Below are 57671 nucleotides of genomic sequence, written 5' to 3' on the forward strand. Positions count from 1 at the left end.
TTGCCGTCGTCAGAAAAATGGTCACGATCCTCAATGCGAGAATGCGTGACCACTATGCTTTAATACTTGACGGTTAATACCGCTGCTTTTTCTTATACCCGTTGATGACCGAGAACCGAGAACCGGGCAACAGGCTTCGGCATAAACCAGATTCCGAATCCTCATGTTGCCGACACTGGCAAGCGATGATCTCTTTGTAATAGGAAACCACCCTAAGGGATGGGCGTTAAACCTGCGAACACCCATTCTCAAGGATAGAAACCCTTGAAAAAAACAACTTTCAATTGATACCGTTGTGATTTCACATCAGCATTTCCTCGCATTCAATAATCCGGGGAGAACGTTGCTATGAAATTGTCACGCAGAAGTTTCATCAGTTTGGCCGGTGCCAGCGCCGCTGCCAGCGCAATGCCGTTTGACATCTGGCTTGAAAAACAAGCACGGGCAGCAGGTGTCATGACGCGCTATAGCACGACTTCCCCCGAAGGGAAGGAAATGCTTAAAGTTTACGCCTCTGCCGTCAAGATTATGAAAGGAAAATGGGCTGGTGATCCGCATTCATGGACCTTTCAATGGTACACACATTGGGTTGATGGCAACACGACCAAATCCGATGCGCTCGACACCGTTTATGGCAACAAACCGCCAATAGAGCGTCAACTTGCTGAAGAAATGTGGAACACCTGCCAGGGTCACGGCCCTAACCCCGTTAAATACTTTCTGGCATGGCATCGGATGTTTGTTTTCTATTTCGAGCAAATTATCCGCAACGTAAGCGGAGTTAGCGCGTTCACACTGCCTTACTGGCCGTATGACCAACAAAGTCAACTTTCCATCCCAACCGAATTCAGAGACGGATCTTCGCCGGATTACGGACCACTTTATGTTTCGAACCGGAACTCTGGCATCAATTCCGGATATCCCATGTCAGGTTTAGAGTTCACCTGCATGGCGCAAAAATCTTTTCTACCATCGGGTCGAGAACAGGGGTTCAACGCCAAGCTCAATCAAAATCCGCACGGCACAGTTCACGTTGATGTTGGAACGAGCACGAATATGGGCTCCATTCCCTATGCGGCAAATGATCCGGTCTTCTGGGCGCACCACTGTCAGGTGGACCGCCTGTGGCAAAGCTGGAATGCCGCTGGTGGCAAGAACCCCGATGACGAAAATTTCAAAAATCAACAGTTTGTCTTCGACGACGGGACCGGTATGAGGGTTGTTGCCAAAATTGGCGATTTCCTTAACATCGCAACCTTGAATTACAAATATGATACGCTCATGGATATACCACCGATCGAAAGCCCAATGCTTTTGGCATCTTCGGAATCAGCGCCTGCTTTCTCCGCTGGTGCAATGAAAACGGTGCAAAAACACGGGCCAGAAACAAATATGATTGCAGAGGAAATCTCCGGTGCGATTACACTCGGTAAAGAGCCGGTTCGCATTCCGGTAAACCCCAACGCCAACATGGCCGCCCCGATGGAACTACTGTCAAAAGCGGCACCTGCATCACAAAATATCTACCTCGTACTTCAGGATCTTTATACCGCCGACAGCCCCGGTGTTTCCTATGGTGTATATCTCAACTTGCCAGATGGTGCCAAAGCTGATCCCGCAAGCGAACACTATATCGGAAGCGTCAACTTCTTTAACGCAACTTCCATGCCCGGCATGAAAGGGATGTTCATGACCGACTCTTTCACATTCAACATCACAGACAAAGTGAAAAATCTCGACATGAACAAGCAACTCTCTGATGGCCTGAATGTCACCCTGGCACCATTCGATGCACCAGATGGTCAAAGCAGTCCTAAAATCGGTCGCATCGAAGTCGTTATCGAGTAACCATTTCTACGCGGAACCGGCCATTGATCCTGTTCCGCGTCTGCTTTCTCTGATACGATCAAGCACTCTTTCCCCCGCGTCCGACATGCGCTAAAACCCGGTCATGAACAGACCGATTTACATCACCCCCGAAGGGTTAGAGGCCCTTAAATCCGAACTCGACCACCTTTGGAAAAAGGAACGGCCCGAAGTCGTGGCCGTTGTCCATTGGGCGGCGGGCAATGGCGACCGTTCGGAAAACGGGGATTACATCTATGGCAAAAAGCGCCTGCGCGAAATTGACCGACGTGTGCGCTATCTGCGCAAGCGGATCGAAGATGCCGTGGTTGTCCGCGCCGAAGAACAACCTGATCACCAGCACATTTTCTTTGGCGCACAAGTCACTTACGTCAACGCACGCGACGAGGAAAAAACCATCCGGATTGTCGGTGAGGACGAGGCAGATAGCCTGAATGGCAAGATCAGCTGGATCTCCCCGGTCGCCCGCGCCCTGATGAAATCGGGTGTCGGCGATGTTGTTACCGTTCGCACCCCGGCGGGCGAGGACGAACTCGAAGTCCTTCAAATCAGCTATCCGAAATAGACTGCGGGCCTAGTTTTTCAGCTAGAGACCAAGAATTAAAGTCCTATCCCACCAACGACGACAGAGCCTTGGTTTGGTTGGCAGCATCTCCTGAAAGGGTTCAATGTCCTCAGGATACAAGTCTAAGCTAAGCCTGAGTTTTTTAAACCCTTCCAAAGAAGTCATGTGCAGGCGTTCCCACTTTTCCATTTCGGAAGCGTCGCCAACCGGAACTTGAAAGTTCATTGCTCGAAGGGAGTACATGAACCCATTTTGATTGTTTAAGAGGCATGGATGACAGGGGTCGCCATTCGCACCTACAAAGTTCCAACTGAGTAGCCAGTAAGGAAATGCTCGCTGCTCAGCTTCAAAAAGAAGAACTAGACCTTCAGAAACTGCTTCAATTAGTGAGGTAGCCTCTACACTGTCCAGTTCTTTGTAAATAGAATGATCTATACGCTTTGGATGAGTGATTTCGTTACGTATCTTTTTGAATTCGTTGAACACCAAATCCAAACCAGAGTTTTCGATTACCCGCGCGCCATAAATTCTTTCAACCCAATCTCCCCATTTTTTATTCAGTGGGGCATTTATTTTCTGCTTGATTGAGCGTTCGCTGTACCCTTCCTCACGAAGGAATTTGGTAATTCTTCTATTAAGAAAAACTTCCAAAGTACCCACGGCAAAGTACAAACAAGACCTCAAATGATGATATCGAGCAAAATCATTTTTTGCGACTTGGGCATTGAATGCTTCAAACTGCAACGAGCTAAAGTAGTGCCATTCAATATCACTATTCCAACGCCAAACTTTGTCTGCCATTAACTCAAACCACCACTAGTCGCTTTTGATCGCTATAGGACTAAGAATTCATTTTAAACTCATAGTAGTGAGGCAGTCTAACCTCAAACGACCAACCCATTCACATCCGGCTTTTAACCCGCCTTGTTGGTTCTGCCACCTGCGGGTCGTCGGGCCAGTAATGCTTGGGATAGCGTCCCTTCATCTCGGCCTTTACCTGCGCATAGGACCCGTTCCAGAACCCGATCAGATCACTTGTCACCTGAATGGGCCGTTGGGCCGGGCTAAGCAGATGCAATGTCACGGCCACCTTGCCGCCCGCAATCTTTGGGGTTTCGGTCGCACCGAACATTTCCTGCATACGGACCGGCAAAGCGGGTGTTTCACCGCTATAATCAATGCGGATATTTGACCCGGTCGGCACTTGCCAATGGGTTGGGGCCAGGCGATCCATTTCCTGTCGCTGGTTCCAGTCGATCCCGGCGAGCAATGCCTCGGACAGGTTGATCTGTTTAAGCTGGCTGCGTTTCGTGATCCCGCTCAGATAGGGTGCGATCCAGTCTTCAAGCGATCCCAACAGGCCGTCATCAGACACATCGGGCCAAGCATCGCCATCGACGCGATGCAAGAATGCCAAGCGTTCACGCAGACCGTTCGCGGCCTTGTCACATGGCAGGCAATGCAGGCCAAGCTTGCGAATACCCTCGATCATGGCCGCAACAATCGCCTCGGGATCGGCTTCGTCATGAGTGGCTTTTTCTTCCAACACCAGCGCGCCAATCCGGCGCTGCCAGCGGGCGGCCACCGCATCGCTTTGACTGTCCCAGAAGACTTCTGTACCTTCGGAAATCTGATCGGCAAAATGGGTTTCAAGGGTGGCGCGCGCCACCGGGGCGGCAAGGTAGATCTTCGCCTCGCGCGCTTGCCCATCAAGTTCGGCGACTGCGATATAGGGCTCAGAGGCCAAGCTATCTTCATTGGGCAAAACACCACCGCGTCCACCGGACAGCCGATAGCGCGCGTCCTTGCCCTTGCGCCGTTCGCCAATCCGGTCGGGATAGGCAAAGGCCAGAAGCAGCCCGACCTCATCGGCGTGATCAACCTTCGCGCCCGCCGATTTATCAAGCCCGGCCCGTTTGACAGATTCGCGCAACCGGCGGGCAAGCTGCTTGGCGGCCTCAGCGATCATTTTGGGGGCGCGGCCCTTCTGGATGACCTCCACCCGGATGCGCAAATCCGCCCCGCGCCCGCGCATGAAGTCACGATCAGACAGGAGTGCCGCCAAGGCACAGGAGACCTCCTCAAGACCAAGCTGCGCGCCACGCAACATCATATGAGCCAATCTGGGATGCACCGGCAGTCCGGCCATGGCCGTGCCCATCGGCGTAATGCGGTTTTCACCATCAAGCGCCTCAAGCCCACGCAATACATCACGCGCTTGATCGATCTTGGCGGCGTCCGGCACATCAAGCCACGGCAGGGTTTTGGGGTTCGTAACACCCCAGCGCGCCAGCTCCAGTGTCAGGGGGGCCAGATCGGCATCAGATATTTCGGGCGCGGTAAAGGGCGCACGCGCGCGCTGTTTATTTTCCGGCCACAGGCGATAACACACGCCCGGCTCCAGTCGCCCGGCACGGCCGCGGCGTTGTTCGGCACTGGCTTGCGATGACTTGACCGTCACCAGCCGCGTCATGCCCGATGCCGGGTCGAAACGCGGCAATCGTTGCAGGCCGCTATCGACCACCACCCGGATGCCATCAATCGTCAGTGACGTTTCGGCAATGGCCGTCGCCAACACCACCTTGCGCTTGCCGTCTGCGGCGGGCTGGATCGCGATATCCTGCGCCTTGGCATCCATCGCGCCATAAAGCGGGGCGATGACGACATCCCCTCCGACAGCGTCTTTCAGGGAACTTTCCACCCGGGTGATTTCGCCCTGCCCCGGCAAGAAGGCCAGGATCGATCCGCTTTCCTCGCGCAGGGCAGTTTTGATCGCGGATGTCATTTCCGCGTCAATGCGGGTATTGCCCCATTTATCGGGCTTTGTCGGGATATATTTCGTTTCAACCGGATAGGCACGGCCTTCGGATGTGATGACCGGGCAGCCGCCCATCAGATCGGCAATCGGCCCTCCATCGAGGGTCGCGGACATCACCACAAGGCGCAGATCATCACGCAGCGCCCCTTGCGTTTCGAGTGCCAAGGCGAGGCCCAGATCGGCATCCAATGATCGTTCATGAAATTCGTCAAACAGAATGGCGGCGATGCCGGGAAGTTCCGGATCATCCTGAATCATGCGGACCAGAATGCCCTCGGTCACGACCTCGATCTTTGTATCCTTGGACACCTTGCTATCGAACCGCACGCGATAGCCCACACGCCCGCCAACCGCCTCGCCCAGCAACTGCGCCATGCGTCGTGCACTCGCACGTGCGGCCAGGCGCCGGGGCTCCAGCATGATGATCTTCTGATCCCCCCGCCATGCGCAGTCCAGCAATGCCAAGGGCACCTTGGTCGTCTTGCCCGCCCCCGGTGGGGCCTGCAACACGGCATTGGTGCCGTTTTCCAACGCGGAAATAACATCCGGCAGGACGGCATCAATTGGCAGGGTGGGAAAATCTGAGTTCATTGCAATTTATTAATCACACGAGGCGAACAGGTTCGCCATATTGCTCCAATAAAGTATCGGCAGTGAGGAGCAATATGCCCTCCGCCTTTGCTTGTGCAATCAGAATGCGATCAAATGGATCCTTATGCACCGGCGGCAGCGTATCAACAGTGATTGCATGCTCACTTACCATCGGGAGTTCCAGATATCCGTTATCAAGCATCGCTCGGCGAATAAGCCTTGGGTTCGCCTTGAAGTCGGGCCTTTCGAGCGCATTCTTGATCGTGATTTCCCAAATATTGATCGGACTGAAAAGAAGCTCATTCTCCGAATCAGAAATCATCTTGCGGGCCTCAAGGGATAAACGATCACTGCCCTTTGCGGCCCACAAGATCAGTTGGGTGTCGAGCAAGAGTTTCATCAGCCAACACCGAACATTTCTTCAATTTCATCCTGACCCATACGGTCGAAATCATCCGGAACCAGAATTTCTTCGTCTTTCAAAAAACCGATACGTTTCGGGACCGTTGCATTCTCCTGATAGGCTGACATTTGCACGACAGGCTTGCCCGCCTTTGCAATGACAAGCTGTTCACCACTCATGACGCGCGCGATCAGGCGCGACAAATGTGTTTTTGCCTCATGAATGTTAACGATGCCCATCACATCCTCCAACTAGACTAAGTTAACTTAGTCTATATTATTTCTGCGCAGAATACGATTGGGATTTCACAAAAACAATCCCGCGTTCACCACCAATCCGCTGTAAGGTCTTCATCCCGCGCGTCAGGCCATAAAGCGTTTCCATCGCCCCTTCAGCTTTGGCACGCGATGCGGCGGCGCGCGTGATGTCGTAAAGCGCGCGAAATTCTGCCTCCGGCAGGTTGCGCAAAGCGGTCTCGGTTGCCGCCCGCGTTGGATCGGGATGGGCAAAACGCAGCGGCTTGGTCGGGTCAAATATCGGCATGGCTTTATCGGTCAGGTTCGACTGATTCGGGTCTGTTCTCTCTATCACGATTGACAGCGCCCAGACCATCCAGGCTTGCGTCCAGCGCATATAGTTTCGCCGATCCGGCCTGCCGTGCTTACTGATCCCGGCAAAAAACAGATCGCGCTCTGGATCAAAAAGCTTTTCTGCCGCCCAGCTCGCCACCCGCATCGCCCCATCGGTATCGCCAAACCGGATCAGGCTCGCCATCGCCTGCGCCACGGCATGGGCATCAAGATACCCATCGCGCCCGGCGAAGCTTCGTGGCAGGCCATCATGATCAAAGCACTGCTCTTGATAAAACTGCCACCCACGGGCATTCGCATCTTCAAGCCCGCCCGCACTCGGCGCCCGAAGGCGATCAAGCAGATCGAGAACGTAGCCCGTGTGAAACCCATCCACGAACTGGTGGTGGGATCGCGTGCCGTAAGCCCAACTGCCATCCGACCTTTGTGCGGCGACAACCCGCTCTACCGCCCGCGTCGTTTTGTCATTTGGCCCGACCATCCGATGCAACGCAAAGGCGGCCCACAGGCTGGCATTATGGATTTCAACATTGGTGTGATCGAAATAGGCAAAATAGCCATCCTGCCAGAGCTTGTTTTCAATGAACCCTACCGCCTGTTGGAGGGCGGGATGATCCGCTGCAAGTCCGCCTTCAATCAGGGCATCCACAACGAAGCTCGTGACAATCGCATTACTTTGATGGCGTTTGGCGTGAAAGGCGCGCGCCTGCCATTCAAACGGATATCCCCAGCCGCCATCGGGATTTTGCATACCCAACAACTGATCGCGTACATCACAAAGCACCTCCCCTTGCGCCGCCCTGCCCAGCAAAGCCAGCGTCTTGGGATTGACCATCGGCGGGATACGAACCGCCTTGCGCACAATATCTGGCCCCCGCTTGATCGCCTGCAGCCAAGCCAAGCGCGCAAGACGAAACCGCCCAAGCCCGCTTGCGCGAAACACCGGACTTTCAAGCCCGTCAAACGGATCAGCCCCGGCAAAATCAGCCGCAATCATGCGCGCAAGCACCCGGTCCCGGACATCAATCAGATGATCCCTATCCATGCTTTGATCCCTCACGCGCAGCAATTCCGGCAGCCATGCCGCAGCAAATCAGGTAATGCCCGTAATTCAGCGTATTATCTGTCACCATGGTCAGCATCACCGACAGCAGGATACAGATCGCAAGGCGCGCATGACGCAGAGCCCACAGCATCACACCCCACCCCGCAAGCCAAAGCCCGCCCCCCAGAAAACCGGTTTCAAACAAGATGCGAAAATGATCGTTATGTAGCGCCCCAAACGAGGCAAAGGATTGATAACCCGACAGGATTTCTTCCACCGCGCCGGCCCCGAAACCAAGCCATTTTTGCCCGTTTGACCCGCCTTGCCACAGCCCCCAGAAATCCTGCCAGAAGACCAACCGGCCAGTGCCGTGGGTCAGAAACAGCCGCGGCAGATAAAGGGCCGCCAGCCAAGCGAGACCTGCGAGCACAACGCCACCAACAAGCCAGGTCATCGCACGGGAAAACCGGATCATCCCGATCAGATTGACCAGCATCGCCAAAACCGCGATCCGCGTCTGGCTGAGCAGGATGGCAACACCGCTTGCTGCCGCCAGCACCCCATGCCCCCGTCCCCGGCCAACCGAACAGAGCGCAAACAGGCCCAGAAACAGAAACGGCTGATTAAGACGCAGCCCCTCATGCGTCATCTGAAACGAACTCGAAAGCAGCAGATAAAGCACAAGCACCGGCACCATCACTTTTAGACTGCCCCGCCCGATCACGAAACCAACCAACAGCCCGACAGGCAGCATCAAAAGGTTGCCGATTAAGCGGAGCTTTTCGAGGCTTGCACCAATCCCCGTGGCGATCACGCCGATCATTGCCGCAAGGATCAACGCCCCCGCCAGAAAATCGCCCCCAATACGGCTGCGACGCGCATAGCTGCACAAAACAGCAATCCAGAACCCCAGCAGAATAAGCTTCGCGGCCATCCCGCCAGCCGCAATCAGCCAAAGCGACGCCCCCATCGCGAGATTACCGAGGAACACCAGCCAGAGCGGTAAAGATACTGCTTGGTCGGCAGCACTCAGGCCTCGCCCGCTGTCAATCGGGGCCACAGAAACGCTTCCTCTCATGGTTCGGCACCACATGCAAGCAACGCGACAGGCTGCGCAAATTCAGCTAGGCTAAAGCTCTTGATTTCAAAGAAGATTGGCAGACCTTGATGCTCTGGCTGGCGCAAACCTGTTTGATGGCGCAGATCATTCTCGCCCCGCTGATGTTGGGCGGGCTTCGTCCTTGGGCACTTGCCGTTCTGACCATCCTGACGGGTCTTGGCGTTCTGGCGATCTGCCTGCGCCCCGGCCCGGTTCTGGTCGGCAAACACCTGCGCTATCTCTGGCTGGCAATCGCTGCATGGATCGGCTGGTCTGCCCTTCAAAGCCTGCCCATCTGGCCCGCTCAGGCATATCCGTTCAATGCGCCGCACATCGCACTTGCGCCTTATGGCTGGCTGAGCGTAGCCGCCTATCTGATCTGGCTTGGCGGCATAATCACCCTGACAGCACTGGTTGCACGATTTCAGCCCCGCCTGCCCCGCGTCATTGCCCGCACTATCGTGTTTGCATGCGCTCTTCAGGTGGTCCTGGCGGCCAGTGCCGCGCTGATGGGATGGCAAACCACATTCTGGTTTGCCAAACAGGCCCATCTGGATGACTGGACCGGCAGCTTTGCCAATCGCAATGCCTTTGGCACCTTGATGGGGTTTGGCATTGTGACCTGCCTGTTTCTCTATCAGAAGACCCGTGCGGTCGGTTTCACCAAACAGCTTGATCGTGCGGGCGGGTGTTTGGCTCTGGCGATGATCTTCGCCGTCGCCCTTATTCAAAGCCACTCGCGACTGGCTTTCGTCTTGGCAATGTCTGGCGGGGCGCTGTTTGTCATTCTGACACCCCGCACGCACACCAGCAGACTCATGCGATTGTTTGGAGTTGCTTTGGGCTGCATCGCAATCATCGCCATGACCGCCATCGCATCGCCAGAGCTGCTGGGCCGCTTCACTGATCTTGGCCGCAGCGATCTGATCCAGCGCGATGATCTTTGGGCCTCGGCCTTGCAGGCGATTTTGGATCGCCCCATCACCGGCTGGGGTGCGGACAGTGTGGCCCTTGTCATTGCTCATTTCGCCACCCCGGACCTGAACACCCATGCAAACTGGTTTAGCAGCCATAACCTATGGCTCGACGGGGCGATCGCATTTGGCCTTCCGGTCATACTGATCCTGTTTGCCACAATCGTCATCACCGCCAAGACTGCGATTACCACTGTCCAACAGACAGACACCCGCGCCCTTCTGATCGCCTTCATTTTGATGGGACTGATTGGCAGCATCGGTGACTGGGTCATAATTATGCCGGCCCTTATTCTGCCAATGGTGATGCTGAGGATGGCGTGTTTAGAAGATGCGCTTGCAGGTGATCACGCAACGCCCGAACCCGCGGATCACGCGGTGCAACCGCCACTGCCTGATCGAGCAATTTTGCGCTAGCCAACAAATCCTGCTCCATCAGCGTTTCAGCCTTCAGCCCCAGCAAAAACGGATCAAACGGCCTTTTCTCTAGTCGCGTCTCGACAACAGTCCGAAGCCGTTCATCGTCGTTTGATGCAAGTGCATTCATAAGCTCCCGCACCTCCCGCTCAGCAACCAATCCGCTCCCATTGGCAAATCCAGTGCTCTTGTCACCAAGCTGCGAGAGCGCCCTGCCCTCCAACACCAAGACAATGCCGCCAGAACCGAGCAAGAGGAGCCCTATCGCCATCAACGCAAGCTTCATGTCATCTGCCCCTTGGGCGTCATCTCTGGTTGCGCCTTGCCATAGGCCGCACGGGGCTGGGCGCCATTCAGGACAACGCCTTCAGGGACAATCGCGGCCGCCCGCAATTGTGCCAAGGCCTGGGTGATATCGCGACGTTTGCTGTGTGCACAGCGCAGGGTGAACAGCCTGATATCCGCCAGGCCCAGCGCAATCACCCCATCCGCCACCGACAGGATCGGCGGTGTATCGACAATCACATGATCAAACCGGGTGCGCAGGCGCTGGATCAAATTTGGCAACTGCCCGTCAATCATGCCCGTCGCAAGGCTTCCCGGCACCGGCATGCGCGCCCCCAGATAGCAATAGCTTTCACCATCGCCCTGCCCAGCTAGCGCATCATCAAGCTCGGCAATGCCCGAGATCACATCGGTGAGATCGGCGACCTTTTCCCCGTCATAGGGTCGCGATACTGGCGGTGCCGGGTCATGCAAATCCGCATCAAGAACGATCACCGACGCCCCGAGACCTGCCAGCTTTTCGGCCAGTGCATGGGCAATGTGGCTTTTGCCATCGCCAGAGAGTGCCGAACCCAACGCGATCACCTGCCCGTCCGTGCGGTTTGGTGTTTCAGCATCCCGCGCCTGCGCCATGATCCGCATCAGAACCGCCAGATGCCCAGCGGCCTCATCATGCGCGGAGGCCAGTTTGCCTGAACCAGTTTGGTCCGTAATGCGGGCAAAAAGCGGGATGCCCAGCGCTGTTTGCGGATCGAATTCATCATCAATGCTTTGATCGAAATAATGCCGCAGCAAGGCAGCAACCACAGCCGCAAACATAGCGATCATGATGGCCAGCATCGCCAGATCGCGCCTAGCTGGAAATTCGGTTACCATCGGTAATGTCGGCGCACGCAAGATTGTGGCATCGCCATGAAAGGCCGCCATTTCGCGGCGAAGTGACTGCACCTGCTGGCCCAGTTCCTGAAGGTTCGTGCGTGCCATAGCGACCGACCGGTTCAAGGCCGTCTGCCCCGTAACGCTTGTATTACGAAGCGCCATCCGATCTTCCCAGCGATTGCGTTGGGCTGTGATCAGTCGAAGCTTTTCTTCCGCCCCGGCAAGGGCAATATCCATCTGATCAGCAACACTGCTTGCCGCCGCCGCAAGCTCGCTTCGCAGATCATCCAGTTCGCGCTGCTTGCCCTGCATGATCGGATGTTTGGGGCCATAGCGCTGGTCAAGGCCGACAAATTCCTGCTTTTGCATTTCAAGCTGGGCCGAGATCTGGCTCACGCGTGGATGACTTGCGACATCGGATATGGCCAGAAGATCATCAAGATCCGCTGCATCCATCCGGCTTTCGCGCGCCAGTCGAAGGCTGGCAACCTCCTGCCCCAGTTTTTCAGCCTGCTCATCAAGCGCATAGATGCGATCAAGCATTCTTGCACTTTCATCGGCATCAAGAATACCGGCCCCGCTTTGCAAGGCAGCCAGATCATTCTCGAGCCGCGCCAATTCATCTTGCGCTGTTTCAAATTGCAGCTCTGCCTCGGACAGTTGCCTGCGAATGGTGGCCTTTTGTCGATCTTCACGTTGCCAAAGATAGCTCTCGACAATTGCTGACAAGACCTGTTGTGCTGTTTCGGGCTGCTTTGCGCTGAAAGCAACTTCAATCACCGCCGCATTGCCAACCCGCGCAGCTTCAAGTCCGTTTCGCAGATGAAGGGTCGCGACTGTTTCCGGGTCACTCAAAACGGGCGCGTCCGTCCCTCCGGCGACGATTTCGGCAAGCTGTTCAAGGATGCCGGCGCTCGCCTCCGCACTACTCAGCGAAACACCCTCTCCACGCAAAACCGACAGTGCAGCTGACAGCGTTTCCTCGCCTCTGATCTCGGCAATCCCGGTTTCGATTTCTTGTGCTGTGACGGTGCGTTGATCCGTGCCGGGGATATCGGCCGAAAGCCGTTCTGCGACCTGCCTGTCTTGTGAAAAGCCGATCTCCGCGACAGAACGATAGACGCCCTGCCAATTGGCAATCGCTGTCAAAAGCACAATCAGAACAAAAACAAAGGCCAGTGCCACCACGCCGCGCCGTTGCCAGAGAATACGCAACAAATCCCGCAAGGAAGGATCAAACCGTTCTGTATTGGCGCTCGCCAAACTGCCGGGAGGGTTCGGACGCTCTTTCATCGCGGACTGCCATCCTCAAGCTCTGTGATCCCGGTTGAGTCTTCGTAATCCCTTACCCCCCAAAGGCGGTTGGCCCGCGGATTCCGGACACCACCAGCAAAAAGGCTGGTGTAGCGCCGTTCTTTTCGGGCTTCGCCCCCGTCCGCCGCGCCCACAAAGCGCGATGGCGCACCACCTTCGATATTTGCACTGAACGCTGATTGTGCCTCGGCAACAGCAATGGGCTGGTTTGACGGGCGCTCAAACAGTCGCTCCGCCAAGACTGTCGCATCACTGCGCACAACACGAACAATCCGTTCAGGATCAGGATGCAATTCCATCAAACGCAAGACCACCCCGCCCAGAATGGTCTCGAACAGAAATCGACTGGTCCCGCCCCCAATGACGGCATCAAACAGGCCGAGTAATAGTTGGAGGCTGCTTTCTGTTGCCTGCCAATCGACAATGGCTTCTTCCGGGCGACCGTTCTCCGACAGCACGCTGGACAGAAGCGCATCAACCAGCAGCGTGAGATCCTCTTGATCCTTGACCTTGGCAATCTCGGTTTCGATCCAACTGATGGCTTCCTGCCGGTTTTCCGGATCAAATTTCAAACTCGTCACCGGCTGTGCCTGCAGTTGCGAAACAGGAAACAGTGTCGCCAGCGCTACCAGCGCCACAACAGCGATCACTGCTCTGCGCACGGCACGGCGAAAACGTTTGAATTGGAAACCTGCGATCCGGGGCAAGACAAGCCTTGCAAAGGCACCAAGACCCCGAGCATATCGCGGGACCATGTAGCGGGGCTGACACAGGATGCGCCAAAGGAACTCCAGACCAACCCGTTGCCAAATCGTCGGGGCGCGACGGACTTTACCGGCCAACACATCAAAAGCCCCACCAACTCCCATCGCAAAACGACATCCGGTTTGGGGCGCATAGTGATCGACAAACAATTCCTTGCGCGGTGATGGCAGGGCCACGAAAAGGGCGTCCGGCTTGGCCCGTGCCACGCATTCGGCCAGGTTTTGATCATCCATCTCATAGCCGTGATGAGTACCCACAATGATCAGTCCGGGATAAAGGACGAGCAATGTCACTTTCAACTGATCCAAGACGTCTTGGCGCGCACCCAACAAAAAGACGCGCATTCCGTCCTGCGCGAATTGCGCCAGAAGATCGGTCATAAGATCAATACCCGTCACCCGCTCAGACACCCTGATCCCCATAAGGCGCGCCGCCCACACAATCCCCATGCCGTCGGCCGACAGACAATCTGCACGGGACAGGGCGGCAAAAAGCTTGTCATCACGCAAGGCAGCGGGAAGTTTGCTCGCGTTCAGGCTGTGATGGCGAAAACAGTCTCGGCTGTCCGTCCCGACACCTTTGCCGAGCGTCTTGCTGATATCCGCACAGACTTGGGCGCGTCGTCGCATATCAAGCGGCAAGCCGAAAAAGGCCGATCTTTGCCCTGAAATCTCGTCGCGCATGCACCACCCCTGTCACCCCGCCCGACATAGCCACAGACCGGCGAAAACAGCCATCTACACTTTAAGGTTATGGCTAATTGGTTGAAGATAATGGTAACTTATGATTGAACGACAAACAATATTAGCATCTCAAGGTGACCATCGCAGTGAGGGTGACTTTACTGACAAACCTTGTGCCACCCTACCGATCTGCGGCCTATGACGCGCTTCATCATCGCGCGAATGCGCAAGGCGGCGGCTTGCGCGTTCTGTGTACCCAACGCCGTGAACCGCAGCGCAATTGGTCAATCGCCAAACCGGCATTCGAACACCTGACATTGCCCGGTGTGCAAATTCCGCTGGGGGAAAATCGTACCTTCACTGTTCCGTTTGGCGTCACACGCACGCTTTCAGCCAGCCCGACCGATGCCTTGATATTGGCTGGCTTCGGCATGGCCCAATGGCAAGCTCAGAACTGGGCACTGAAACGGGGCATCCCAACCATTTTGCAATTTGATGGCTGGTCGGGCTCTGATGCCGCCTACGCAAATCCCGTTCGGCGAAAATTGCGCCGGATGATGATTGCACGTGCCAGCGGATATATCGCCGCCAGTTCGCGTGGGGCGGCATGGTTTGAAAGCCACGGCGTTGCCCGCGAGCGTATCTGGATTGCCCCCATTCCTCCATCATTCGAGTTGCCAGACGCCAAAGCCAACAAACCAATGGCGGAACGACACTTTGACCTGGTCTGGTGTGGTCGCACGACATCATCCAAAGGCTTTGATCTCTTTATCACCATCGCCGACGCACTATCCAAAACCGGCATTGCCCAGCGAATTGCCATTGTTGGCAGCACGGATGTCGCAAAAACAATCGCGACATTGAAAGTATCGGGCATCAGTGATCAGGCAGACGTTTTCGGACAACTCCCACCCGAACAACTCCCGGCCATTCTGAGCAACAGCAAGCTCGCACTTTTTCCAAGCCGCAATGATGCCTATGGCGTTGCAGTCATTGATGCAATTGCATGTGATGCGGTCGCACTGGCAAGCCCGATGACAGGATGTGCCCCGGATATTTTGCGGGAACCGGAAATCCTGCCCATCGATGAACCCGGCCGATGGATCAACACCTGCGAACAGCTTCTGGGCACCCCCACCCTTCTCAAAACCACGCACCAGCACCAAGCCAAGGCGATTATCCGCAACAATCCCGTCCATCATGGCGAGACAATGTGGAACGTCATCAATGACGCAGCACCCGACAAATCGGAAGCGCGGCAATGGGGATAATCAAGCCACTTCCCAAAACCTGTTCTGGCCCGCCGGTCTGGCTGATCAGCCGCGTTGATCAGGCCAGCATTCTCGCCCAACATCTCGCCAATCAGAAAAGACTGGTCCGCTGGGACAGCTTCTGGCGTCACGACGGCACCGGACTTGTGCAGCCTCGCTCCCGCAATGTTGACGCAGCGCTATCGAACATTCCGGGCCGTCATCTTCTACCCGATCTGCTTGGCAAAACGGCTCAAACGCTTCGCTTGCCTGCCCGCAATCTTTATTCCGACATTCCGCTGTCACTACTCGCTGCCGCTAACCCGCCAAAGGCCAGCATTCTGCATGGTCAGGGCAATTACAGCCTGCCTGCCATGCGCCGGGCCAAGGCCCGCAATATGATCACGATCTCGGATGTGACCGGCCAGTTGGCAGAAATTCGTCACGCACAAGTCGCCGACGAATATGCCGCCCACGGCAGGAAATATCGCGAAATATCAGCGTTCCTTGCCAGACGGCGCACCGCCGAAGCCCATTACGCCGACGCCGTCTTTGCCCCGTCCGATGCCGTCGCGAATGGCTTGGAACGCGCTGGCATTGCGCAAGAAAAGATATATCTGATCCCCTTCATGTCGCGGCATTGTCAGGCGCTGCTTGCGCGACAACGCACAGAACGCGAGGACACCACCTTTCGCCTGCTTTATGTCGGCAACCTGTCCCTCGCCAAGGGTACCGCGCATCTTCTTGCCGGCTGGAAAATCATTCGCCGTCAATTCCGGCACCGCGCTGAACTGTTCCTGATTGGTGCCGCACAACCCTGCGCAAAGGGATTGCTCTCCAACCTGCCTGACGGCGTCAAATGGCTTGGCCCGTTGCCCCATGATCAGGTCGCAGAACACATGCTCTTGGCGAATGTTTTCATTTTCCCCAGCCTGACAGAGGGCAGCAGCCTTGCCACCATGGAGGCCATGGCAGCAGGTTGCGCGGTGATCACCACATTTGATGCCGGAAGCCCTATCATCAACCATCAAAGCGGCCTGATCATCCCTCCGCGCGACGCCACCGCACTGGCGACGGCCACAAGCACCCTGATCACCCAACCGGTCATGCGCCAAAACATCGCCCAAACCGCCCGCGATCAAATCGCACAAGACCTTCAACATGCCTATGGCACCCGTGTTGATCAGGCCTATGAAACCATCCTGTCGCGCCATGGATAGAGGATTAACCGCCATACAGTCGGGGCTTTATCCGCTGTGGCTGATCGCGGCGAACGTGATCGCGCGCCTGGGCGGCATGCTGATCCTTGTGCTGATCGGGCATGCCTATTCTCAAAGCGATCTTGGGCCTTATTTCGGGTTACTCGCGATGATCGGTCTCGCCGTCACAGCGACCCAAGCTGGCAGTGGCCCGTTTCTGGTAAGGCTTGCACAAAGCCGCGCCTTTCGATCATCCGCACTTGTTGTGGTGCTGCGTCTGGTGATTGCGATGATTGCATCTGCGCTGATCATCGCGATGACAGATATGACGCTCGGGTTTTATTGGCCGCTCGCCCTTATCCCACTGGCCGCCGCCCTTTCCCCCGACTGGGTTGTTGCCGCCAACACCCGCTTTTCACGACTTGGCGGGATTACTGTCGCCGGGCAGGCCGTCGGAATTACCGTTGCGCTCTGGGCTTCGCTAACTCAATCGCTTCTAGTGCTTTATCTCATTGCACCGGCGATTTCACTGGCAAGCTTGGCCTTTTCAACAGCATTCGCCTTCGAGCGCCTCCCAACCCGGCCCGATGAATCCGTCCAGATCGGTCGTGGCAGCCGATTTGGCCTTGTTGGCTTCACATTATTGGCGGGCTTCTTGCCAAACCTCGACTTTGTGCTGTTGGGCGCGGGAAATGACGCATTATTTATGGCGCAACGGATTTTCCTGTTCTGCGCCGGTTTAATCGCTGCCATTGCCGCAACCCTGTTTGCCAAACAACAAACAGGGAGATTGCGTGACATCTGGCTTTTGGCGCCGATGGCCACGGTCTCCGGGCTCTTATTCTTCTTTCCAGATACAGTCGCCAACCTTGTCTATCACGCTCCGTCACATGATCTGGTCAATATCCTTCAGTTGGGTTCTGCCTGGCCATTGTTGCTCGCACTTCTGAGCCGACAAATCCTGATCCTGCAGGAGGTTTCTCAGGTCAAATGGGTGGGATGGATCTGCCTTGCTGTGATGGCAATGTCCGCAATCAGTATACCAACCTTTGAGACCTCAACTGACATCATGACGCTGATCGTATTTCGGATGGCGTGTCTGGTCGTGATCCTGTTTGCTTGCCAAAAAGTCCTGAGAAAACGGCGGGTCTTGGCATGAAACACCTCACAACCAAGATCTCGAACCACAAACTGATCCACGGCCAATATGGCGACATCCATTTTGGACCTTGGGGACTGGAATGCTCGGACCAGCAGTCCTTTGTCACGATCACAGACCAGCCCAGAAATGCCATCAATCAAAGTGACATCTGGCACCTGTCACGTGGCCGGTTGCAGATCGCATATGCAACCGAGCAAACATCTGCGAACACAGTCCGGCTTCGCCTCTCGGTTCAGGCACTTGATGACATCCTGCTGCAAGACGCCGTGATCCGGCTGGTGTTTGACAAAAGCGCCATCAAACATGGGATCATTGCCGATAAGAAATTCACCCACAGCAATAGCGACAAATACCGCCTTTATCCCGCCAAGCAGGCGCAGCTGGTTGGAAAGGATGGCGCGACCATCACCGTCCGCCTTGACGAGGCGAATGGTGCGGGCCGGTTTGATCCATACATGTATCTGCGTGACCGCGATGATCACTGGATCATTCATGCCCGCCTGTTACCCCGTGATCCGGTTGATCAGGTCTGGCTTCGCTGGGCAAACCGCTTTTTCACGCTTTCTGCGCCAGAAGCTGCTTCACGTTTTATCTGGCGCATGCTACCGATCAAACGACTGCTGTGGCGCTTGCGCGAACGTATGGGGCGACATTTTCCGGAGATACAGGCGGTACCGCTTAATCGCCTAAAGGCCGGCCAGTCAATTGGTATGGAGGTGACATGTCACTTCCACTGAGAAACGAAAATATCCGTAATCTCTGCCAAAATCTGGCCCACCAGATCGCTGGGGATTTGGCGACGCGCCAACACCCGAACGGACAGTTCGAACAACCGGATTTCTACGCCAAAGCCTTCGCCATCAATCTCTGGACCCGGGTCGATCCAGACCGGTTTGCACCAAATATTGAACGCGCGCTGGTTGCCCTCACATCAGAAGCGAAGGACAAAACCTACCACCGAGAATTCATCGAATATGCGCTGCGTGATACGCCGGGACTTGCCCCCAAGACAATCCGTGAGATCCTGCGTGACGCCAAACAGCAATGTCCGGACGTTGCCAATTGGCAATTGCTCGGCCAGATCAATCGCCACAAACGACAAAACGGAATTCTGGCACGCCTCATCAACCTTGCCCTTTTCGCGCTTATCAAGCAGCGCTATTGGCGCGCCCCGTTTTTCCTTGATCGACCGAGTTGCTTTTCAGGGCAATACCACGCCTTTTGCGTTGCCCTTTTATCCGATAACGAAGACCCGCGACATCAACGCATCACAGATCGGGCGACGGCAGCGCTCGCAGAACTGACCGGCACGCATGGTTATGCAAACCTGCTCGGCCGTGGCGCGGGACAGAGTTTTGGCGCGACCTGTGCGCTCTATGTCTTGCTGAAAGCCGAATATCTCGACGCGGCAGACGCAATCCTTCATCGCATGGAAGACGCCCACCGCAAGTCTGGTCAAATCCCGCTCAACCTTCTCGCACCAACACCGCTGCCGAAACAGCCCGGGCCCGACAATCCGGAAACACCGGGATGGTACAGTTATAACCACCATGACGATTACCTCGCCTTTGCAGGCTATTGGCTGCTCAAAGCTGCACAGATTCCGACCGTGCAAAATCGCCAATCGCCTGAAGCAGCAATCAAGATTTCCGCATTTGTCGCGCAGTTTTCATCCCCTGACTATCACGCGCAAATGACGCTTTGCGGCAAACAGGGTTTTGATGTTTCAGGAGCACCGGTGATTATTTCCGGCCAAGGGAAATCAGCCCGTATTCTTTTACCGCCAACTGGCGGCGAACAGGATATCCCAAGCCTTTATGAACCGGGTTCAATCCCACTTCCCGCCATTGCAGAACGTAACTTTGCCCACTTCCTGCGTGCCCGCCAGATCGATAACAACCGGGTTGAGGTAAAGTTTGATCTTGCCGGTGTCATCGGTCACAGACAGATCGCATTCCAGAAAACGAGCGTTGTCATCACCGACCATGTTCCCGATCACCCACCGGGTGAGGTCGATCTCTTCCGAATTCTATTGGATGGCAAGATCGACCTTACACAGCCTAGTCCGGACACCCTCGTCTGCCCACAGCTCGGGATCAACATCACTGCAGATGCGCCTCTTCAAATCACCCCAAATGCGGCATTCAGCGCCGCCGGGTCCGCAACACGGATCAGTGTAAAACCAAAGCACGGGACCAGCGCCACCCTGACCATTTCATGGAGAGACAGCGATGCGTGATCCGATCACCATCATAACGACCGTGCGGGACGGCGATGCGTTTCTGGATCGCTATTTTGACAATCTCGACCAGATACTTGGCCCCCAGGATAATGCCGTTCTTGTTGATGATGGCTCAACCAAGCCCCTTACCTGCCCGAAGGATTGGCAAAACAACCCGCGACTAACACTCCTTCATCCCGGCAAGATCGGGCGTGGCGCAGCACTCAATCTCGCCATTGAAAACAGCCCGACGGAGTTGCTTGCGATTCAGGATATCGACGACCTCTCTTTGCCAGGTCGGCTTGACCGGCAAGTCGACACCCTCACTCACAACCCCAATCAACTTGTCTTCACCCGTGCTGTGTCCGATCCATGGCGACTAGCTCCGGGCAAGGTGCAACGTTTTTCGCCATCGCGCCTCTATGTCGGCAACCCGCTGCATCACTCCTCTCTTGCCATGCACCGGTCCGTCTGGGCCCGCGCTGGTGGCTATGCAACCGATCTTCCCTGCTGCATTGATCTTGATTTTTATCTGCGCGCCTGTTGCCTGGCAAACGCCACCATGCATCGGCTCAACACGCGCTTGATCGAACGTAACTTTCGAGCGGACACCCGCCACTTCGCCCGCATACCAGACGCACTTTATCACCAGACCCGTGCCGCCGTTCTCGCGCAGTATCGCTCTCAACTTTCCCCATCGATGTGGATGGTCATCGCCAAGCTCCGGGATGCTAAAATGTTTGCCGGAAGGAATATTCGATGACTTCTCGCGCTAAAATCATCGCCATGGTGCAACTGCCCCCACCCATGCATGGCGCGGCCAAAATGAACCAGTTCGCCATTAAGGCCTTGGCGAAAGATTTTGATCTGCATGTCATTGAAATGCGCTTCGCCCAAACACTATCCGATGTGAACCGGTTTTCGCTGCGCAAGATCGGGCTAGCACTTTGGCTAGTGATGCGTTTGATCAGGGCTTTGCCTCGGGCGAACGCCCTTTATATCTGCTTTGCTCCAAGTGGCTTCGCCTATTACCGGGATTGCCTGTATGTGTTGCTGGCAAGGATGTTTCGCATCCCTGCCATCCTGCACCTGCACGGTCGCGGTTTACCGAACATGCGACGATCAAGATGGGCGGCGCTTTTCCAAAAACTGGTATTCAAAGATCAAACCGTCATCCTGCTCGGCGAAAGCTTGCGCTCTGAAGTTGATGCTCTGAACTGTAAGTCTGCCATTATCCGCAACTGCCTGAACGACGAAGCATTTCGCACCCCACCCACCAAGCCTTGGACAGCACACGATCCTGTCAGGCTCCTGTGGCTGTCCAACCTGTTTCATGCCAAAGGCATCGAAACCCTGCTTGCAGCCTGTGCTATTCTGCGCGCACGGGGTATCGCCTTTACGCTAACGATTGCAGGGGCCGCCGGCGACCTAAGTGTTGCGGATCTGGATCGCTTGCTAGAGCACTATCAGATAACCACAACAACAACCTGTTTGGGACCTGCGTCTGAAAGCCAGAAACGCGCCATCTTTGAAGACACAGACCTGTTCATTTTTCCCAGTCACTATGCCAACGAAGCGCAACCGCTTGTCGTGCTTGAAGCCATGGCTGCCAATGTGCCCGTGATTACGAGCAACATCGCAAACCTGGCGGAATTTGTGCGCGATGGTGAAACCGGGCGACTCTGTCCGCCCAACGATCCAGCAGAGCTCGCAAATACGATCATAGCCGCAATCACCTCACCAACGGAGACAACCAAACTGCGTGATGCGGCTTATCAGATGTGTCAGGAGGATTTCAGCAACACGCTATTTGCCAATAGACTTACCCGGTTGATTTCCCGCATTCTCAAACAGAACTGACATCTTGTTTAGGATGCAATTAGGGAATACGCCGCATGGACAGAGACGCATTCAACGCATTTTGCAAATCGCTGCCGCACACCAACCATGTGGTGCAGTGGGGTGGCGCAGATGTCTGGAAGGTCGGCGGCAAGGTGTTTGCGATTGGCGGCTGGACCCAAAATGAGACACTTGGTATCACATTCAAGACATCCGAAATCGGCTATGAAGTCTTGAAAGAGATGCCGGGCCTGCGGCCTGCTCCTTACCTCGCGTCGCGTGGCATGAAGTGGATACAGCACTATGATGCGCCTGGCCTCAGCGACGCTGATCTCAGGGACCATTTAAAAAGCTCGCACCGCATTGTCGCCAAGGGTTTGACGAAGAAGTTGCAGCGCGAGCTAAATCTTTATCAAGACGAATAGTTCGGGTCGCTTAGAGACGCCAGAGATCGATACCGGATGGCACAGCATCACGCGGCAGAACCGCACGGACATCGGCAACAAAGCCCTTGCCATCCTTAAGCAGACTGCTGATCAACGGCCAGCCCTTGGCAACATATTCCTTGTGCGACACGGCCAGAACCAGCGCATCTGCCGGCTCCAAACAACTGTCAGAGCATAGATTCAGGCCATCAAATTCGTGCGCGACTTCTTCCTTGTCGGCATGAACATCATGGACCTGCACATTGACACCGGCTTCTTCGAGTGAACGCACGATGTCGATCACACGTGTATTGCGGATGTCAGGCACATCTTCCTTGAAGGTCAGACCCAGCACAGTGACGGTCGGGTTCTTGGTTGCCCCTTCGCGCAGCAGCGCACGGATCACCTTGTTCGCGACCACATCGCCCATACCGTCATTGACCCGGCGCCCGGCCAGAACCACCTGCGGGTAATAGCCGAGCTCTTCGGATTTATGCGTCAGGTAGTAGGGATCAACACCAATGCAGTGACCACCCACCAGCCCCGGCGTGAATTTCAGGAAGTTCCACTTGGTCCCGGCAGCTTCAAGCACGTCACGGGTATCAATCCCGGCGCGATCAAAGATCAGCGACAGTTCGTTCATCAGCGCGATATTGAGATCGCGCTGGGTGTTTTCAATCACCTTGGCTGCCTCGGCCGCCTTGATGGTCGGGGCCTTGTGAATGCCCGCCTTAACCACACTGCCATAAACATCCGCCACGATGTCCAGCGTTGCCTGGTCCTGACCGGAAACAACCTTGGTAATCGTGGTGAAACGATGCTCGCGATCCCCCGGGTTAATACGTTCCGGTGAATAACCCACCGTGAAATCACTTCCGGCTTTGAGGCCAGACAGCTCCTCAAGGATCGGCACACATTCTTCTTCCGTCGCGCCAGGATAGACCGTGCTCTCATAAACAACGATGTCGCCCTTTTTCAGGATCGCGCCAACGGTTTTGGAGGCAGAGCGCAACGGCGACAAATCCGGACGGTTCGAACTGTCAATCGGCGTCGGGACCGTAACGATATGGAAATCAGCCTGCGCCAGATCCTTGGGGTCGGCGCTGAGCAGAAGGTCGGCGGCTGCAAGTTCGTGGTCATCGACCTCGCCTGTCGCGTCATGTCCTTCCTTGAGCTGAGAAATCCGGGCCTGATTGATATCAAACGCTACGGTGCGGCCAATTGAGGTGCCAAATGCCACCGCGACGGGTAGACCAACATAACCCAAACCAACAACTGAAATCTTGCGCCCGTGACTCATCGATAAAACCTTGTAAATACCTTGGTTGCCGATTTGTAGCCAGCCTCCACTGCCCCGTCAATTGCTTAGCTCACGGTGAGCATCGTGCACGACACTTTTTTCAGGGGCAGCACTAGCGCCCACTCCTCTACTTGGTCGCCCCATACAAAACACCGCCCTTGTGTTGCTGTCTCGATCATGATCTAGTTTTACTTCCCGCCCCGCAACACGCGACACCACAATTTATGCGCCCCTTTTCCCTCGCCCTTGCCTGCCTTCTTATGCTCACCAGCCCCCTGCTGGCGGCCCAATCAACGACGAAAATGCGGGTGGTGATGCCCTATATTCCGTTGATGGCTGAAACCAGTGACCACGGCATTTTCATCAAAATGTTTGAGGAAATTGCAAAAAGGTCCGGCAAGGAAGTCACAATCGATATCCTGCCAGTGCGACGTGCGATGCAGGAATTCAATAGCGGCAAATACGATGCTGTTGGAACCTACCCCTCCCTTGCCGAAATTCCTGTCTCACTGGCGTCGGTTCCGTTTTATCGTCGCGAAAACCTGATCTTTTATCGCACGGACCTGCTGGATATACGCAAAGTCGAAGAGCTCTCAGACCTTGATGGAACGCGCGTCGGGCTTTCGGCCTATGAATATCCGTCTTACATCACAGATCGCAAGCAGCTCAGCCTTGAGCGTGTTCCAAGTGACACATTCCTCCTGCGCATGATTGCAAGTGATCGCCTCGATGCGGCCATCATCGAACGTTTTTCCGGCCTTCATGTGCGTAAGACGCTTGGTCTGGAAAACGCCATCTCGGTCACCGACGATCCGGTCACAACCGAAAATGTCCTGGCCTTGTTCAAGGCTGATCTTGCTGGCATTGAAAACCGCAAAGCCTTTAACAAGGCCATCTATGAAATGCTGTGCGATGGCACCTTGGGCAAGCTTTATGGCCGTGCAAGTCTGCTACCCGATCAAATGATCATCGAGCGAGAACTACCCGCCTCTGCCATCATCGAAGGCTGCAATCCCGAGGCCTCCCTCCTGCGAGACTAACTCCAAAATAAAAAGGGCACGCTGCCACAGCAACATGCCCTTCTCATAAATTAATTCTCGTCGTTTGGGCTTAGCCCTTCACCACGATATTGACCAGTTTTGGCGTCGGCTTGGCGACATAGATCACCTTGACGATGTCCTTGCCGTCCAGATGGCGGGCAACGTTCTCGTCCGCCTTGGCGAGTGCTTCGACCGTGGCCTGATCGGCATCGGCGGCAACCATCACGGACCCACGCTTCTTGCCATTGACCTGAACCGGAACTTCAAACTCGTCATCCTTGGCCTTTTCGGCATCGAATGCCGGCCAGTCGAACTTGATCACCGATTTCTTGGCACCGAATTCATCGGCGGCCATCCGGCTCATCAGCTCCTCACCCAGATGCGGGGCAAACGGGGCTACCATGAGTGCAAGTGCCTTGGCATGATCATCATGCACGGCATTCTGCTTGGTCAACGCATTGGTGAGCTCAATCAAGGCAGCAATCGCGGTGTTGAGGCGCAGATCGGCAATATCACCGGTCACCTTGGCAATCGTCTTGTGCAGAAGCGTTTCGATCTTGCCATCGACCTGATCGGTCCGCTCCATCTGGGTCGTGACTTTCCAGACGTTGGAGAGGAACCGCATCATGCCGACAATCGCGTCATACTGCCACGGTTTGGAGCTATCAAGCGGCCCCATATACATCTCATAGGTCCGGAAAGTGTCGATGGTGTATTGATCACATACTTCTTCGGGCGGGATACCGTTCTTGTAACGCTTGCCCATCTTGCCCGGCACGGTCGTCAACTGTTCATCCGTCTTGGCGTTGAACGGCACCTTCTTACCATCGACATCGCGCATTTCAACATCATGGATATCAACATAAACACCGCGCGCATCGGTATAGGCATCGGCCGTAATCATGCCCTGGTTAAACAGCTTCTGGAACGGCTCTGGCGTTGCGACATAGCCAAGGTCAAACAGGACCTTGTGCCAGAAACGCGAATACAGAAGATGCAGCACCGCATGCTCCGCCCCGCCGACATAAAGGTCAACCGCACCCGGAAGCGCATTGCCATCCTGATCGGTGCTGTTCGCCCAATAGGCTGCTGCATCGTCTGATGCAAATTTCGCATCATTCTTGGCATCGAAATAGCGCAGATAATACCAGCAAGACCCCGCCCAGTTCGGCATGGAGTTGGCATCACGCTTGAACGCGCGCACTTCGTATTCCGCACCCTCATGGCTGTGTTTGGAACCCACTTCGGCTTCAACCGGCAGAACCGAACCATCGGCAAGGACAATGCCGGTAACTTCCATCCAGTCCTTGGCACGCGCCAGCGGCGGCTCCGGCTCCGAATTCGGGTCTTCGTTCGATTTCGGTTTGAAATCGGTCATTTCAGGCAGAACGACCGGAAGGGCCGCCTCGGCAATGCCGTGAACCTGATCGGTTTCGGTGTCAAACAGGACCGGGAACGGCTCACCCCAATAACGCTGACGCGAGAACAGCCAATCGCGCAACTTGTACTGCACGCGACCGCGTCCAATGCCCTTGCCTTCCATCCATTCGATGATCTTGGCCTTGGCATCCGGGGTCGAAAGACCGTTGATCGAAACCTCGTCATTGGCGGAATTGATCGTCTCGCCAACTTCGGTTTGGGCCAGCTTGAAAGCCGCCGGCTTCGCCTCATAGCGCGCCAGAAGTGTTGCCGTATCTGCATCCGCCGCTTCGGCCGGGGCATTTTCTTTAAGCCACGCCTCGGACGGCTTGGTGGTTGCCTTGATCGGCAGATCAAATTTGTGGGCAAATTCAAAGTCGCGCTGATCGCCAGCCGGAACCGCCATGATCGCACCGGTGCCATAGCCCATCAGGACATAGTCGGCAATCCAGACCGGGATTTCTTCGCCGGTGACCGGGTTGGTCGCATGTGCGCCAATAAATACGCCGGTCTTTTCACGCTCGGCATCGTCCTTGGCCGATACGGCCTTAAGCTCGGACGCCTCTGCGCGATAGGCCGCAACATCGGCCTTTTTATCGGCGGCGCAAAGCTTATCGACCAGCGGATGTTCGGGCGCGAGAACCATATAGGTCGCCCCAAAGATCGTGTCCGGGCGGGTGGTATAGACCGCGATCTTTTCATCCGCACCATCAACGGTCTTGACCGGGAAGTTCACGCGTGCGCCAACAGAACGACCAATCCAGCCCTTCTGCATCTCGACCACGCCATTTGGCCAATCAAGCCCTTCAAGGTCCGCCACCAGACGATCGGCATAATCGGTAATGCGCAACATCCACTGTTTTAGCGGACGTTTATAGACCGGGTAATCACCACGTTCGGACTTGCCTTCGTTGGTGACTTCCTCGTTCGACAGAACCGTGCCCAGCATCGGGCACCAGTTGACCGGCACTTCATCGACATAGGCCAGACGCCCGCGATCAATCGCGCGGTCGATTTCCTTGCCTTCGGCTTTGGTGCCTTCACCAATCACCGATTTCGGCTGCGGCACGCCGTCTTCATCAAGAAGCCATTCACCGGACTCAAGCATCGGGCGCAGCTCGGCAATCGGGCGCGCACGGCCAGTAATCACCTGCCCCTGCGGGCTTTTCCATTCGACGGTCGGGTCATAGAAGCTGTTAAACAGCTGCAGGAAGATCCACTGAGTCCACTTGTAATAGTCGATATCGGTCGTGGCGAAACGACGATGCGGGTCATGGCCAAGGCCGATGACCTCAAGCTGGCGCAGCATGTTTTCGATATTGGCTTCGGTCGTGATGCGCGGATGCTGACCGGTCTGGATGGCGAACTGTTCCGCCGGCAGGCCAAAGGCATCAAAGCCCATGGAATGCAGAACATTTTTGCCACGCATGCGCTCGAACCGCGCCTTGACGTCTGTCGCGATATAACCCAGCGGGTGACCGATATGCAGGCCAACCCCGCTTGGATAGGGGAACATGTCCAGGATGACGCTTTTTTTCTTGCTTGCGTCGAAATCGGCATCGCCGGGATTTGGCGTACGATAGGTATCGTTTTCGCGCCAATATGCCTGCCAGCGCTTTTCAAATTCCCGCGCACTTTCCTGATAGTTCGCCACGCTCAATCAACTCCTGCCTATTGGATCGGGGCGCTGGCTCAAGGCCGCGCCAGTCCGACCAAATTGGGTTCAAAACACTTTGAACAGTGTTCATAAGCGCGCTTTGGCCTGCGTGCAACATCAGATAACGAGATTTCTGGCGAAAACCCGTCGTTTTCGAGAAACTTTTACCCCCAATCACCATCATCCCGATCCAAAGCCGAAAAGCGCATAGCCGCCCTGCGCCGCATCAACCCGGACTTGCACATCAGGACTGGATTTTTACGCCTTTCCATGCCATATTGAAGTTTGAATTCTGCCAAGCAAGCAACCGTACGAGAAATCGAGGCGTGGAATTGCTTGGAAAAGTGCTGGTTGTCAGCACAGCTCTCAAAGCTCTCCGTCCAGGGAGGACGAATATGGATATCACCATTGGTGGTCTGTCATCCCAACAATCCGGCGCCTCTGCGCGCTCGGCACAATCCTATTTGCCGGGCCAGGGCGATTCTGAAAAAACCGGCAATAACGGCACGTCGGCCTTTGCGGCTGCGACGTCTGTCTCGCTGTCTTCTGAATCCGCCACGCGCCTGTCGGCCGACAACATCGTTGCCGCGATCAATGAAAGCCTGCAATCGACCGGTCTGTCGATTCAGGGCGTTGATCCCGATGATTTCACGCCCGAAGCGGTTGCCGATCGCATTCTCGCCCGCGTTGGCGATCTGATTGCCTCAAACGCAAGCTCCGAGACCGAGGCCCGCGAAATCTTCGATCAAGCCAGCGAAGGCATTCAGGCCGGTCTTGAAGACGCCCGTGCCGTCCTTGACGGTCTGGGTGCGCTCAATGACGAAATCAATGGCAATATCAACGAAACCGAAGAACGCCTGAACGAAGGCCTGCAAAGCATCGAGCAGCGCCTGACCGAGCTGTATAACAGCAACGCGTCAGAAGAAGCCGCAGAGGCCGCAACGCCGGAACGCGATGAACAGGTCCTGCAGTCGCAGATCACCCAGACCGCACAGGCCAGCCAAGCCTACGCCGAAGCCGGCAGCAATGCCCAGCGCAATGCACCGCGTTATGGCACCAACGGCTGACTTTCCAAACATTTCGTTCGCACAAATTAAAACCGGCTCCTTTGGGGCCGGTTTTTCTTTTGCATTCATGTCTTTTTTGCTTTCTCAAGGATCAGAAAGCTCGATGAAGTGGCAATGAAGAACAAAAACTACACCTCAGGGCAAACCTACCAACTGGTGGTATTCCTTGACCATCACCATTTAATTACCGGGATATTTCACCACTAGAGATTGTTTGTATCAACGTCGATAAAAATTTCTGAGAGGAAACTCCCGCAACCCCAACACAAACATCATCCAAGCTTGCCGACCAGGACAACCCGCGCCTTGGGTTAAAAATTCCAATCCGAGTAAAGGAGAACTGATTGGCAGCAAAACTCAGTGCAGCGTAGGTTAGAAGCTGTTTAATATCAATTCCTCGAAATGGGCGATTAACAGTTTTCACTTCAAATAAAGTGTTACCGAATATTACGTCCCCTTCTGACGCATCAACGTAACCACACCCGTTGAAAATCGGCCTCAAGATAAATTCTTGAAAGCCAAAACCAACGCTGAAAAAATTCTCAAGATTAGAAGCAATCAAATTTGCCTCAGCCACCTGGTCTTTACTGAGATTTTCATCAACAACTCCACGACGGTCGAATGCCGACAGCCTTTTTGTAGCGTCTCGCAATGAAAAATCGAGTATTGCATCGCGATCAAGTGGCGCTTCAGATTTTCTGTTCAGTTCACTATGAAAGAAAATACTGAATCCCAGCTCTGCGATTAGAGCATTGTTTCTTGTTGATACATCAACAATGGGAGGCATTTCCCGCTTACTATCGTTCAAATTGACGCTTCGGACAAAATGCTCAAACGTTGGGGAATTAGTTTTCCAGAAGGAATTGTATGAAGCTGCGAATACACTTGCATCAATCACAAGGTAATACTCCACCCATTTTGAGAAGTTTTATCTCCCGCCCACTTCTTTATTAGGTTTTCAAACGGAGAGAAGTCTTTTTCAATATGTTTTCTCCAATGATTACCCTCATCTTTCAAAACATATGATGCAACGATTAAGGCCCGCCTCTCAGGCCCCAACAGCTCTCTAAACCTATTCTTTAAGTCAGAAATCCAATACCACTCTCCCCAACGGGCCATGATGAGAATAACGTCCCTACGAACCGATGAGGACGATGAACGGCTATAAATTTTATGGAGGAGGGCGAGATTAACAGGACTGTTGGTATGCGATAGCACTCGGACCAAATAGCCCAAATGAATATCAACTCTGATTAAATGAGAATCTTCTTCCACAAGATCCTTAATCTTATCAATCACATACAATTTTACTTCATCACTTATCTCATCATACACCTTGTCTACTACCAAGAAAACAGATGACAATATTGGATATAAAACTTCTAAACTATCCATCAATGATACTATCGCATCATTCTTTGATTTATCATCGAGATACCTAATGGCGGAAATAATCTTCCTTCCAAGAGCCGTATGAATTCGACTTTTCCCAAGCTCTGATCGAAGCATACTAATTATATCGAATTTCCTGATTTCCGACTTCAGATGATTGTAATCATCTTCAGCAGTAGGTGAATACGGATCAAATCTCAGAGAAAATCTGAAGAAACTACGGCTATTGTGCCACTCCGCTGCAACTCGCCCTTCGCCTTCTGGATCAGCCTCATCAACCAGTTGCTTCAACGGATTGGTAGCCTGAAATTCAGCCGAACTCATGATCCGGGTCTTGGATTTTTGCAGCGACAACCCCTGATTGTCGAAAAGCTTCTCAGATAAGAAAATAAGTTGTCGGTATGCTTCCTCCATTGAATTTGAGAACAAGTGGTAGTCATCAGCAAATCGTGCAAATCGAATATTGTTCATGATCAACAATTGGTCGACCTGATTTATAGTCAGCTCGGATAGAATCCGAGCCGCTGGCCCACCAATAGGAAGCCCAAAAGATCGTTGACCAGAGTAGTTCATCAGAAAGTTAATTAACTTACTTGGATACGATGTTTCACCAGCCACCTGCTTAAGCGCATTTTCCAATCGATGATATCCAAGTCTTGGATAAAACTCGGAAATGTCGCACACCACTACAAACTCGTACTCTTTCGACAACTCCGAAGAAACCTGCATAAACTTTGCCCAGTTGTAATCCTGGTCAAACAAATCGCCTGTCTTCTTATTTGGGAGATATCTGTATGAAAAAACTAATTCGTCTTCTTTCTTTGGTCGGACTTTTTCAATCCTTTTTGCGAGCGCCAGCACGCACGAAAGAAAGTAAACGTTCCATATTGGATCCATCTGCGTAGCCCACCTGAACCCTGTATACGATACAGGCGTCAAAGCACTTAAATGCAGAGGCGAGAACCGAGCCAAATAATCGTTGAAGTTGTCATCATATTCTTGAACAAGATCAACCACCTCATCAGATTTATCGAATATTACTTTATTTTCAAATGGGTAGGGGAATATATCGGTGTCGCCGTGCTTATCTATGTTCGCAATAGCAAGCTTCACTGCACTTTTAAATTGCGCCTTGTTTACCATGATGCCCCTTGGTTATCTGATTTCAACTTGGCCAAAGTGTTGAAACAAAAAGAGCGCTCGACCCAATTCCGGGGAGCGCTCTTAATGGATGGGAAGGTCTACCGTTCCCGCTATCCAACTTGCCGAAATTGCACAAAATACAGACAGTACAGTCTCGAGGGTTAGAGTTGCGGAATTTACCTTGTTACGAGCCACGTAAACGTTGTTTCGTTTTTCAAAGACCATGGAATACTCCTTTCGCTTTAGTAGCCAAAATTGACCAATTAGAAGAGAAGCAACCACGCCAAGCAAGATAGCAGGATTTGAACCTACGACCATCCCCTTAACTTATGCTAATATATACTCGCCAGGGTAGAAAAAATCAACCATCGAAGAAATCAATTTAGGATGTAATTATCACGGCGTTCCACCCCATGACCCAAAGCATTTACCTGATAGTATTCGATAATGCGCCCATCCTGACCACGCTCACGATCCCCAATGATCCAAAAGAGCTTTTATCCGCAAGGAGTATAGGTTTGAATACGTCCGCTAACAGCTTTCAAACCAACCCTTGCAAAATTCATCACACTATATATAAATCTAATATACGGTCTTTCATGTAGAGAGAGCCGTAACGTGCAATCAACGCCTTGCTTGTTCAGGTAGGAACTTTGACATGGCTCTGAATATCGATTTTATCCGCGCTGCATTTGCGGCCCAGCGTTGCCCGCACCCCGTTTTCGGGTCGGCAATGCCGTGTGTCTGCGCACTGTGGCGTGAAACGATAGGCGCGCTTTCCCTGCGCGACGTTGCTTTGCACGCGCAAAACACACTTCCCAAACAAAACCTGATCGGGTCGGCTTTGCTCTGCGCGCGAAGCCATCGGCCACGATCATGTCCCCGGCACTCCGGGTACCTGTTGCAACACGCCTAGCGTGCCAAAACTGTTCACTTGTTGAAGGCCTTGTGTTTCCCGCAAGGCCTTCTTTTTTTGGCACAGCCCGGCAAGAAACGTCTGCCTGTTGCTTCCCCTTCTTTGGTGTAGGAGAATATATTATATATGTTTTTCAGATACTTATGAATAACAAAACCCTAATATTATCTGTTGCAATTTCAGTTTTATCTAATTAATCTTTTGCGCAGTCGACCTCATGTAGAGGTCACATGACCAAAGACCACAAACGCCGCCACCCTTCGTTTTGCTTGTTCAGGTAGGAACTGCGACATGGCGTCAAATATCATATCCAACCATGCGGCGAGCCTTGCTCACCGCAATCTGTTACGCGCCGAGGAAGCGACAACCAGGTCGCTTGCCAAATTGGCATCGGGACAGCGTGTTTTATCCGCGCGCGATGATGCCACCTCCATGGCCATCGGCGCACGACTGAATTCGACCGCCTCGGCCATTACGTCGGGGATTGTCAATATCGGTCAGGGCAATTCCATGCTGCAAATCGCGGATGGCGGCATGGCCACCATCAGTGATGCGCTGATCCGCATGAAAACACTGGCCGCCCAGGCCGCATCGGGAAACCTCTCAGAAGCCGAGCGCGGGTTTCTCAATGATGAATTCATCGGACTACGTGACGAGATCAATCGAATTGCATCCTCAAGCAACTTCAACGGCATCCAGCTGTTGGGCGACAGCAGCGATGTGTCGCTTGATTATTCGGACCTCAAGACCGGGGGCAGCGCACGCGCCCTGTCACATGCCAACGGCTTTTCCAATGTTGCCATTACCCATGACAATTATTGGGCCAGTGATGACGGCGATGACGGACTTGGCGACACCCAACTTCGGCTTGATCTGACAAAAAGTGGCGACCGGGTTTTCCTCAATGCCATTGCCGATATTGATGGCAATTCGAATGATCGAAGCCACAGCATCGATGTCACCGACTACGCCACCGGCGGCAGCAAGGCCCTTACCCTTGCCGACAAGCTGAGCCTTGAATTTGATGATGTCGGGGTGAAGGTTGATCTGAACTTCAATATCGGGGCGACGATCGCAAATGCCCTGTCACAGGGCTCAGACGGTGCCGGGGCGGACGGATCCACAAGCATTCAGCTTTTTGGCGCCAACCCGACATTCTCGGTGCTTGAAGATCAGGGCAAGGAACTCTCTGATCGGGTTTACTTGCAGGTCGGAAGCGGCGGGACCGCCGCCGATCAGGTGTCGATTGCGATGACCGCGGTTGATGGTGCCAACCTTGGCAGCGGCAAGAACGGCACCGAACAAAGCCTTGATGATCTTGGCAGCAATGCCATTGCCACATCCGCCAAGGCCCGCGAAGCGATCGAAACCGTCACACGGGCGATTGATGACCTTCAGCGCGCCCGCACCAATATCGGCACCAACCAGAACCGCCTGGATGTCGCCAGTCAGAACCTTTCCGCAACCCTTGAAAATGTCGAGGAGGCACGTTCCAGCCTGCTTGATCTCGATGTTGCGGCAGAACTGACGGACTTTACCTCCAACCAGCTTTTGGTCAAATCGAGTGTCGCGGTGCTCGCGCGCATCAGCGAAATACGCCAGAACCTGTTACGCTTGCTGGAAGGTTGAAGAGCCCCCTTTCAGTGTGCAGGGTCCAAACTCTTTCAAATGACCGTTCCGGTCTCGCGGATCGATCATTTGAATGAGTTTGGACCCTGAGAAGCCCCGCGCCGATGCATGGGGCTTCTCACCGGCATTGCGCTGCAAAACATGCTTTAAACAGGTCACTGTTTACGTCTATGGTCATGTCATAACCCAAAGGGAAACGGACCGACCATGACCACCACCCCGACATCCGAGACTTGGCAAAATCTTTCCACTGACTGGATCACCTGGGCGGAACGCCTGGCGCCAGCGGCCGAGAAAATCAATCGCCACATGATCGAGGCGGCTGACCTCAAGGGCCTTTCAGCCAAGCGTGATGGCGCCCCGCTTGAGATCCTTGATCTGGCATCCGGGGTCGGCGAACCAGCCTTTTCCTTTGCCCGCGCACTTGGCGGTGGCAGCGAGGAAGATCGCGTCAATATTCCCGGGGTGACCGGCACGGTAACGGCAACCGATATCGTGCCCGACATGTGCGATGCCCTGATGGAGCGCGCAGCGGAAGAAGAAATTTCCAACATCACGGCAACCCCCGCCGATATGGAAAAGCTGCCCTTTGAGGATCAAAGCTTTGATGTGGTGTCATGCCGCTTTGGCGTGATGTTCTGCGATGATCCCGACAAGGCATTGCGCGAAGCATTCCGCGTTCTGCGCCCGGGCGGCAAGGCCGTTTTCATGGTCTGGGCACCGTTGGTGGATAACCCGCTTTTTGCTGCGATGGATGCGGTTCTGGGCAATATCCTTGGCATCGGGTTCGATGCGGCCGGGCTTGATCCGTTTTGCTTTGGCGATGTCGAAAATGCCACCGCCCGCCTGCAACAGGCCGGCTTTGGCGATGTCACCGATGCCAGCCACAGCCCGGCAGGGCGCATCCCCGAAACCGCCCCGTTCTGGAAGCCGCAAATGGACATGCTGTTTGGCAATGTCCTGCGCAAGTCATCGGATATGGAAGTCGGCGCGATCAATGCCGCCATGTTTGAAACCCTCGCCCCCTATATCGAAGACGGCCATTTTCAGGTCCCGATTTGTTTTCATGTACTTAGCGGAACGCGCGCCTGATTGCGCGCGCCTCCGACCAGTGACCTGACGCAGGAACCCCAGCATTCCTGCGCACCACGCATGGCCGCATGCGTGCATTTTTGCTTGCGCTTGGCCGCGCATCATGGCACACCGCGCCCCCTTGGAAGGATGATCCTTCCCCTGTCGTAGCACCAGGTTAAAAACACGAAAGACTTATCATTATGAAGACGATTGTCGTCTGCTCTGGCGGGCTGGATTCCGTCACGCTGGCCTATAAGGTCGCGACCGAGCACAACCTGCATTCCCTGATTTCGTTCGATTATGGCCAGCGCCATAAAAAGGAACTCGATTTCGCCGCCCGCACGGCGCGCGATCTTGGTGTGAAACATCACATCGTGGATCTGACCCCGGTGGGGGCCCTTCTGGGCGGATCATCGCTGACCAGTGATGATATCGATGTGCCCGATGGCCATTACGCCGAAGAAACCATGCGCGTCACCGTGGTCCCCAATCGCAATGCCATCATGCTCGCTGTTGCCTTTGGTGCGGCGGCAAGTGCCGGGGCCGATGCGGTGGCCGCAGCTGTGCATGGCGGGGATCATTTCATCTACCCCGATTGCCGTCCCGATTTCATCAACGCCTTTCAGGCCATGCAGGACCACGCGCTTGAAGGGGTCAAGGACGTCAAACTCTATACGCCGTTTGTCAATATCTCCAAGGCCGACATCGCGCTTGAAGCCGGTCGTCTTGGGGTGCCGGTTGACCTGACCTGGTCTTGTTATAAGGGTGGTGACACCCATTGCGGGCGCTGTGGGACCTGCGTTGAACGGCGCGAGGCACTTGAACTCGCCCGGGTCAAGGACCCGACGGTTTATCAGGATCGCGATTACTGGAAACAGGCCCGCGCAGATCATCGCGCGCGCCAGCTTGCCAATCACGAAACCGAAGCCACCACCAGCGCCGCGGAATAACATTTTCCATTTTCTGTACCATGGATGCCCGCCTGCGCGGGCATGACGTTTGTCCGTTGTGTTGCCAAACGAGTTCCGTCATTCCCGCGAAGGCGGGTACGGGGACCTCGATCCGCATGCGCATGGCCGCAAAAATGGACGACACCGAAAGAAAACCGATGTTCACCATCACCAAACAATTTGCCTTTTCCGCCAGCCATCAGCTGAGCGGCCTTGAGGAAGACCACCCGTGCGCCCGCCTGCATGGCCATAACTATATCGTCGAGGTCGAGCTTAAGGGAGCCAGCCTTGATGAACGTGGCTTTGTGCGCGATTACCGCGAACTTGGTCCGCTCAAACGTCTGATCGATGACGCGTTTGATCACCGGCACTTGAATGAGGTTCTCGGTCACGACCATCCGACGGCAGAACGTCTGGCATTGTTCTTTTATGACTGGGCACATGATCGCTGGCCGGAGGTATCCGCGGTGCGGGTGTCCGAAACGCCAAAAACCTGGGCGGAATATCGTCCATGACAGTGCACGACCCCAAGCTTGCCGAGCTTTCCGAGGCGCGCGGTAAAATCCGCATTTCGGAAATCTTTGGTCCGACCGTTCAGGGCGAAGGCTCCCTGATCGGCATGCCAACCGTGTTTGTCCGCACAGGTGGATGCGATTTCCGCTGTTCGTGGTGCGACACGCTTTATGCCGTTGATCCGGCCTTTCGCGCCGACTGGAAACCGATGTCTGCGGCCGAGGTATTGGACACGGTCAAAAAGCTGTCTGGTGGCAAGCCGATCCTGATCACGCTATCGGGCGGCAATCCTGCGATCCAGCCATTGGGTGAGCTGATCACCATGGGCAAGGCAGAAGGGTTCACCTTTGCGATTGAAACCCAGGGCAGCATCGCCAAGGACTGGTTTGCCGATCTCAATTTCCTGACGATCAGCCCCAAACCGCCAAGCGCCTCGACCAGCTTTGATAAGGACGCGCTTGCGGCCTGCGTGGATGCCGCGCAAGCCAATGGCATGCTCGATGGTCCGGCGATTACGCTGAAATTCCCGGTCCGGGATGAAGCCGACCTGCTATTTGCCGATTATGTGAGGAACCTTCACATTGGCATTCCGGTCTGTTTGCAGCCGGTCAACACCACCCCTGCCGAGCCACACCCCGATGGTGCAGACGGGGTGGATATCGATGGGCTAACGGAACGCTATCGCTGGCTGGTCGATGAAGTCGCCAAACGCAAATGGTTTGATGTCCGCGTTTTACCGCAATGGCATGTCCATGTCTGGGGTAATCTGCGCGGGATTTAACGATACGACACAGGCCCGAAATAACTACCATAGGTTAATAACTTTTCCACAGTAGAATCTTATGGTTGATAAAACCTCCTTTTTGGTTGTATATTACTGAAATCAAATTATCGGGGGATAAGAACAATGTTGTACAAAGCACTTGTAATTGTATTGGTATTGAGCGGCGCTGTAGGCCTTTCCATCACTGCAAGCGAATCATTTGCAGCGGGACCGTGCAACCCTTCTGCACAAAAATGCATTTGATTTGAAGTAACAGCTGCCATGAACGAGCAGTTGCTATACTGGCTTGTCGTTGGAGTTGGGGCCTTCACACTTGTGGTTGAAGCTTACAAGAGCTTCAACTCCCCTAACGGACGACACCCATTTGAATTGCATCCGATCCTGCAACAGGTTGAAGCACGGACGCTTTGTACTAATGGGGAGATCATTGCAGGTTTCCTTTTCTACGCTGCAATGTATCTTGTGCTTTACGCTGCAATTTTGGGCTCGGCAGAGATATACACTCTTGTATCTCTTGCCGCCAGCGCTCAAAAGACTGTTGGCGCGATTGCCACCCCTGGTGAGCATGACTTCTACGGTAAGCCGATAGTCGTTTCCGCCTTACTTATATCTTTCCTCTCACTGGGACCAGTCAAGCCGATAGAACGCACGATGCGCAGCTTTGCCCATCGCTTGGCAGGCATACCTCGTGGTGTTTATCGGGTTATCGAAAGTCTCCATGCGTTTCCATTCGAGAAGCACTGCTCGCAGATCGCAACGCCCTTATGCAGCAAATTCGATAAAAAGTTGCCTCCCGTAAAAAATCAAAAAGATGCATTCCTTCACATCTCCGAGATAAAAAGCTCTCTACTTGCAATTGATTGCCTTGCGATAGCAACGCGGACAGACAACCGTACACTTTATTTTCCTATGCATCGCATGTCTCAGCTTACGGAATTGCTTAGAACCTTGGAAGAAGAACACCTAGAACTGGGCAAAGCAATCGAGGCACTTCCTGCACACAAATCAACTTTGCAATCAAGCATGACCGATGATGAAGAAAAGGCTTATGTTGATTTAGCAAGAAAAGCCGCCATCGCGCGCGAGAACACTATGGCATTGTTTTCCGTAATGTTTGTGAGAAACAATCGATCAATTTTCAGCGTCCAACAAATCGTTCGTGGTCCCGAAAGCTCACCCGACAAATCCAACCCGATAGAATCACTTAAGAAATTCATTCAAGGGACATACAACGCAGAGCAGAATGCGTTTGCACTGGCATTTTTCGCTGCCATTTCTCTTGGTTTCATATTGATTTTTTTAACGTACTTTGCCTCGGCAAAAATCATGGATATTTTTTATGATGAACAATTATATCCAAGTGTTGACCTTGCTGTAACGGCAGCCGGTTGGGACTGCATTCGGTCTGCTGCCGTAATTTTTTCAAGCGTTTTATTCGTTATTTTCGCGCGAGAGGTTCGTGTCGAGCAGCAGTCATGGAATTCGAACTGGAAGTTTCATCACTTTCCTTTCTTACGCATACTCAGTCTTTCTTTGTTTTCAGGTATCGCTGCCATATTCTCAAGCGCATTTATCGACACCGCCAACCTTGCCTTCGATGTCGAGTTCCAGCTGACAACAACGCAAATCACCTTTCAGTTTCAGCAGTTCGGCAAGTTTTATTTTCTGCAGTTTGGTACAGGTCTGATTCTAGCCTTTGCTGCTCTGGTGATAATGGACAAACATGACCACCTCCATTCCAAACGGACGATCGCAATCGCCTTATTATTCGGAGTGGCTTACTGCGCATATATGTTCTTTGTGAACTTTGTCGCTTACGATGTCCCATGGACTTACCGGTCAACCCGAGACGCAATTATCTTTAGCATCCAACCCATTATATTCCTGACGTTTTTTGCAGTATTGCTTGAGCTTAGCGAAGGACCCAAAACGCCAGAGCCAGAGCCAGAGCCAAAGCCAAAGCCAAAGCCAAAATCGAAATCGAAATCGAAATCGAAATTGGAACCAGATCCAGCGGGGAAATAACAAATCATGTCGAGATGCTTCTGGCTGATTTGCATTGGTCTTCTGACAGTGGCTGCAGCAAGTTGGCCAACTTTAGCCAAAGCACAAGCAGGCGCTTCAAAGCCTAAAAATATTTGTGAGGACAAAATAAAGCTCTGCATCGGAGTCAGGAGCCAAGCACGGCCATTCTCTTATAAACCGAGATTCACATCCGAGATTATAACAGATGGCACCTTCGGCCCACTCGCACGCGAGGGATATACTGGATATATCGTTCGTATCTGCGATGCGGTCCTTAAGGAAATGACCTTGAACACAGGAGACAAGGACACAACACTGAATTACTCGGAAATCGGTGTTGTCGATCTTGATGCTGATGAGCCAACTGATGATTCAACACTGAATTACTCGGAAATCGGTGTTGTCGATCTTAATGCTGATGAGCCAACTGATGATTCAACACTGAATTACTCGGAAATCGGTGTTGTCGATCTTAATGCTGATGAGCCACCTGATGTTTCTAGACTAAAATATCTTGGTCAGCGCTTCGATATTCTGTGTGACCCAACGACAATATCAAATGATCGCCGTTCAGATTACACGGTTTCTGCGCCGCTTTTTCTCACAGGTGTCAGCTATATTACACTGGCTGGCGAAAACAGATCGGGCGCAGCACCCGCAGCATGTAGCACAAATCACAACCTGATCGGGGTGGTAAAAGGAACCAACGGCCGTTATGCCATCAAGGCACTAGCCAACACCAACGAGCTACCCTCGTACAAAGAAGAAATCAACTCCTTCCTAAACGTCGGCAACGGTTGCACGAAATCACTGTCGATTTATCAAACTTATGAGAACGTGAAGCAAGCAGCAAAGGCTTTTTGTGAGGGAAATGTGCCATACTACGTTGGACCCTCGCAAGAATTTACAAATACAATTTCAGATTTCGAAAACTGTTTCGCCACAATGCATGGCAAATATTTTGTTAATAATAAAGTAATATTAGAGAATAGAGATAACCAACCATGTCACCAAAAGTACCCGCTTGTCGGAATTACTGTTGCTAAAAATGAGCCCACTTCCAGGACAGAAACCCGAATTAAAGAAGCAAGAATACCGTCATTAGCATCAGATGAAGCAGAAGCTGATGCGCTAGATGAAGAAACATCCCGCCCCCTAATAACCGGAGGTGAGTCCTGCTCGCCCTACAAAAAGCTTGTAAAGAGCTTCTATAATCACAAAGAGGCAGCCCAAGCCTTCTGCAAAGGCGAGGTTTTCTACTATGTCGGAGATCTGGAAATCATAACCGAAAATGCACAGGCTGTTGCAGGCTGTGCATATGAAAATGGCAGCCAGACATATACAACTGACAGGTATGGGATTTTCGGCAAAGCGATCGAGCAAGATAAATCCGGCAAGGAAACTGAGGACACGGAGCGACGCCTGAGAGTTGCACAATTCTTTGAAATTTTGTCCCGAAAAACCGTCTTTACGCCCTCGATCCTTGATGCAGCATTTGAAAGCACCTTTAACGGACGAAAACCCAGCGAGAAACTTGCAGATTTTTACGAAAGTATCCGAGGCACATACCCCGTCCGCTAGTCGCGATTTAAGCTCGCGGATTTATGCAAATCATGACTATTTTGCGTTTTGCATCTCGCATCACCATATAAGACGTATGCATTCGGTTCCCTTTGACGAGATTCTGATGCGTGTTTTGGCGCTCCTGGACTAGCCCTATGGGCTCTCTTGGGACTGAGCATACCCTCTGGGAAAAGCGCCAAGTTAACCTGCCGGAAGAAATCAGGCCGGATGTTTCCGCCCGATCTCGCCCCCGCTAGGTGCATATTCACAACAAAAACCAGATCAGCACCGTCGGCGGTCATCTTCCGGATGCTCGAAGGAGCCATGATCATGAGCATAACCCGCACAACCCATCGTACGGTGACGTTCTTTCATCCGTTCCACCTGCCCGGTCATCCGGGATTGCTGTCGCCTGGCGAATATGAAGTCGACACCCATGAAAAGCTTGATCCTGATGCGGCGACCCGAAGTTACATCAAGCTCGAATGTCATATCCATTTATGGGCAAAGCAGGACCAAACAGACGGCAATGACATCCTGAAAGTGGATCCGCAGGTCCTTGAAGCCGCATTGGCGCTTGATTCCGATCCGCTGCGCGAAGAAGAACGCGAACGCATGATCAAATCGCTCGGCGGTACGCCAACCAATGACGCTGCGTGATGCCGCCTGTCGCCCTGCGATCTGCGCCTTATGGCGACCAGATCAGGGGGATCAACCATCCCTGTTCTTGCAAAAGCTTGATGCCTTCAAATACCGGGGCGGCAATCAGAAACCAGCAGGCATCGCGCACGGTCACAAGGAACAGATCGGGCTTAACCATGATGGTTTCCGTATCCCGCCATTTCATCAGGTTGGGACCAAATCGCGGAACGGCTTGGCAATAGTCGGCAAACGACGCCTGGAACCGTTCGCCCAGCATGGCTTCTTCATGGGCGACCACGCCGCGAAACACCAACCAGCAGCCCAGGGCAAACAGCCCCGCAATCGCCAGACTGCCCGTCTGCGCCCCGACCCCGAAGGCGCCAATGAAGCTAAAGACATAAAGCGGATTGCGGCTGATGGAATATGGGCCAAGTGTGACCAGCGACGTCTTTTTGCGCCCGCCAATATAAAGCGCGCACCACCCCCGACCGAAAATACACAGCATGATCGCAACGATCCCGACGGCCTCGATGCTGTCATGCCATGCAGTTTCGCGATCAAACCCGGCGCGGGCAAAACACACCAATGCCAGCAGCACAACACCCCCAATGCGAAGCGTGCGTTTGCGACGGCGCTGGATGATCTGCAAATCATCAGCGCCAGACGGGCTGGCACTTGCGATGTCTTGGGTCGGGTCGGTCGAAAACGGCTGATCGTGATGCATGGAAGCCCCCTTGGTTTAAGAGGGCCTCATGATGGGCAGTCACCCGGCCTTTGGCGTCCAATGCTGTTGATCCGGACTTTGTGTTTCGGCCTCGGACAGGGTTTCGGGTTTGGCCACCGCCTGCCGCGCGGCCTCACGGACAGCACTTGGCGTTTCGCCGGTAATTTTCTTGAAGGCCAAATTAAAGGTCGATTTGGAGTTAAAGCCGACACTGAGCGCAATATCAAGAATGGTGCGATCGGGCTCCAACACCAGCACAGACCGGGCTTCCGCGACCCGGGCGGCATTGACGAAATCAAAGAAGCTTTTGCCGACATGGTGGTTGAGCACATAGGACAGTTGATTGGGGGTAATGCCGACCGCACGCGCAAGCTTTGGCAAGGAGACCAAAGGATCCAGCAGGATATCCCCACGCGCCTGAATATCATCCAGCCGGGCCAAGGCCCGCGTCACGCCATCCTGATCGAGCAAGGGGCGCGGTGCGCTTCCATCATTTGAGACGTCAGTGATGGCCGGTGCTTTTTCCGACGCACTTGCGACACGCACTTCCGCCGGTTGCTCGGATGCCTCAAGGGTCTCGGCACGGGTGCGATCATCCCCATCATCCGATGCATCATCTGATGGCCAGTCGGCCATGACGAACAAAGCTGGCTGGGTGGCGATTTCATAGCTCATGGCAAACAGCACCAGCGCAAATGCGACCTCGGTGCCAAACATTTCGGTGTTATCGGGCAGATAAAGCCCGACGATTTTGCCAACCGCGACCGTGATAAACACAAAGGTCAGACCGCCCAGAACCACCGCGATCCAGCGTTGCATGGCCTTGCGGTCGGCGCCGAGCTGTTCCTGGGTTTTGTGCAGATACCGGCACGCCACCCGCCACAACAGCACCAGATAAAGCGTGATCTGAACAAAGATCGCGATCCAGCAAAAACCCTCGACCAGTTCTGCTGTGGTGTATCGCCCGGCCCACAGCGCTTCGCCCCGCCCATCGCCGGTTACAACCCACGCAATCAGGTTGAACACGACGAGCACAAGCATGAAATGGCCCCATGGGCGGCGGGACGGATTGCCGGAAATTTCACGGAAATAAAGGTAAATCGCCGGCGCGATGGCGTAATTGATCGGGCCGAAAAACAGGTTCAGGAAGCGTTCCAGGTCCCTTGCAACGAACGGTTCCGCGACATCCTGAATAAGGTTCAGCGCAATCGTTGCAATAAACAGCATCATCCAGCGGTTGGCACCAAAGGCGCGCGCGCCTTCCGATCGCAGGATCAGACACAGAAACACCGCCTGCACCAACCCGACTGCTGCCACCACCGCACTTACATAACCCGTCCAACCGGTCATTCCGGCATGCTCCTGAATTTGTCGATCCCTGAATGCCCGCCACACCATGTCGCGATGCGGCCGACTATATCGTTTCAATAGACACAATCGGACACTATCGGCGTCCGATTATGCACAGGCGGACGCGCAAGCAGGCCGGTTTTGCCAATCTGATCACCAGATAATCCGCACCGGATCGAAATCGCGGTTCATGATGTAACACCATCAGGATGTGAATCGTCCAGATTGAAAGGCTGTCATAAAAAGTTCCATCATAGTCGCTTGACTATATCGAATTGATATATGATAGTCCGATATATATCGGATTGATATAGTCACCTTGGCACCTTCCCCCGCCAGGGTACGTTCGATCCGGGGGAAGCAACAAGGATACAGATCAGAAGATGGACGTACGTACATTATGTCTGGGTGCCCTGATGGGCGGCGAGGCAACAGGATATGAAATCCGCAAGATGTTTGAAGATGGCACCTTCAGCCATTTTCAGATCGCGTCCCTTGGTTCGATCTATCCGGCGCTGACCAAGCTGACCCAGGATGGGTTGGTCACGTTTGTTGAACATGAACAGGAAAACAAACCGGACAAGAAGATCTATCAACTGACGCAAGAAGGCCGCCGCTCGTTCCTGCGTACCCTTTTGCAGACGCGTCCGGGTGAAGATCGCTATCGGTCCGACATTCTGTTCATGCTGACCTTTGCCGAGGAAATGCCGATCGAGCTGACCGAGGCCCTGATCGATGAATTTGCCGCCCGCCATGAATTGATGGGCCAGCAAATCGATCCGGAAAACACCGACAAACCGGCCCCGCAAACCTCCCATGGCCGGGACGAAGACGGCACGCCCAAACCGGGATGCTGCTTTGTTGCCGGACTGGGGCAGGCCATGTGCAATGCGACCTTGACGTTCATTCGCGAAAACAAGCAGGGCCTGCTTGATGAATTACGAAATCGCAAGGCCAACAAAACCTGAGCAACGCTACCCTAAGCAGCACACAAGACTGCAACGCCTGAAACCATAAAACGTCCGACGTGCCCAACAGAGAGCCACTGACGCATTCCGGCAACGGAAGATTTGAGGGAACAGAACAATGAATGCTTCACGCCTGATCGCCATTCTACTGGTCGTTGGGACCGTTATATGGATCGGCAGCTCCTATTTGACGGCAGACGAACCGACCGATCAGACCGCGTCTGATAGCGAGACTGCCGAAAGCGATGCGCCCAAGCCATTGGCCAGCGTGCGCACGATTACCAGTCACGCGGTTGACCATGTCGATCACTTGCGCATCACCGGACGTACCGAAGCCGTCATTTCTGTTGATATCCGTGCGGAAACCGAAGCGCGCGTCATTGAAATCGGTGCGGTAAAAGGCCAGCCGATCCAGAAAGGCGATCTGATCGCCCGCCTTGACGTCGGTGACCGTCAGGCCAGTGTTGCCAAGGCCCGCGCCCTTGTTGCCCAGCGTGAACTGGAACATACGGCGGCTGAAAGCCTGGCAGAAAAGAACTACCGCTCCAAAACCGGCGTTGCCGAGGCGCTTGCCCTGCTTGAAGAGGCGCGCGCCAATCTGACCATTGCGCGCACCGAACTGGGCAATACCGAAATCCGCGCCCCGTTTGACGGCATTGTTGAAGAACGCCCGGCCGAGGTCGGTGACCTTTTATCCATCGGTGATCCGGTCGCAACCCTTATCCAGGGCGATCCGATGCTGGTCGTGGCCCATGTCCCCGAACATTCCATTCGTGCGATTGATCTTGGCCAGCTTGCCAGTGTGAAACTGTTTGATGGTAGCACCCATGACGGTATCGTGCGCTATACCGCGCGCGTTTCCGATAACGATACCCGCACCTTCCGGGTGGAGGTCGAGATTGATAATGCTGATCTGCGCATTCCCGATGGCATGACGGCAGAGCTTGAAATTCCGATTGGCACCAAACGCGCACATAAAGTGACGTCGTCGGTTCTCACCCTGAATGACGAGGGTGAACTGGGTGTGCGCGCGGTCGTTGATGACAACAAGGTCGACTTCCTGCCGGTCGAACTTCAGGGCGGCAATCGTGATCGCATCTGGATCGGTGGCCTGCCCGAGGAGTTTGAGCTGATCGTGGTTGGTCATGACTGGGTCAAGGAAGGGGCTGCTGTAAAGGTCGTTCACCTCGACACCGACAAGGACGGCCTGCCGATCATGGATGATGGTGATGTCCCGGGTGCCGTTCCCGAAGCGGAAGACAGCGCCACCACCCTTTCGGAAAAAACCGCGCAATAGCGCGTATCATGAGGAGATGAAAAATGTCCCTGATTGATCACGCGCTTAATCGTTCGCGCACCGTCATTCTGGTTCTGATTTTGCTGCTGGCGACGGGTTGGGTGGGATATAACACCATCCCCAAGGAAGCCGACCCGGATGTCCAGATCCCGGTTCTGTATGTCACCATGCATCATGACGGCGTCTCGCCCGAAGATGCCGAACGTCTTCTTTTGCGCCCGATGGAACAGGAACTCCGTTCGATCGAGGGTGTGAAGGAAATGACGTCCCAAGCCTATCAGGACGGGGCGTCGGTTACCCTTGAATTCTATTCCGATGTCGAGATTGACGAAGCGCTGGCCGATGTCCGCGAACGGGTTGATATCGCCAAGTCCGAACTGCCAGATGATACCGATGACCCCGAAGTTCACGAGGTCAATCTGTCGCTGTTTCCGGTTCTGGTCGTCACCCTGTCGGGCGATGTGCCCGAACGCGCATTGCTGCGCATGGCACGTGACCTGAAAGATGCGATTGAAGGCCTGCCGGCAGTTTTGGAAGCCAATCTGGCCGGTGAACGTGAAGAACTAGTCGAATTCATCATTGATCCGATGAAGATCGAAGCCTATCGCCTCAATGGCGTTGATATCGTCAATCTGGTGCGCAGTTCCAATGCGCTGGTGGCCGCAGGTGCGGTTGATACCGGCAGTGGCCGCTTTAACATCAAGGTGCCCGGCCTTTTTGAAAGCGTGAATGACATTCTTGATATGCCGCTTCTGGTCGATGGGGATTCCGTCATCCGGTTCCGCGATATCGGTGATGTCCGCCGAACCTTCAAGGATGCCGAAAGCTTTGCCCGCCTCAATGGTGAACCGGCCATCGCGATCGAGGTTTCCAAACGTGTTGGCGAAAACATCATCGAAGTCATCGATGCCATCAAGGCCACCACGGCAGAAGCCGAGAAAACTTTTCCGCCCAACCTGACCATCAGCTATTCGCAGGACAAGTCATCTGACATCCGCACCATGCTGACCGATCTGCAAAACAGTGTGATCCTGGCAATCCTGCTGGTGATGGTTGTCGTGATCTGGTCACTGGGTTGGCGCTCGGGCCTTTTGGTCGGCCTTGCCATTCCGGGCTCGTTCCTGACCGCGATCCTTGTGCTGTGGGCCTTGGGCATGACGGTCAATATCGTTGTTCTGTTCAGCCTGATCCTGGCGGTCGGGATGCTGGTCGATGGCGCGATTGTGGTGACCGAATATGCCGACCGCAAAATGATCGAAGGCCTGCACCGCAAAAAGGCCTATCCACTGGCGGCCAAGCGCATGGCGCTTCCGATCATTGCCTCAACAGCAACCACGCTTGCCGCCTTCCTGCCGCTGGCCTTCTGGCCGGATGTGGTTGGCGAGTTCATGAAGTTTCTGCCGATCACGGTACTGTTTACCCTGACCGCATCGCTTGCCATGGCGTTGATCTTTGTCCCGACCGTCGGCGCATGGTTTGGCAAACCGGGCAGTCAGAATAACGAAAGCTTGGAGGCCATTGCGGCTGATCATGGCGATGACATTGAAAAGGTCAAAGGTGGTACCGGGGTTTATGTCCGGATGCTTAAGGGCTGCTTGCGGTTCTATTGGCTGATCGTGCCAATGGCCTTTGTCGTGCTGATTTCGGTCTGGGCGGCGTTCGGACAACTGGGCAAGGGTGTTGAATTCTTCCCGTCGGTCGAACCGGAAGTCGCCGTGGTTCAGGTCCGTGCACGTGGTAACATGTCCTATTATCAGCAGGACACGCTGCTCCGCGAAGTTGAGAACCGCATTCTGGCCCTTGATACCCATCATGAAGGCGAGAACTGGTTTGATACCGTCTATGCCCGGTCCGGCGATGGTGCCGGCGGCAACGAGGCATCCGAAGACGTGATTGGCGTGGTTCAGCTTGAATATGCCGATTGGCAGTCCCGTCCTACAGCAAGCGAGATTGAAAAGCGTATACTTTCCGAAACTGCCGATCTTGCAGGTATTCAGGTCGAAGTCCGCGCCCAGGAAGCCGGCCCGCCGCAGGGCAAGGATATCCAGATCCAGTTGCGCTCCTTCTATCCGGAACTGCTGGATGAAACGGCAACCATGTTGATGACCGGTTTGCAGGAAATGGGCGGTCTTTATAATTTCGAAGACGGCAAATCACCTCCGGGCATCGATTGGGAATATAGCGTTGACCGTGCACAGGCGCTGAAATTCGGGGCCGATATCACCCAGATTGGCAATGTCGTCAAACTGGTGACCAACGGCATCAATTTCTCGACCTATCGCCCGGATGATTCGACTGAGGAGATCGATATTGTCGGACGCTATCCGGCTACCTATCGCTCGCTCGAGGAATTGCAAAACCTCAAGATCGTGACCGACAAGGGGCTGGTCCCGCTTGCGAACTTCATCAAGCGCACGCCGAAGCCCAAAACCGGCACACTCAGCCGCGTTGACAGCCGTCGCGCCCTGACGGTTAAGGCCGATGTGCAGGAAGGCGTTCTGGTCGACACCAAACTTGGCGAGGTCAAAAACTGGATGAGCACCCTTGAGATCGATCCGCGTGTTTCGGTCGAATTCAAGGGCCAGGACGAAGAACAGAAAAAGTCGGCCGAATTCCTGCAGAACGCCTTTTCAGTCGCCCTGTTCATCATGTTCATCATTCTGGTCACCCAGTTTAACAGCATCTCAAGCTCACTTCTGATCATGATCGCCATCATCATGTCGACGGCGGGTGTGTTCCTGGGTCTGATGCTGACCGGGCAGGCGTTTTCGATTGTCATGAACGGCATCGGGATCGTCGCGTTGGCCGGGATTGTCGTGAACAACAACATCGTTCTGATCGATACGTTTGACCGGCTCAAACACACGGCAAGCAGTATTGAATCGGCCATTCTGCAAACCGGCGCACAACGTTTGCGCCCGGTGATGCTGACCACGGTGACGACCATTCTTGGCCTGGTGCCGATGGTCTTGCAGGTCAATATCGACTTTGCCACCCGCGATGTCTCGGTTGGGGCGCCCTCCACCCAATGGTGGGTACAGCTTTCAACCTCCATCGCGTTTGGCCTGGCCTTTGCGACGGTTCTGACTCTGGTCTTTACGCCCTGTGCGCTGATGGCACGCCACAAGCTGGGCGGGCTGATGCGAAAGATCAAACCACGGATAGCAAAGACGTTCGGATCGCCCCTGTCAAAAACCGGGCACGATCAGACCAGCTAACCCCATAGCCGCGCGACCTTTTCCCCCGACCCCGCCGCGCGGTTACACCGGCCCCCTTCCCCGGGGGCCGGTTCCTTTTTGGGTCCATTCCCAACCATATTTCAGGCCGTCAAGAATGGCGGCGTGCTGCACATTCAAACATTATAACTATATGGATTTTTATTCCGAAGATCGCGTGAAAACGGCCCGAAATACACTCTTTCCTAAGAATTCTGGAAGTATCTTAAACGCATTCTTGGGAACTGTTTTCTGGCGCAAGCAAAGGTTTTGCATGGCAAAGGCTTATTGGCATAAGGCACGATCAAAGGCATTTGCAATTGCCTGCACCATAAGCGCGTTCGCGTTGCTGACGCCCAAGTATGCAACGGCTCAGAACACTAATGAAGATCAATCCTTTATCTGGACGGTTCCGGCGTTTGCCCCCGCTTTCATCACCAAGGGTGAAACACTTAGCGGCTATGCGGCGGATACCCAGAACTGGTTCGCTGCCCAGTTGCCGCAATATGATCACAGCGTCCTTCATGTGCCGCTTGCCCGCCTTCTGGCAGAAATGAAAAAGGGCGAAGGCGCTTTACGCTGTTCGACCACCCTGATCCCCACCCCTGAGCGGCGCAACTACATCACCTTTGCCAAGACAGTTCTGCTGCATCTGCCGATTTCGGTTGTCATTCAGGCGTCTGACGAAGACCGCTTTGCCCCCTACCTTAATGCGGAAGGCCATGTTGAGCTTGATGCGCTTCTGGCTGATGAACAGCTTTCGACAGCTGTCCGCCTTGGTCGTGCATATGGCACCCATGTCGATGAGCACCTGAACCGCTACCGGAATGCAAAGCAGGTCATGCAGGTTGCTGATGACACCAAATTCCTGCGCATGCTTGCACTCGACCGGATCGACTGGACGCTGTATTTCCCGTCAGAAGCCGAATATTACCGCCGACAGAAAACACCTGATCTGGAAATCAAGGCCTTGCCGATTGCCGGCAACACGACCTTGCTTGAAGCGACCATTGGCTGTGCCAAAACGTCGCTTGGCAAAAAGGCCGTTGCCGAGATCAATGCCATCATAGATCAAAACCCAACCATGCCCTGGACAGAGTATTATGCCCAGTGGCTCAGCCCCAATGACCGTGAATGGTTCAACGCTGCGCGCGATCAATATATCCATTCCGAACATTTCGAAACCCGGCTGGAATACCGGCCGTCCACCGCCCAATAGGCAACATCGCGCCCTCTATTCGCCCGCCCAAGAACCGAACGCCCCAGCCCCATGACCGGAATGCAGGGGGCAGCCATGCATGCAAGGCTGGTTGCCGCGCGCACGTGCATCGGGTATCAACCCGGCTGCTCAATCTCGGTACTAATACTGACGCACCGGTTTGGCGCCCAAATCCCCAAATTCAAAACTCATTTCGCCAGACCTGAATGCCTGTATCTCGTTCCATTACAAAACTTTCCGTCAAGAATACCGTGGCTGCTGCGATCACGCTTGCGACGTCAATGATACCGTCGGCCATTGCCGCATCTGAAAAGACCGTCGCGCAAAACCTGGTATCCCGTACTGAACCGGGTCAGACGAAGCAAAACGTCACTTGGCTGCTCGACATTGTGCCGCCAGCCATCAAAGTCAAAGATGGAAAGTTGTCCGGGTTTGGCATGTCCAGCATCGAACGCCTGATCGACCACCTGCCGGACTATAATATCCACCTTGAAGTCAAGCCGTGCGGTCGCGCATTCGCATCCATGCGAAGCGCCGGGGTGACACACGACAAAACTGTGTGCATGCCCGGTCTATTGGAAACTGCCCATCGTGCGCAGGAATTTGTCTTCAGCAAACCCATTCTTTCCATGCTGCCGATTTCGATCATTGTCTCCGAGGAACGCGCGACTGATTTCGCGCTCTTTATGGATGGTTCAGGCGAAATTTCCCTGACCGATCTTTTGAAGGAACCGGCATTTTCACCCGCCATTGAAGCCGGCCGGTCATACGGGCTTGAGATTGATCAGGTGCTTCGGACAAGTGGCCATGGGGCGCATGTCCAGAAAACCCGCCAACATGCCGATTTCGCCAGAATGCTCGAACTTGGCAGGATCGACTGGTTTCTCGCCTATCCGATCGAAGCCCGGTATCAGTTTGACGATAACGATCAGGATCACGCGTTTACGTCGCTTCCGATTGCCGAGGCCCCCGACATTCTTCAGGCCAAAGTTGCGTGCAGCGACACAAAAGCAGGCCACGACATTATCGCGAAAATCAACGCGGTTCTGACTGACGTTGCACCGGTCGAACTGGCCGAAAGCTATATCACCCATCTGACATCATCGGATGCGGATCGCTTCCGCAGCCTGATCAGCCCATCGCAATAAAAAAGCCGGCAAATCTGCCGGCTTTTCATATGATCTGATGATCAGTTCTGATGGACGCGGTTCAATCCCTCGTGGGGATCGTCATCGGGTTCGCCATCGTCATCTTCTTCATCTTCCTTGTCCTGTTCGTGCTGGTTCTCAACGCCCATACGGCGATAGGAACGGTAGGACAGCGGCATGGTGATGAAATAGACAGCTGCAATCACGGACAGCGTCAGCCACGGCGAGGACACCAGAAACGCCACCGACGCCCCGAATGCCAGCATCAGGGGCAGAACCCAGGCGCGCGGCACCTTGACCTTCTTGAAGCTAAAGGTCGGCAGGCGCGACACCATCAGGCACGCAATGATCACACCATAGGGTGCAACGATATACGGGCTGTCAAAGATGCCTTCGCCAAACTGGAAGGTCAGAACAATCGGCCACATGGCAAGGGCGGCGGCCGCCGGGGCCGGAACCCCGGTAAAGAACCGGTAGGCCCAGGTTGGCAATTCCGGTTCGCCCAGCATCTGGGTGTTGAAGCGTGCCAGACGCAACATCATGCAGACCGCAAACAGAAGCGACAATGCCCAGCCAATGCCACCAAATTCATGCAGCGACCAGAAATACAGCATCATCGCCGGGGCAACGCCAAAGCAGACAAAGTCCGACAGGCTGTCGAGTTCGCCGCCAAAGCGGCTTGATGCATTGAGCATGCGGGCAAGGCGACCATCAAGGCCATCAATAATCCCTGCAATCAGAATGGCGGCAACGGCGGCTTCCCAACGATCCTGCATCGCAAAGCGGATCGAGGTCAGACCAGCACACATCCCCATGATCGTCGCAACGTTCGGCACCAGCCGGGTCAGCGACAGCGCCTTGAAGCGACGGGGACGACGAACGGGTTCGATGCCGCCTGCCATTATCGGATCTCCCCGAGTGCGGCGTCCTTGTCCTTGACTGAGACATCAGCAAGAACGGTTTCACCGGCAATCGTGGTTTGCCCGACAATCACGTTGGGTGACACACCTTCGGGCAGATAAACATCCACGCGCGAGCCAAAGCGGATCAGACCGAACCGCTCGCCCGCTTTAAGGATTGAACCGGTGCCGACATCACACAGAATACGGCGCGCAACCAAACCGGCGATCTGGACAACACCAAACTCACGGCCTTCCTTGTCACGGACAAGCAGTATCTGGCGTTCGTTATTTTCCGACGCCTTGTCGAGTTCGGCATTGACAAACTTGCCAGGCACATAGGCCTCGCCAACGATCTCGCCATTGACCGGGCAGCGGTTCACATGGACGTTGAACACATTCATGAAGATCGACACACGCGTACGCGGGGTCTTGTCATCAAGTTCGAGTTCCTTGGGCAGCGGTGCCTGCGAAATCATGCAAACGCGGCCATCTGCCGGGGAAATCACCAGATTTTCATCAGTGGGCGTAATACGATCCGGGTCGCGGAAGAAATACGCGCACCAAAGTGTCAGGATCACGCCGATCCAGCCCAGCGGTTCCGCAATTAGGAACAAGCCCACAGTGATCGCTGCGAAGATTGCAACGAATTTCCAGCCTTCCGGATTGATCGGCACAAGAACGGATTTCAAAGTCTTAATTCCCTGGTTGCCATGGTTGGGCATATCAATTCGGTACCCTTGGTACTGTGCGGGCGCTTCCCTAGCATCTAGTGATGACAAAGGGCAACGCAACCCGCGTCAAACTGTTTGGCCCCAAACTTGGTTTCATACGTAAAAGGGGCAAAACACACTTACCATGTGCTTTGCCCCTCGCAAAGAAAAGTGATGCTTATTGCTGAATTTCTTCGTTCGGCAGTGCAAAAATCTGCCCCGGATAAATCAGATCAGGATCGCGGATCTGGTTGCGGTTCTGATGATAGATCACCCAGTATTTCAGGCCGTCACCATAGGTGCGGCGCGCAATGCGCCAAAGGCTGTTGCCCGGCTGAACGACATAGCGTGATCCCGGTTCCAGAATTTGGTCGGGTCGTGCCCGTTCGAACGGAATTTCAACACGCGCGGTTACCGTGCCCGAACTGTCAAGCTGATCAGCACGCATGGTGTAATTGCCGGGCTCAATCGGTTCACCAATGGTCAGTGCCCAGTTGCCGTTTTCATCGGCGGGCGCGGTACCAACATGCTTGTTATCAAGGTAAATCCGAACCGTATGCTCCAGATCGGCCTTGCCCGACATCGCAACGCGGCCTTCGGTGTCATAATCGACGATATCAATCGACAGACGCGGCAGATTTGCATCCGGTGTTTCGGTTTCTTCCGTGAAAGATGCGGCCTCTGGTGCCGGGCCCTGCATCACGGTTGCAGCACCTTCGCCTTCGGTCGGGACCTTAAGCGCGATGATCGGCTGCTTTTCTTCTGCCGGTTCGTCAGACGGTGCGGCTTCGCCCTGCTCTGCCGCGGCGGTTTCGGTCGGCGCATCCGTGGTTGCGGCTTCCGTTTCCGTCGCTGCGGCCGGTGCTTCTTCCTCGGGGATCAGAACAACGATCTTGTTTTCGGCCTTGGCGACATTGCCGGTTTCGTCTTCGGCTTCAAGCGACAATTCGCGATCACCGCTTACCAGCGGCTTGCTTGGCAGAACAACCCATTCGCCGCGTTCATCGGCAGTGGCTTCGCCAATCACCTCATCGCCTTCGCGGATGCGAACCGTGCTGTTCGGTTCGGCGCGACCGGCGATAACGGCATTGCCGTCCGGACCGATGCGCACAACATCAAAGCTTGGATTGGAAATTTCGGGCGCTGCAGTTTCCGGCTCGGATGCCGGTTCGCTTGGCGTCGTTTCAGTGGTAACTGCAGGCGTCTGGGTAACTGCCGGTGCGGTTTCTTCATCCGCACTCTTGGTCAGCATGTAATTCAGCGCAATTGCTGCAATGATCAGTACAACGCCGACTATGACGAGGATATAGGGTCGCTTCACCGGAAATATCCTTGAACGATGTTTATGTTTATTCGACTTCCACTCAAGACATTGAAATTGTTTGCCATATTCCCCTCAAACAACCCGTCCGAGCACGTTAATTAGAAACTTGTACTACTTTCGGCGCGCAGTTTCCATAACGTAACAAACAAACGATACCGCGCAACCGTTAGGCAAAGATGAAGAGAATCAGTCTACTCGCCCCAAGTCAACCTTCACCTCAAACGGCTCTGGCCGCCATTTCGGCCCCGACATAGGCAACAAGGGCGGCCATGATCAGCGGCAAGGCCAGCACACCGACCTTGATCACACTGCCCAACAGCACCGCCTGCGCAGGATTATCGCCCGGCAGATGGGCAGCCAATCGGACCGATGCCTGACGCCCCGACACCACCAGCAGCAACACCGCAAAGGCAAGGCAGGATGCCGGCACAATGATCATCGCACTGGCAGCCCCCGCCATCAGCGCCCCGACCACGCCAAGCCAGACCGCCACACGATATTGTGGTGCGGCCTTTTCCGAAATCAGTGCTACGATCAGCGCCACCGTCAGGGCGGCCTGCAAGACAACAAAATCAGTTAACCCGAACTGATAAACAATAATCCCCTGCCCCAGGGCCAATGTCATCAGAACTGCCACGGGCCCCGGCTTTGCCAAGGCAACATTATCCACAGCCGCATCCGCCTTGCCTGCTTTGGCCTTGGCGGTTTTGGTCTTCTTGCCCTTGGCCGATTTGGCGGTGTCATCGTCATCTTCGGAGAAATCCGGGCGCGTTACCCACAGGAAGCAGCCACCAATACTCAAAAACGCCAGCCAGGCGACGATCTGGATCGCACCGGGATGGTATGAAAGCCCACTGATCGGCGCTGCCAGCACCAGCCAGGCACCCAGCAACAAGATCACCCCGGCAACGCCCAGCGATATGCGTTCCGACAGGCGCGAAAAATCCATAATCGCGCCGCAGACACCGCCAAGGACAAGCATCAAAAGTGCTGCCCCCACGCCGCCGCGTGCGGTTTCGGGCAATCCGATGGCCGCAGGCACCGCCACGGCAACCGCCGGGATCACAGCGCCCAAAACAAGACGGCGCGCAATCGCGCGTTCCAGCCCCAGCCACAAGGCCAGCATCAGAACGGCGGCAATAATGCCCGATATCACAATGGCGAGAATGAATGGACTGTCGACAAACACGTTGGGCGATCCTGCCTTCTTTTTATGGTTACGCTGAATACAGTGCGAGACCTACCCATCCCACAATCAGGTTCAGAACTTGTTAACCCTGCGACAAAAAGCGCGCGAACTGCGGGTTTCCAAGCCTTGATCATCTTTGCCACGACCTGTTGGCAAGATTACGGCCAAAGACGATCAAATCAGGGCACCAGCAAATCAGGGCACGGGCATGTCACTTAAATTTCAGATGCTGCCATGCGGAAATTACTGCCACAGACGCGATTTGATCGGTTATGGTCGCTTTCCGTACGGGACGATGCGCAAGCCATTTGCGCCGTCCCGCTACCTGCGAAACAAGAAACACAAGGCAGGTCGCCATGACGAAAGTAAAATCAATCTGTGTCTTTTGCGGTGCTTCAGACGGCAAGGATCCGCGACACATGGAAAATGCCATCGCCTTTGGCAAGATGATGGCCGAACGCGATATCACGCTGGTTTATGGCGGGGGACGCATCGGTCTGATGGGGGCCGTGGCAGATGGCGTCATGCAAAATGGCGGAACGGTGGTTGGCATCATTCCGGCCCATCTCGATGATATCGAAGTCGGCCATACCGGCCTGTCCGAACTGATCGTTTGCAAATCCATGCATGAACGCAAGGTCGAGATGTTCAAACGATCCGATGCCTTCGTCACCCTTGCGGGCGGCCTTGGCAGTCTGGATGAGGCGTTTGAAGCCATGACGCTGCGCCAGCTTGGCATTCATGACAAGCCGATGGTGTTCCTCAATGCGCTGGGCTATTGGGACAAGTGCTTTGACATGATTGACGGCATCATCGAGGACGGCTTTGCCCGCCCAAGCCACAAGAACCTGTATACCGTCGCCGATACCCTTGAGGAAGTGTTCGAACAGCTTGCGGCCGAGCCCGCCCCGCGCTTTGATCCGCGCGAAAAACTGTTCTGATCAGCACATCGATCCGCATTCACGCTTTGAAACGCCGTTCGATTAAGATCGGGCGGCGTTTTTTGTTACAGCCCCGTCCTGTTCGGATGGGTTTGCGGTCGATGTTCGTTTGCGCATCACGTAAAAATCCGTTGATTTCCGGGCCATTCGCCGCCGTCGGAATATTCATATGAATGTCACGCTTCTGAAATCTTAGTGACAACGAAGCCGCGTATGATCGCTTCAATGTTCAAAACAACAAATTGAACGATCAAATGAATATTTCTGCGCGACAACGCGACATCATCGATATCCTGCGCCGTGACAGTTTTGTCTCCATCGACAAGCTGGCCGAGCATTTTGACGTTACGCCGCAAACCGTGCGCCGCGACGTCAATATGTTAAGTGACGCCAATCTGGTGCGCCGTCGCCATGGTGGCGTTGAATATGCCGGTGAGCCGGGCATGAACCTGTCCTATGACAGTCGCCAGGTCACCAATATCGCCGCCAAACATGCCATATCCCTTCATGTCGCAAGCCTGATCCCAGACGGGGCATCGATCCTGATCGGGATTGGCAGCACGCTGGAACTGGTTGCGCTCAATCTGGCCGACCATCGCCACCTGACCGTGATCACCAACAACATGAATGCCGCCATGGCGCTGGGCAACAATACCGGCAACCGGATTGTCATTCCCGGCGGCACGCTGCGCCTGCCCGATCGCGACGTCATCAGCCCCGAGGCCGAGGTGATGTTTAACAAATACAAGGTCGATTTCGGTCTGTTTGGCGTTGGCGGGATCGAGCCCGACGGCACCCTGACCGATTTCGACCATCGCGAGGTTTCGCTGCGTCAGGCGATTGCCAGCAATTGCCGCAATTCCATCCTTGTTGCCGATCAATCGAAATTCGGCCGCCCCGCGCCTGCCAAGGGCGGCCATATCACCGACCCCGACCTGATCGTGGTCGACGGTGTTCCCGGCGGCATTTTCGATCCGTTGTTTGACCGTGAAGACGTTCGCGCACGTCTGCAAATTGCCAAAAGCGAAAGTTACGAATGACTGACCAACACCCCTTTATTCGAATCACTTCCGTGTCGCGCGTGTTTGACGGCGGCAATGGCGTGCATGACCTGTCGCTCGACATTCCGCGCGGAAGCTTTGTGGTTCTGTTGGGCCCTTCGGGTTGCGGTAAATCGACA

At 54.4% G+C, this 57671-nt stretch carries 48 protein-coding genes (1 of these 48 running past the window's edge); 29 read left to right on the forward strand and 19 right to left on the reverse strand.

All coding sequences use genetic code 11. The features are described 5' to 3' along the window. Nucleotides 1-348 precede the first annotated feature (348 nt). Nucleotides 349-1848 (forward strand): tyrosinase family protein, encoded by a 1500-nt coding sequence (locus ACXAIA_RS13310; protein WP_475349744.1) that lies wholly within the window; start codon nt 349-351, stop codon nt 1846-1848. A gap of 103 nt (nt 1849-1951) precedes the next feature. Further along, a complete protein-coding gene (greB, locus tag ACXAIA_RS13315) occupies nt 1952-2431 on the forward strand; it encodes a transcription elongation factor GreB (RefSeq protein WP_475349745.1) in 480 nt (159 codons plus the stop codon). Nucleotides 2432-2452: 21 nt separating this feature from the next. On the opposite strand, the gene ACXAIA_RS13320 is transcribed toward greB, so the two are convergent. From ACXAIA_RS13320 to ACXAIA_RS13345, 6 genes are all read right to left on the reverse strand, one after another. Further along, complete coding sequence (locus ACXAIA_RS13320) at nt 2453-3232, reverse strand: hypothetical protein (RefSeq protein ID WP_475349746.1); 780 nt, start codon at nt 3230-3232, stop codon at nt 2453-2455. Nucleotides 3233-3332: 100 nt separating this feature from the next. Continuing rightward, nucleotides 3333-5840, reverse strand: coding sequence for an ATP-dependent helicase HrpB (gene hrpB / locus ACXAIA_RS13325; RefSeq protein WP_475349747.1), 2508 nt, complete (start codon nt 5838-5840; stop codon nt 3333-3335). Nucleotides 5841-5853: 13 nt separating this feature from the next. Beyond that, nucleotides 5854-6240: a type II toxin-antitoxin system VapC family toxin gene (locus tag ACXAIA_RS13330; RefSeq protein WP_475349748.1), complete on the reverse strand. Its 387-nt coding sequence runs from the start codon at nt 6238-6240 to the stop codon at nt 5854-5856. Further along, nucleotides 6240-6482: a type II toxin-antitoxin system Phd/YefM family antitoxin gene (locus tag ACXAIA_RS13335; protein WP_475349749.1), complete on the reverse strand. Its 243-nt coding sequence runs from the start codon at nt 6480-6482 to the stop codon at nt 6240-6242. The genes ACXAIA_RS13330 and ACXAIA_RS13335 overlap by 1 nt, the downstream gene beginning before the upstream one ends. 37 nt (nt 6483-6519) lie before the next feature. Beyond that, a complete protein-coding gene (locus ACXAIA_RS13340) occupies nt 6520-7878 on the reverse strand; it encodes a prenyltransferase/squalene oxidase repeat-containing protein (protein WP_475349750.1) in 1359 nt (452 codons plus the stop codon). Further along, nucleotides 7871-8938 carry an O-antigen ligase family protein gene (locus ACXAIA_RS13345; RefSeq protein WP_475349751.1) on the reverse strand — a complete coding sequence of 356 codons (1068 nt, stop codon included), beginning with the start codon at nt 8936-8938 and terminating at the stop codon, nt 7871-7873. The genes ACXAIA_RS13340 and ACXAIA_RS13345 overlap by 8 nt, the downstream gene beginning before the upstream one ends. A gap of 107 nt (nt 8939-9045) precedes the next feature. Here ACXAIA_RS13345 and ACXAIA_RS13350 point away from each other — a divergent pair, with 107 nt between their 5' ends. Further along, nucleotides 9046-10368: an O-antigen ligase family protein gene (locus ACXAIA_RS13350; RefSeq protein ID WP_475349752.1), complete on the forward strand. Its 1323-nt coding sequence runs from the start codon at nt 9046-9048 to the stop codon at nt 10366-10368. Nucleotides 10369-10650: 282 nt separating this feature from the next. Here the strand turns inward: ACXAIA_RS13350 and ACXAIA_RS13355 are convergent, their stop codons facing one another. Next, nucleotides 10651-12825 carry a GumC family protein gene (locus ACXAIA_RS13355; RefSeq protein WP_475349753.1) on the reverse strand — a complete coding sequence of 725 codons (2175 nt, stop codon included), beginning with the start codon at nt 12823-12825 and terminating at the stop codon, nt 10651-10653. After that, nucleotides 12822-14294, reverse strand: coding sequence for a WecB/TagA/CpsF family glycosyltransferase (locus ACXAIA_RS13360; protein WP_475349754.1), 1473 nt, complete (start codon nt 14292-14294; stop codon nt 12822-12824). Before ACXAIA_RS13360 ends, ACXAIA_RS13355 begins: the two co-directional genes overlap by 4 nt. Before the next feature lie 152 nt (nt 14295-14446). On the opposite strand from ACXAIA_RS13360, the gene ACXAIA_RS13365 reads away from it, so the two are divergent. From ACXAIA_RS13365 to ACXAIA_RS13400, 8 genes are all read left to right on the forward strand, one after another. Continuing rightward, nucleotides 14447-15565 (forward strand): glycosyltransferase family 4 protein, encoded by a 1119-nt coding sequence (locus tag ACXAIA_RS13365; protein ID WP_475349755.1) that lies wholly within the window; start codon nt 14447-14449, stop codon nt 15563-15565. Beyond that, nucleotides 15556-16764, forward strand: a complete 1209-nt coding sequence (locus ACXAIA_RS13370) for a glycosyltransferase family 4 protein (protein WP_475349756.1) — start codon at nt 15556-15558, stop codon at nt 16762-16764. The genes ACXAIA_RS13365 and ACXAIA_RS13370 overlap by 10 nt, the downstream gene beginning before the upstream one ends. 247 nt (nt 16765-17011) lie before the next feature. Next, nucleotides 17012-17902: a hypothetical protein gene (locus ACXAIA_RS13375; protein ID WP_475349757.1), complete on the forward strand. Its 891-nt coding sequence runs from the start codon at nt 17012-17014 to the stop codon at nt 17900-17902. Beyond that, nucleotides 17899-18642: a hypothetical protein gene (locus ACXAIA_RS13380; protein WP_475349758.1), complete on the forward strand. Its 744-nt coding sequence runs from the start codon at nt 17899-17901 to the stop codon at nt 18640-18642. Before ACXAIA_RS13375 ends, ACXAIA_RS13380 begins: the two co-directional genes overlap by 4 nt. Further along, nucleotides 18627-20144, forward strand: coding sequence for a hypothetical protein (locus ACXAIA_RS13385; RefSeq protein WP_475349759.1), 1518 nt, complete (start codon nt 18627-18629; stop codon nt 20142-20144). Before ACXAIA_RS13380 ends, ACXAIA_RS13385 begins: the two co-directional genes overlap by 16 nt. After that, nucleotides 20137-20889 carry a glycosyltransferase family 2 protein gene (locus ACXAIA_RS13390; RefSeq protein ID WP_475349760.1) on the forward strand — a complete coding sequence of 251 codons (753 nt, stop codon included), beginning with the start codon at nt 20137-20139 and terminating at the stop codon, nt 20887-20889. Before ACXAIA_RS13385 ends, ACXAIA_RS13390 begins: the two co-directional genes overlap by 8 nt. Then, nucleotides 20886-21986 (forward strand): glycosyltransferase family 4 protein, encoded by a 1101-nt coding sequence (locus ACXAIA_RS13395; protein WP_475349761.1) that lies wholly within the window; start codon nt 20886-20888, stop codon nt 21984-21986. Before ACXAIA_RS13390 ends, ACXAIA_RS13395 begins: the two co-directional genes overlap by 4 nt. A 35-nt stretch (nt 21987-22021) precedes the next feature. Next, a complete protein-coding gene (locus tag ACXAIA_RS13400; protein WP_475349762.1) occupies nt 22022-22390 on the forward strand; it encodes an MmcQ/YjbR family DNA-binding protein in 369 nt (122 codons plus the stop codon). A 10-nt stretch (nt 22391-22400) separates the two neighbouring features. Here the strand turns inward: ACXAIA_RS13400 and ACXAIA_RS13405 are convergent, their stop codons facing one another. Beyond that, entirely contained in the window at nt 22401-23690 is a 1290-nt protein-coding gene (locus ACXAIA_RS13405; protein ID WP_475349763.1) for a nucleotide sugar dehydrogenase, read from the reverse strand. 224 nt (nt 23691-23914) lie between these two features. Here ACXAIA_RS13405 and ACXAIA_RS13410 point away from each other — a divergent pair, with 224 nt between their 5' ends. Next, the gene (locus tag ACXAIA_RS13410; protein WP_475349764.1) at nt 23915-24730 is read left to right on the forward strand and encodes a substrate-binding periplasmic protein; all 816 of its coding nucleotides are present in this window, start codon (nt 23915-23917) and stop codon (nt 24728-24730) included. Between the two features lie 70 nt (nt 24731-24800). Here the strand turns inward: ACXAIA_RS13410 and ACXAIA_RS13415 are convergent, their stop codons facing one another. Further along, nucleotides 24801-27803, reverse strand: a complete 3003-nt coding sequence (locus ACXAIA_RS13415; protein WP_475349765.1) for a leucine--tRNA ligase — start codon at nt 27801-27803, stop codon at nt 24801-24803. Nucleotides 27804-28201: 398 nt separating this feature from the next. On the opposite strand from ACXAIA_RS13415, the gene ACXAIA_RS13420 reads away from it, so the two are divergent. Then, a complete protein-coding gene (locus ACXAIA_RS13420; protein ID WP_475349766.1) occupies nt 28202-28873 on the forward strand; it encodes a DUF5610 domain-containing protein in 672 nt (223 codons plus the stop codon). Between the two features lie 184 nt (nt 28874-29057). On the opposite strand, the gene ACXAIA_RS13425 is transcribed toward ACXAIA_RS13420, so the two are convergent. Beyond that, nucleotides 29058-29771, reverse strand: a complete 714-nt coding sequence (locus ACXAIA_RS13425; RefSeq protein ID WP_475349767.1) for a hypothetical protein — start codon at nt 29769-29771, stop codon at nt 29058-29060. After that, a complete protein-coding gene (locus ACXAIA_RS13430; RefSeq protein ID WP_475349768.1) occupies nt 29768-31408 on the reverse strand; it encodes an RNA-directed DNA polymerase in 1641 nt (546 codons plus the stop codon). The genes ACXAIA_RS13425 and ACXAIA_RS13430 overlap by 4 nt, the downstream gene beginning before the upstream one ends. 1207 nt (nt 31409-32615) lie before the next feature. Between ACXAIA_RS13430 and ACXAIA_RS13435 the strand changes: the two genes are divergently transcribed. From ACXAIA_RS13435 to ACXAIA_RS13470, 8 genes are all read left to right on the forward strand, one after another. Continuing rightward, complete coding sequence (locus ACXAIA_RS13435; RefSeq protein ID WP_475349769.1) at nt 32616-33953, forward strand: flagellin N-terminal helical domain-containing protein; 1338 nt, start codon at nt 32616-32618, stop codon at nt 33951-33953. Between the two features lie 207 nt (nt 33954-34160). After that, a complete protein-coding gene (locus ACXAIA_RS13440; RefSeq protein WP_475349770.1) occupies nt 34161-35045 on the forward strand; it encodes a class I SAM-dependent methyltransferase in 885 nt (294 codons plus the stop codon). Between the two features lie 182 nt (nt 35046-35227). After that, nucleotides 35228-35977, forward strand: coding sequence for a 7-cyano-7-deazaguanine synthase QueC (gene queC / locus ACXAIA_RS13445; protein WP_475349771.1), 750 nt, complete (start codon nt 35228-35230; stop codon nt 35975-35977). Nucleotides 35978-36135: 158 nt separating this feature from the next. Beyond that, on the forward strand, nt 36136-36492 hold the full coding sequence (gene queD / locus ACXAIA_RS13450; RefSeq protein WP_475349772.1) for a 6-carboxytetrahydropterin synthase QueD: 357 nt from the start codon (nt 36136-36138) through the stop codon (nt 36490-36492). Further along, complete coding sequence (gene queE / locus ACXAIA_RS13455; protein WP_475349773.1) at nt 36489-37271, forward strand: 7-carboxy-7-deazaguanine synthase QueE; 783 nt, start codon at nt 36489-36491, stop codon at nt 37269-37271. Before queD ends, queE begins: the two co-directional genes overlap by 4 nt. A 264-nt stretch (nt 37272-37535) precedes the next feature. Then, nucleotides 37536-39299: a hypothetical protein gene (locus ACXAIA_RS13460; protein WP_475349774.1), complete on the forward strand. Its 1764-nt coding sequence runs from the start codon at nt 37536-37538 to the stop codon at nt 39297-39299. Between the two features lie 6 nt (nt 39300-39305). After that, entirely contained in the window at nt 39306-40880 is a 1575-nt protein-coding gene (locus tag ACXAIA_RS13465; RefSeq protein ID WP_475349775.1) for a hypothetical protein, read from the forward strand. A 312-nt stretch (nt 40881-41192) separates the two neighbouring features. Then, nucleotides 41193-41522: a hypothetical protein gene (locus ACXAIA_RS13470; RefSeq protein WP_475349776.1), complete on the forward strand. Its 330-nt coding sequence runs from the start codon at nt 41193-41195 to the stop codon at nt 41520-41522. 28 nt (nt 41523-41550) lie between these two features. Here ACXAIA_RS13470 and ACXAIA_RS13475 read toward each other — a convergent pair whose 3' ends face one another. Next, nucleotides 41551-42228, reverse strand: coding sequence for a methyltransferase family protein (locus ACXAIA_RS13475; protein ID WP_475349777.1), 678 nt, complete (start codon nt 42226-42228; stop codon nt 41551-41553). A gap of 39 nt (nt 42229-42267) precedes the next feature. Then, on the reverse strand, nt 42268-43578 hold the full coding sequence (locus ACXAIA_RS13480) for a helix-turn-helix domain-containing protein (protein ID WP_475349778.1): 1311 nt from the start codon (nt 43576-43578) through the stop codon (nt 42268-42270). A 383-nt stretch (nt 43579-43961) separates the two neighbouring features. Here ACXAIA_RS13480 and ACXAIA_RS13485 point away from each other — a divergent pair, with 383 nt between their 5' ends. The 5 genes from ACXAIA_RS13485 to ACXAIA_RS13505 all read left to right on the forward strand — a co-directional run bounded on the left by ACXAIA_RS13485 (nt 43962) and on the right by ACXAIA_RS13505 (nt 51425). Beyond that, nucleotides 43962-44546, forward strand: a complete 585-nt coding sequence (locus ACXAIA_RS13485) for a PadR family transcriptional regulator (RefSeq protein WP_475349779.1) — start codon at nt 43962-43964, stop codon at nt 44544-44546. A 118-nt stretch (nt 44547-44664) separates the two neighbouring features. Continuing rightward, nucleotides 44665-45843, forward strand: a complete 1179-nt coding sequence (locus ACXAIA_RS13490; protein WP_475349780.1) for an efflux RND transporter periplasmic adaptor subunit — start codon at nt 44665-44667, stop codon at nt 45841-45843. A 23-nt stretch (nt 45844-45866) separates the two neighbouring features. After that, complete coding sequence (locus tag ACXAIA_RS13495; protein WP_475349781.1) at nt 45867-49061, forward strand: efflux RND transporter permease subunit; 3195 nt, start codon at nt 45867-45869, stop codon at nt 49059-49061. Nucleotides 49062-49332: 271 nt separating this feature from the next. Beyond that, the gene (locus ACXAIA_RS13500; protein ID WP_475349782.1) at nt 49333-50277 is read left to right on the forward strand and encodes a TIGR02285 family protein; all 945 of its coding nucleotides are present in this window, start codon (nt 49333-49335) and stop codon (nt 50275-50277) included. 206 nt (nt 50278-50483) lie between these two features. Next, nucleotides 50484-51425, forward strand: coding sequence for a hypothetical protein (locus tag ACXAIA_RS13505; RefSeq protein ID WP_475349783.1), 942 nt, complete (start codon nt 50484-50486; stop codon nt 51423-51425). A 41-nt stretch (nt 51426-51466) separates the two neighbouring features. On the opposite strand, the gene pssA is transcribed toward ACXAIA_RS13505, so the two are convergent. The 4 genes from pssA to ACXAIA_RS13525 all read right to left on the reverse strand — a co-directional run bounded on the left by pssA (nt 51467) and on the right by ACXAIA_RS13525 (nt 55550). Beyond that, entirely contained in the window at nt 51467-52327 is an 861-nt protein-coding gene (gene pssA / locus ACXAIA_RS13510; RefSeq protein WP_475349784.1) for a CDP-diacylglycerol--serine O-phosphatidyltransferase, read from the reverse strand. Beyond that, nucleotides 52327-53049: a phosphatidylserine decarboxylase gene (locus ACXAIA_RS13515; protein ID WP_475349785.1), complete on the reverse strand. Its 723-nt coding sequence runs from the start codon at nt 53047-53049 to the stop codon at nt 52327-52329. The genes pssA and ACXAIA_RS13515 overlap by 1 nt, the downstream gene beginning before the upstream one ends. A 166-nt stretch (nt 53050-53215) precedes the next feature. Beyond that, nucleotides 53216-54358 (reverse strand): Ig-like domain-containing protein, encoded by a 1143-nt coding sequence (locus tag ACXAIA_RS13520; RefSeq protein ID WP_475349786.1) that lies wholly within the window; start codon nt 54356-54358, stop codon nt 53216-53218. A gap of 220 nt (nt 54359-54578) precedes the next feature. Further along, nucleotides 54579-55550: a hypothetical protein gene (locus tag ACXAIA_RS13525; RefSeq protein ID WP_475349787.1), complete on the reverse strand. Its 972-nt coding sequence runs from the start codon at nt 55548-55550 to the stop codon at nt 54579-54581. Between the two features lie 356 nt (nt 55551-55906). On the opposite strand from ACXAIA_RS13525, the gene ACXAIA_RS13530 reads away from it, so the two are divergent. Continuing rightward, a complete protein-coding gene (locus ACXAIA_RS13530) occupies nt 55907-56491 on the forward strand; it encodes an LOG family protein (RefSeq protein WP_475349788.1) in 585 nt (194 codons plus the stop codon). A gap of 19 nt (nt 56492-56510) precedes the next feature. On the opposite strand, the gene ACXAIA_RS13535 is transcribed toward ACXAIA_RS13530, so the two are convergent. After that, the gene (locus ACXAIA_RS13535) at nt 56511-56660 is read right to left on the reverse strand and encodes a hypothetical protein (protein ID WP_475349789.1); all 150 of its coding nucleotides are present in this window, start codon (nt 56658-56660) and stop codon (nt 56511-56513) included. An 85-nt stretch (nt 56661-56745) separates the two neighbouring features. Here ACXAIA_RS13535 and ACXAIA_RS13540 point away from each other — a divergent pair, with 85 nt between their 5' ends. Next, nucleotides 56746-57531, forward strand: coding sequence for a DeoR/GlpR family DNA-binding transcription regulator (locus ACXAIA_RS13540; protein WP_475345168.1), 786 nt, complete (start codon nt 56746-56748; stop codon nt 57529-57531). After that, nucleotides 57528-57671, forward strand: the start of a protein-coding gene (locus tag ACXAIA_RS13545; RefSeq protein WP_475349790.1) for an ABC transporter ATP-binding protein. It continues 981 nt past the right edge of the window; 144 of the gene's 1125 nt are visible here — the first part of the coding sequence; the start codon lies at nt 57528-57530; its stop codon lies off the right edge, out of view. Before ACXAIA_RS13540 ends, ACXAIA_RS13545 begins: the two co-directional genes overlap by 4 nt.

Source organism: Thalassospira sp. ABL2_045 (assembly GCF_056161285.1).

Excerpts from the sequence above, each read along its gene's own strand:
- ACXAIA_RS13310 (WP_475349744.1), top strand. The coding sequence starts at position 349 with ATGAAATTGTCACGCAGAAGTTTCATCAGTTTGGCCGGTGCCAGCGCC.
- greB (WP_475349745.1), top strand. The coding sequence starts at position 1,952 with ATGAACAGACCGATTTACATCACCCCCGAAGGGTTAGAGGCCCTTAAA.
- ACXAIA_RS13320 (WP_475349746.1), bottom strand. The coding sequence starts at position 3,232 with ATGGCAGACAAAGTTTGGCGTTGGAATAGTGATATTGAATGGCACTAC.
- hrpB (WP_475349747.1), bottom strand. The coding sequence starts at position 5,840 with ATGAACTCAGATTTTCCCACCCTGCCAATTGATGCCGTCCTGCCGGAT.
- ACXAIA_RS13330 (WP_475349748.1), bottom strand. The coding sequence starts at position 6,240 with ATGAAACTCTTGCTCGACACCCAACTGATCTTGTGGGCCGCAAAGGGC.
- ACXAIA_RS13335 (WP_475349749.1), bottom strand. The coding sequence starts at position 6,482 with ATGGGCATCGTTAACATTCATGAGGCAAAAACACATTTGTCGCGCCTG.
- ACXAIA_RS13340 (WP_475349750.1), bottom strand. The coding sequence starts at position 7,878 with ATGGATAGGGATCATCTGATTGATGTCCGGGACCGGGTGCTTGCGCGC.
- ACXAIA_RS13350 (WP_475349752.1), top strand. The coding sequence starts at position 9,046 with ATGCTCTGGCTGGCGCAAACCTGTTTGATGGCGCAGATCATTCTCGCC.
- ACXAIA_RS13355 (WP_475349753.1), bottom strand. The coding sequence starts at position 12,825 with ATGAAAGAGCGTCCGAACCCTCCCGGCAGTTTGGCGAGCGCCAATACA.
- ACXAIA_RS13360 (WP_475349754.1), bottom strand. The coding sequence starts at position 14,294 with ATGCGCGACGAGATTTCAGGGCAAAGATCGGCCTTTTTCGGCTTGCCG.
- ACXAIA_RS13370 (WP_475349756.1), top strand. The coding sequence starts at position 15,556 with ATGGGGATAATCAAGCCACTTCCCAAAACCTGTTCTGGCCCGCCGGTC.
- ACXAIA_RS13380 (WP_475349758.1), top strand. The coding sequence starts at position 17,899 with ATGAAACACCTCACAACCAAGATCTCGAACCACAAACTGATCCACGGC.
- ACXAIA_RS13385 (WP_475349759.1), top strand. The coding sequence starts at position 18,627 with ATGTCACTTCCACTGAGAAACGAAAATATCCGTAATCTCTGCCAAAAT.
- ACXAIA_RS13390 (WP_475349760.1), top strand. The coding sequence starts at position 20,137 with ATGCGTGATCCGATCACCATCATAACGACCGTGCGGGACGGCGATGCG.
- ACXAIA_RS13395 (WP_475349761.1), top strand. The coding sequence starts at position 20,886 with ATGACTTCTCGCGCTAAAATCATCGCCATGGTGCAACTGCCCCCACCC.
- ACXAIA_RS13400 (WP_475349762.1), top strand. The coding sequence starts at position 22,022 with ATGGACAGAGACGCATTCAACGCATTTTGCAAATCGCTGCCGCACACC.
- ACXAIA_RS13405 (WP_475349763.1), bottom strand. The coding sequence starts at position 23,690 with ATGAGTCACGGGCGCAAGATTTCAGTTGTTGGTTTGGGTTATGTTGGT.
- ACXAIA_RS13410 (WP_475349764.1), top strand. The coding sequence starts at position 23,915 with ATGCGCCCCTTTTCCCTCGCCCTTGCCTGCCTTCTTATGCTCACCAGC.
- ACXAIA_RS13420 (WP_475349766.1), top strand. The coding sequence starts at position 28,202 with ATGGATATCACCATTGGTGGTCTGTCATCCCAACAATCCGGCGCCTCT.
- ACXAIA_RS13430 (WP_475349768.1), bottom strand. The coding sequence starts at position 31,408 with ATGGTAAACAAGGCGCAATTTAAAAGTGCAGTGAAGCTTGCTATTGCG.
- ACXAIA_RS13435 (WP_475349769.1), top strand. The coding sequence starts at position 32,616 with ATGGCGTCAAATATCATATCCAACCATGCGGCGAGCCTTGCTCACCGC.
- ACXAIA_RS13440 (WP_475349770.1), top strand. The coding sequence starts at position 34,161 with ATGACCACCACCCCGACATCCGAGACTTGGCAAAATCTTTCCACTGAC.
- queC (WP_475349771.1), top strand. The coding sequence starts at position 35,228 with ATGAAGACGATTGTCGTCTGCTCTGGCGGGCTGGATTCCGTCACGCTG.
- queD (WP_475349772.1), top strand. The coding sequence starts at position 36,136 with ATGTTCACCATCACCAAACAATTTGCCTTTTCCGCCAGCCATCAGCTG.
- queE (WP_475349773.1), top strand. The coding sequence starts at position 36,489 with ATGACAGTGCACGACCCCAAGCTTGCCGAGCTTTCCGAGGCGCGCGGT.
- ACXAIA_RS13460 (WP_475349774.1), top strand. The coding sequence starts at position 37,536 with ATGAACGAGCAGTTGCTATACTGGCTTGTCGTTGGAGTTGGGGCCTTC.
- ACXAIA_RS13465 (WP_475349775.1), top strand. The coding sequence starts at position 39,306 with ATGTCGAGATGCTTCTGGCTGATTTGCATTGGTCTTCTGACAGTGGCT.
- ACXAIA_RS13470 (WP_475349776.1), top strand. The coding sequence starts at position 41,193 with ATGAGCATAACCCGCACAACCCATCGTACGGTGACGTTCTTTCATCCG.
- ACXAIA_RS13475 (WP_475349777.1), bottom strand. The coding sequence starts at position 42,228 with ATGCATCACGATCAGCCGTTTTCGACCGACCCGACCCAAGACATCGCA.
- ACXAIA_RS13480 (WP_475349778.1), bottom strand. The coding sequence starts at position 43,578 with ATGACCGGTTGGACGGGTTATGTAAGTGCGGTGGTGGCAGCAGTCGGG.
- ACXAIA_RS13485 (WP_475349779.1), top strand. The coding sequence starts at position 43,962 with ATGGACGTACGTACATTATGTCTGGGTGCCCTGATGGGCGGCGAGGCA.
- ACXAIA_RS13490 (WP_475349780.1), top strand. The coding sequence starts at position 44,665 with ATGAATGCTTCACGCCTGATCGCCATTCTACTGGTCGTTGGGACCGTT.
- ACXAIA_RS13495 (WP_475349781.1), top strand. The coding sequence starts at position 45,867 with ATGTCCCTGATTGATCACGCGCTTAATCGTTCGCGCACCGTCATTCTG.
- ACXAIA_RS13500 (WP_475349782.1), top strand. The coding sequence starts at position 49,333 with ATGGCAAAGGCTTATTGGCATAAGGCACGATCAAAGGCATTTGCAATT.
- ACXAIA_RS13505 (WP_475349783.1), top strand. The coding sequence starts at position 50,484 with ATGCCTGTATCTCGTTCCATTACAAAACTTTCCGTCAAGAATACCGTG.
- pssA (WP_475349784.1), bottom strand. The coding sequence starts at position 52,327 with ATGGCAGGCGGCATCGAACCCGTTCGTCGTCCCCGTCGCTTCAAGGCG.
- ACXAIA_RS13515 (WP_475349785.1), bottom strand. The coding sequence starts at position 53,049 with ATGCCCAACCATGGCAACCAGGGAATTAAGACTTTGAAATCCGTTCTT.
- ACXAIA_RS13530 (WP_475349788.1), top strand. The coding sequence starts at position 55,907 with ATGACGAAAGTAAAATCAATCTGTGTCTTTTGCGGTGCTTCAGACGGC.
- ACXAIA_RS13535 (WP_475349789.1), bottom strand. The coding sequence starts at position 56,660 with ATGAATATTCCGACGGCGGCGAATGGCCCGGAAATCAACGGATTTTTA.
- ACXAIA_RS13540 (WP_475345168.1), top strand. The coding sequence starts at position 56,746 with ATGAATATTTCTGCGCGACAACGCGACATCATCGATATCCTGCGCCGT.